Consider the following 57,671-nt stretch of genomic DNA (forward strand, 5'->3'; position numbering starts at 1 on the left):
GTTCGACCCCTTCGGGGTCGGGCGGTGTGTGAAGCGCTCATTCTATTCACGTTCGACCCCTTCGGGGTCGGGCGGTGTGTGAAGCGCTCATTCTATTCACGTTCGACCCCTTCGGGGTCGGGCGGTGTGTGAAGCGCTCATTCTATTCACGTTCGACCCCTTCGGGGTCGGGCGGTGGGGTGACGCGCTCATTCTCGGGGGTGGACGAAAAGGGTGAAGCCGGCCGGTGCCCGCAGGGGATGTGGACACGCCCCCGAAAGCCCCGGCCGCCCCGGGGTCTTTTCAGCCCCCGGCCACGGCCTCGAGGGTGCGGAGGTAGTCCGCGAGGATCCGGGCGTGGTCGAAGGCGAGGGGGGAGGGGAGGTGGACGGTCTCGAAGAAGCGGGCGTCGCCGGCGTCGTCGCCGGCGTGGGCTTCCCCGTCGGCCGTCGCCGCGAAGACCACGCTGACGGTGTGGCCGCGGGGGTCCCTGGCCGGGTCCGAGTAGACGCCGAGCAGCCGGAGGTCGCGCACCTGCAGGCCGGTCTCCTCCAGCGCCTCCCGTGCGGCGGCCGCCTCCACGGTCTCGCCCACGTCCACGAAACCGCCGGGCAGGGCCCAGCCGTGCGGGGGGTTCTTTCGCCGGATGAGCAGGACCCGGCGGGGGTGGCCCTGCCGGATGAGGATGTCCACGGTGAGAAGCGGGGTCCTGATGTTCACGGAAGCCTCCGGTTTCGGTGATCACGCCGGTCTCGGGAACGCCGGCGCCCTGGCGGCGACCTTCTGCGAACCAAATCGCGATCTCAGGCAGGAGGCCGGCACTCCCGGGGTTTTTGGGCGGGGCGTTCCGGTGAAGACGGGAGCCGGTTCCGCCCCTTGGCGATGGTAGCGTCGGCGGCCGGTGATGGCAAGCTCAAATGTCCGTCCGAAGGCGGATTTCGGGACGGTGAGCGTCGGCACGGGCGGGCCGGCGGGAGCGTTTGCCCGCTTTTCTTTTGGGAAGGGATCTGGTAGAATGTGCCTGTCCCGGAAAGCGGACGAGGATCGTAAAAGCGCGGGCGACTCTTTCCCGGCTGCGGGTCCCCGCCGGTCCGGTCGTGGGAATCCTTGGAAACGAGAGACGTTTCATGGCATCGGAAAAGCCGTCGGGCCCCCCATCCGTCTCGGTGATCGTGCCGCTGTACAACGCCGAGGGGTGGGTGATGTCCCTGGTCGAGGACATCCACAACAGCATCACCAGCCGGATCCCCTTCTCGGAGATCCTTCTCGTGGACGACCAGAGCCGGGACAAGACCTGGGCCATCCTCCGGGAGCTGAAGGAAGTCTACGAGGAGATGAAGATCTTCCGGATGCGCGAGACGAGCGGGCTCGGCGCGTGCAGCGTGAGGGGGTTCCTCGAGGCGAAGAGCCGGATCATGTTCCACTTCGAGCCCCACTGCGTCTGGAAGGCCGAGATCTTCTGGGCCATGGCGCAGAAGCGGGCGGAGATGGGCAAGGGCGCCGTGTTCGCCGTGCGGGACGCTTCCCGGCGCCGGTTCCGGGAGAAGGCCTACTTCTCCCTCTTCCGGACCCAGTACATCGAACCCTGGTCGCTCCCGGTCCCCGACGCGGCCTCCCCGGCGCAGCTCTTCTCCAAGTCGGACTTCGACAAGGTCCACGTGCTTCTGCCCGAGAACGCCGTCGCCCCCAGCCTGGACCTCTACCTGATGTTCATGTTCTTCGGGGTCCCCGTGGACACCTATGTGCTCGGTGACACCTTCCACCTCGGCGACAAGCGGCGCTCCCTCCCGCCCATCTTCTCGGGGCTGCAGACGATCCAGCGGTGCGGCGAAGAGATCGAGAAGCTGCGCAAGGACCTCCACCGCATCGAAGGGCTTCTCGAGATATGAGCGGGACGGCAGGCCGACTTCGTCTCCCGGTGACGGTGGTTCTGGCCGCGGTCTGCATCGCGCTCGCCCCGCAGGCGTCCCCCCCTTCGCCGGAATTCCTTCACGCGGGCCTGTCGGGGAGCGATCCCCTCCACATCGGCAAGCCGTTCACCGTCATCGTGGAGGCCGAAGCCCCCGCCGGGGTGAACTGGGATTTCCCGGCCGCCCCGCGCCGGTTCGGGTACTTCACCCTCCGCTCCGCCGTCGCCGAGGCCGGGAAGGACGGCAACCCGAACCGATGGGTTATCCGCCTGGTTTTCCAAGCGTTTCGCACGGGCGAGCTGCCCCTGCCGCGCATCCCGCTGAAGTGGGAGGCCGGGGCGGGGGCGGGCGGCCTGCTGGCGTGGGACCCTCCCCGCGTGACGGTGCGCGACCTTCTGGAGGGGCCGGGGCCCTTCCAACCCAAGCCCTCCCGCGGCGGCTTCGACGTCCGGGCCCCGGCTTGGTGGCCGTGGTGGGCCACGGTCGCGGGGGCGGCACTGTTGGCGGCCGCAGCGTGGTTCGTGTGGAGGCGACGCCGGCGCGCCGCCGCGACCGGGGACGGCGAAGTCGGGGAGATCGTCAGTCTCCAGGGCTTTCTCGACCGGCTGGACGCCTTGCGGAAGCGGGGGCGCGGGGGCCTGGAAGACCGCAAGACGGCCGCGGCGGCGATGGAGCTTTTCCGGGAATACCTGGAGTGGCGCTTCGGGATCGACCTCTCGGCCCTGACCACGCGGGAAATCCTGTCGGCCCTCGACGCCTGTCTCGCCGACGGGCCGATCGACCCCTCCCGTTTCGAGCAGCTCCTCCGGTCGGGGGAGTTCGCCTGCTTCGCGCCGGAACCGTCCGGGGCGAAGAAACTGCTGGACGAGCTGAAAAAAGGGATGCTGGAGCTGGGCTCCCCGGAACCGGCCCCGGAGGAGACGAATGCTTCGCTTTCAGCCGCTTCCTGAGGCGCTCTGGGTTGCCTTGCTCCTCGGGGCCCTCGTGTTGCTCCGGCGGACGGTGTTCCGGAAGGATGCACAGAGCCTCCATTTCCCGGCCACCGCCGAGATCCGGCGGCTCTCCGGCCCCGGCCGGCTGATCCCGATCGTGGGGCGCGCCCTCCGGTGGGCGGCCCTGGCGGTCCTCGCCGTCGGCCTCTGCAACCCGGTGGTGCGCGAGACCGTGGAGGTGGAGGGGACCCGGGGGGTGGACATCGTGCTGACCCTGGACGTCTCCACCTCCATGTCCGCGCGGGACTTTCAACCCAGCCGCCTGGAGGCCGCCCGGGTCGTCCTGCGGGATTTCATCCGTCGTCGCCCCCACGACCGGATGTCGCTGGTCACGTTCGCGGGGGAGGCCTGGGTGCAGTGTCCCCTGACGTCGGACCACTACAGCCTGCAATCCCTCCTGGAATCCGTTTCCCTGACCCCCTTTGAAACAGACGGGACCGCCGTCGGGATGGCGCTGGCCTACTCGGTCAACCGGCTTCGGGAATCCCGGGCCGGAAACCGGATCGTGGTGCTGCTGACGGACGGCGTCAACAACCGGGGGGAGATCTCGCCCCTGCAAGCAGCGGAATTCTGCCGGACCTACCGGATCCGGGTCTACACGGTGACCATCGGAAGCCGGGGGGAGACCGAGGTCATGGCCCGGGCCCCCGACGGTTCCCCGACCTGGATCCGGTCAAGCGTGGACTTCGATGCCGAGACCGCGGAGAAAATAGCCCGGTCCACCGGCGGTCGCGCCTTCCTGGCCTCCGACCCCCGGGCGCTGGAAGGCATCTACGCCGAGATCGACCGCCTGGAGAAGACCCAACTGGAGCGGAAGGTGGTCTGGAGAGACCGCGAGATGCTCCCCGTCTTCGCGGTGGTGTCCCTGATCCTGACGGCCCTCGCCCTCGTGCCGACCCTGTTCCACCCCGACGCGATGTGAGCCGATCGGCCCTTGAGGATAGCGCAAAAAGCCCGGACCCGTCAAACCACAAAGAACGCAAAGAACACCCTTAATCAAAGATATCAATGTATTTCAGGCTCATCTGCCTTTGTGTTCTCTGCGTTCTTTGGGGTTGAAGCGATCTATTGCGGGGATGACAGCCGCGGGTGGAAGCGCGCGTGAGCAAGCGTTCAGCCTGTCTTTCAGAGCGACGCCGGACGGTTGCGGCTCTGAAGGCTGTTTTCCTCGGATGGGGCTCAGTTCGTGCGGCGGACGTGCACCGCCTTGCCCACCACCCGGACCACCTCGACGTCGTCGCCCAGGGCGACGCCGCCGGCGGTCTCCGGGTAGGCGATCCAGTCCCTGCCCTCGCAGTGGAGGAGGAAGATTTCGCCGCGGGCGTTGACGACGTCGCGGATCTTCCCGGCGAACCCTACGATGCCCAGGGCCTCGGGGTCGTCCGGCAGTCGGCGGAGCCTTCGGAAGGCGGGTTTCAGGAGGAACCCGAAAGCCAGCGAGCCCAGTAGGAGAACGCCGATCTGCACGGCGAGGTTGAAGCGGAGCGAAGCGGCCGCCGCCGACACGAAACCGGCCGCCAGCGAAACGAAGGGCCGAAACCGGGTGAACAGGAAGCCCAGGGCGAACAGGACGCCGACCGCGGACCATATGTAAAGCATCATGATTCTCTCCGATGTTCAGGGTGCTCGCACCGTGTCCCCCGCCGGGCGGGGCTCACGAGATGTACTCCACGTTCCTCGGGAGCTTGAGGTCGAAGGCGGAGTCCCTCACGTCGAGGTTCAGCCGGATGTTGAGGAAGCGGATGAGGGTGTAGTCGCCCCCGGGCTCGTCGATCCTCTGCTGGAGCGGAGTGCCGTCGTTGGCGGCCAGCCACAGGTACAGGGACGCGAAGTAGTTCTTCATGCCCGGCGTTTTCGGGATCAGCTGGATGAGGTTGCAGGGACGCCCGTCGAGGGCCTCGTCACGGACGTGCCGGATCTCGAAGTTCTTCTTCATCTCCGCCGTCGACATGGAAACCCCCAGGTTCGCGAACCCCGTCTCCTTCTCCGTGAGCTTCCGCCGCATCGCCTGGTTCTTCTTCGGGTAGAAGAGGACCATGTCGTTCCCGCGGACGGTCAGGAAGGTGTGGCCCGGCTTGCCGAGGACTTTCTTCAGAAGGACCCCCTGGGGCGTTTTCTTCATGCAGATCTCGCCCTCCTCCGTGTCGTCGAACTCGCCGAGGATCTTGATGAATTTGCGCTGCTGGATGTCCGAGCGAAAGGTCTTCATCGTCTGGTTGAAGCGGTCGAGACGGGCCAGGATAACATCCACGGGCCCGGCGCAGAGAACGGGGAGCGTGAGGGTAAACCCGATGAACAGCAGGGCCAGCGACGTTCGTTTCATGGTCATTTCACCTGCGGGGCGGCCGGGGCCGGAACAGGCTGGACGACGGTGGCCCGGGACGCCGGGGAAGGTGAGCGGACCGGCTTGGGAAAGCACCCGTCCGGGGTCAGGAACACGAAGGCCAGGATCAGGATCACCATGAGGTCGTAGGCGAGGGTCCCCCGCTCGTATTTCCACAGCAGAAGGTTGTCGAACACCTTTTTGATTTTCCCCATCGAAACCGCCTCCCGGGGGGTCAGGTTCCCGTCGGCCCGGCGACGATCCTGCCGTCGAGCATCTCCAGCACGCGGTGCGCCTGGGCGGCCACCTCGTGGCTGTGCGTGATCATCAGGATGGTCTGGTGGTACTTTCGGTTCAATTCGGTCAGCATCTCGAGCACAACCCGGGAATTCCGGGAATCGAGGTTGCCCGTCGGTTCGTCGGCGAGGATGATGGCGGGGCGGTTGATCACGGCCCGGGCGATGGCGACCCGCTGCTGTTCCCCGCCGGACAGCTCCAGCGGCTTGTGCTGCATCTTGTCTTTCAACCCGAGCATTTCAAGGATATCGGCGGCGGTCTCGTGGTCGTGGCTGCCGTCGCCGTGGATCTGCCGGGCCAGCTCGATGTTGGAGCGGGCGGACAAGGTGGGGAAGAGATTGAACCGCTGGAAGATAAACCCGATTTTCCGGCGGCGGATCTCCGTGCGCTCGGCATCCTTCACCTTCGCGAGGTTGACCCCGTCGATGAGGACGTCGCCGCTCGTCGGTTCCAGGAGGCCGCCGAGGATGTGAAGAAGGGTGGACTTTCCGCACCCCGAGGGGCCCATGATGGCGATGAACTCGCCGTCGGAGACTTTCAGATCGACGCCGCGGAGGGCGGGAACATCGACCTTTCCCACGCGGAAGGTTTTGGTCAGGTTGATGGTTTCAACGTTGTGAGTCATTTGCGCGCACCGCGTCCCGTCATGGCGGGGATTAGAGTATACCTTCCCGAGGGCCCCGGATCAAGCCTGAAGGCCTCACTCGTACATCAGGGCCTCGACGGGGTCCAGTCGGGCGGCCCGGTAGGCCGGGTAGAGCGAGCCCACCGCGCCCGAGGCCATGGCGATGAACGAGGCGATGGCGATCCACTGGGCGTTGAGTTCGATGGAGAGCGTCGGGTAGATTTTCCAGAGGAGCAGCGTCGCCCCGATGGAGAAACCGATCCCGCAGACGATCCCGATGACGGTCAGCAGGATCGACTCCTTCATGATCAACTGGATGATGTAACCCCTGGAAGCGCCCAGGGCCTTGAGGATCCCGATCTCGCGCGTCCGCTCGGTGATGGTGGTGTACATGGTGAGCAGGACCACCAGGAAACTGATGAGACAGGCCACGCCCACCACCACGAGGGTGAATTCCCTCAGCCCCGGGAGGCTGGAGGCCATGACCTTCTCGATGTCCTCGGCCCGGGTGATGTTGTAGCTCTTGAAGAGGTCGTCGGTGGTCAGGAAGCGGTGGGCCCTGTCGAGCCCCGCGGGCCCGTCGCACTTGACGTAGAAGATGGAGACCTTCCCGACGGAGTCGTTGAGCTCCTGAAGCGTTTGGAGCGGGAGAAGGATCCGGGCGGCGATGCCGGCCTTGAAGACCCCGGAGATGGTGAAGTGGTGGTTGAGGACCTCGACCGTGGACCCGATGCGTTTTTCGGGGTGGGAGAGCAGCCACATGTCGTCGACGATGCACTCGTAGGGGGCCGAGAAGATCCTCCCCTGGACGATCCGGAGACCGTCGTCGCTCACCTGGTTGAAGGAGACCGGCTCGATGCCGTAGATCAGGGAGAAGGAAGCCTTTGAAAACTGGTGCAGGCAGGGCGTCACGTACTTGACCCCGGGGACCTGCCGCAGCTTCTCCCCGATGCGGACGGGCATGGTGGCGTTGTTGAGCGCCATGAAGAGGGACGACCCCGTCGGCTGGAAGAGGAGGTCCGCCTTGATGCTCCGGGTGCGGAAGGCCGTGTCGTTGAGGATGCCCTTGCTGAGCCCGACGAAGAGGATCACCATACCCACGCCCAGGCAGACCGCCAGGATGCTGACCAGGGTTCGGGTGCGCCGCTTGCGGATGTTCGAGAGAATCAGTTCGCCGGTCATTCAGTCTTTCTCCCCGATGGCTTTGACGACGGCATCCTCCGGGACCGTCAGGTCCAGCATCTCGGCCGTCAGTGGGGTGTCCACCTGCACCTTCCGGATCTGCAGCTGGACCTCGTAGCCCTCCACGGGGCGCCGCATGCTGATGTGGTCGGGGTACCCGCCGATCTCGGTGTTTCCGTAACGGATGTCGCAGACCGCCTGCCCGTTCTCGTCGTAGAGGATCTTCCGGCGGATGCGCAGGGAGGACCGTTCCATGTAGATGGCCTGGAGGATGCGGGAAGGCTCCCCCGGCGACCGGGCGGGCATCATCTCGAAAACAATGTAATACCGCTCCTCGGGGATGGCGTCCTGGATGACGGCGAGGGAACTCTGCGGCGACAGGCGGGAGTGGAAGAAGGTCTGGGTCAGGTGCATGGGGCGCAGCTTGGAGAGGTTGTAACGGGGGGCCTTCGAGGCGTCGGACACCGCCACCGAGACGTTGGTGAGGTCCTGGTCCACGGAGCCTTTGTAGAGGGTCTTGTTGCGGGGGTACCACATGGAGAACCGCCCGTCCTTCGAGACGATGTCCACCAGGGTGGTCTTGATGACGGGGGCGTAGATCTGCAGCCGGAGGTCCCCGTTCCGGTCGAGGAGGATCACGCCGGAGGCCGAGGGGAAGCGTTCCTTGCGGAGGAGCTTGTCGGATTCGGCGGAGAAGGTCAACGTGGCGTTTTTGACGATGAAGGTGTCGTGCTGCCGGGTGAGGGTGTCGAACCAGGCGGCGATCTGGTTGTAGTCCAGGGCTTTCGCCTCCAGGTAGGCTTTCCCGCGCTGGATCGCCTCCATTCGGACCATGCAGGCGCACGGCGCCGCCGCCAGGAGCAGGAGCGGGAGGATCTGTCGCGTCACCGTTCGGAACGGTCTGATCTTGGGTTTGGGCATCGCTCTCCTCGAAGCATCGTCCACGCCTGCAGCGGCGTGCAAATGGGAAATATTAGCAGAAGCGTCATCGGCTGTCAAACCGTTTTCATGCCAGACTCGGGCTTGAATTACCCCGTGCGGGGACTATAATGGGCCCGTGCCCCGGAGACCGGGGACAGGGGAGAACACGATGCGTGAGTGTCCCGGCGAGGGCGTGGCGGAAGGCCCGGTCCTGGAAGGGGAAGCGCTCCGGGGAGCCCGGGCGATCGAGGCGTCCGGCCGGCTGGGGAGCCGGGGGGGCTCGCCGCCCCGGTGGTGCCCGGGGTGCGAACTGTACGCCCTCCTCCAGGCGATCGAGATCTGTCTCGCCCAACGGGGAAGCGGCGCCGGGCCGGTCCTGGTGACGGGCCCCGGTTGCCTGGAGGATCTGCGGGACTGCCTCTCGGCGCCGTGCCTCGTCGCACCGGCGGGGACAGTGGCCGAAACGGCCCGGGGCGTCGCGCTCGATTCGGGAAAACCGGTCCTGGCGTTCATGATGGAGAAAACAGGTTGGCAGTGCGCCCCGGGGGACGGGGAAGCCTCTGGGGAAAGCGTTCTCAGGATCGAATGCATTCCAGGCCCCGGGAGCATGGGGCCTGCGGACCTGTCGGACTTGTCGGACCTGTCGGACTTGTCGGACCTGTCGGACTTGTCGGACCTGTCGGACCTGGGCGGGATTCTTGCGGCGGAGCCGGAGCGCCTCGCCGAAAAGCTCTCCGACCTGGAGAAGAAGAGTCGCCCCTCGGTGATCCGGCTGGGGCTCACCTGCCCCCGACGCCCCTGACCACGGGCCCCGGGCTTGCCCCTGCCCCCTCGCGGCGCCGAACGCCCCTCAGTTCTGGTAGTTCAGCGGCGGGGAAGACTTGCTGGCCCGGCCGGTGGTGGACGTGTGGATGATCCCCCCGTCCTCGGCGGTGACGTAGTAGTAGCTGCGCCCCGTCGAGCCCGGGACGATGGGGTCCGCCCAGCCTTCCCACCGCCACTTGCCCTGCGCCCCGATGTCGGTCCCCCCGCGGATCTCGAAACTGTACCCGCACATGGTGGGGTTGGAGTTGCCGGAGTCGGGGGCGGCCACGAAGCCTTTCCGGATGAGTTCCTCGTCGCTGGAGGCGTAAGTCTGGAACTTCAGGCGGTAGTTCTCCTGCGCCGCGATCCAGGACCGCACGTAGGTCAGGGCCCAAGCCTCGTTGGCCTTGACGCGCATCTCCCTGAAGTGGGGGACGGCGATGGCGGACAGGATGGCGATGATGACCAGGGTGATCATCATCTCCACGAGCGAAAAGCCTTTGGTGTTCATGGCCACCTCCCGGCGTATAAAAGCAAAAAAAGTGCCACCGTCTTTTCCGGGCCGGGCCCGCTGGAAAAGCCACAGGGCGGTCCCGGGGGCGGGGCGGCGCCCGGCCCGAAAGCCGGATTGACGTAAAATGTCATCCAGGGTGATTAAAATTGTCAGACGTCCAGGACCACGAGGGTCTTCCCCTTGCCACCCTCCCGGGCCGGGGGGTGGTGGAAACCCCGGACGAAGGGGATTTCGCGGAGCCGCGCGTGGATGGCCGCCCGGAGGATCCCGCGCCCGATCCCGTGGATGACGGCGACGCAGCGTTCTTCCTGGAGGAAGGCCGAATCCAGGAAACGCTCCACCTCGGGAAGGGCCTCGTCGACGGTCTTCCCGATTACCTTGATCTCGCGGGAGGGAAAGAGGGCCCCGGGGGTTTCCGCCGGCGGGGTCCCCGTCGGCCCGTCGCCGGTTTCGTTCCCCCCCGGCGGCGCATCCACCGGGGGGAGGGCCCCGCCCGGGGCGGCCGGTGAGTCGCCGGCACGCATCAGCCAGTCCGGGGGGACCTGCAGCCGCTTGCCCCCCGAGAGCACGGTGACGACATCGGCGCCGACCTCCCGGACCGTCCCGCCGAGCCGGATCGGGCCGACCACCACCTCCATCCCCTCGCGGATCTCGCCGGGCGGCAGCGGTTCCAGCTTCGGGCGGGGGTCCGGCCGGCCGGGGGGGAGCGTCAACTCGGTCACGGCCTCCGCGAGTCGCTGCTCCAGCCGCTCCAGCCTCTGCTCGAAGTGCGGGATCGGCCGGCCCTTCTCGGCGAGGCGCCGGAACTCGTCCGCCAGCCGGGACCGGTCGTCCTCGAAGGTCTTCCGGTACGTCTCGAACTCCCTCCGCAACCGGGAGATCTCCTCCCGTTTCCGCTCCTCGGCCCGCCGCTCGAGCTCGATCTTCCGCAGGACCTGCTCCCGTTTGAGCCGTTCGACCTCCGCCAGTTCCGCTTCCCGGCGGCGAACCAGTTCGTTGATCCGGGCGTAGGCCTCCTCGGCCGGGATGCCCCACTCCGCGAGGCGCTGCTCGGCGGCGGCGACGACGGTGTCCGGGAGCCCGAGCTTTCGGGCGATGAACAGGCCCGAACTTCCCCCCAGCGCGCCCACGTGGAGCCGGTAGGTGGGCTCGAGGGTCTCGGGGTCGACCTCGACGGCGGCCGTCGAGGTCCCGGGGGTGTTGACGGCGTACTCCTTCAGCGTGCGCGAGTGGGTGGTCACGATGAACGGCGCCTCGAGGGCGCGCAGGTGGTCCAGTATGGCCATGGCCAGGGCCCCCCCCTCGGTGGGGTCCGTGCCGGCGCAGAGTTCGTCCACCAGGACCAGGGTCGGGTGACGGTAGTGGTCCAGGATCTCCCTCAGGAGGAGAACGTGGGACGAGAAGGTGCTCAGGTCGGCGGCGAGGGACTGCCGGTCGCCGATCACGGCCCGGACGGCGTGGAAGGGGGCGCACTCCATGTGACGGGCCGGGACGGGGACCCCCGACAGGGCCATCAGGGTGAGCAACCCGGCGCACTTGAGCGCGGCGGTCTTCCCGCCGGTGTTGGGGCCGCTGATGATCAGGCGGGGCTCCCGGGCCGTGAGGGCCAGGGAGATGGGGACGATCCGCTTCCCCTGGGCTTTGAGGGAGGCCTCCAGCAGGGGGTGCCGCGCGTCTTCCAGCTTCAGGGCGCGGCTGACGTCCACGAGGGGGGCGATGCAGCGGAACTCGAGCGCGAACCGCGCGCGGGCGCCAAGACTGTCCTGGATCGCCAGGAGGTCGAGGGCCGCGTCCAGTTCCTTCAGGCGTGCCCGGAGAAAGGCGGTGATCTGGGAGAGGATCCGCTGCACGATCTCGAATTCCCGCTCCTTGAGGCTGATGTAGCTGTTGTTGAGGGTGACCAGTTCCAGGGGCTCCATGAACACCGTCAGCCCCGAGGAGGAGGAGCCGTGAACCACGCCGCCCAGCGCCCCCTGAGACTCGGAGCGGATGGGGATGACGAAGCGGTTGTTGCGGGAGGTCACGAAACGGTCCTGCAGGATCCCCCGCCGGTCCGCTGCTTCCATGACCCGGTGATATTGCGCCTGGATGCGCTCACCCACGTTCCGGAGTTCACGGCGCACCGAAGCCAGCTCCGGGGAGGCGCGGTCGGGGACCTCCCCGTCGGGGTCGATCCGTTCGGCAATGTAGGCATCGACAGCCTCCAGCGGGGGGAAACGCCGGCCCAGGGCGGTGAGTTCCGGGTACAGGTCCTCGTCCGACAGGAGAAGCCTCCGGTGGCGGCACGCACACGCCGCCAGGTCCTGGATGTGGAGGAGTTCCCGGACCTCGAGATCGAGGTTGGCCACCTGCAGGCGAGCCAATGCAGGGACGGCCTCCTCGGCGGCGGCGCACGAGAAGCCCTCCCCGGCGCCCAGGCGGCGTTGCAGTTCCTCCGCCAACCGGTGGACCCGGGTGACGGCCTCCACGTCCTCCATCGGGGACAGGCCGAGGACCAGGGCGCGCCCCCCTGAAAAAGTGGCGTAGGAGGCCACCTTCTGCAGGAGGGCGGGGAACTCCAGGTTCTCGAGGTGGTCGTCGCGGGCGGGGTTCATGGGTTCATCGCTTCCCGCCGCCGAACTTTCGCGCCAGGTCGTTGTCCATGACGTAGATGCAGACTTCCTTGGCGCCCTGCGGGGAGTAACGGCGCTTCTCCACGAGGTTGCGCATCAGGAAGTCCACGTCCTCCCGGATCCGCTGGTCGTAGGTCTTGAAACTCTCCTCGCCGTACTCCTTCACGGCGTTGCGGAAGTTCTCGTTGTCCAGGAAGGGCTCCAGGACCCTTTCCTTGAGATTGTGGACGTAGCGCCCGTAGAGGTCCCGGTAAAGCTCCGTCTCCGTGATGGTTTTCTTTTCCATCAGGATTTCCTGGGTCAGGGTGTGAGCGGCGTACTCCTTCTGGGTGTCCCTGCGGAAGCGCTTCCGGGAGGGGGCATCGGCCGCGGCCCCGAGGATCCGCTTCTCCACCGCGTCGAAGAACTCCGGGGTGACCTCCAGCCTCTCGCCGGTGAAGCGGCACGTTTCCACGGCCCCGGGGTCGAAATTCACGGCGAAGAGGTAGTGGACGACGTCCCGGGAGATCTGCTCCTCGTTGTAGTTGTAGAGGGATTCCTTGACTTCCTGCAGGACGGTGTAGTCGTACATGCGGACCAGCGACTCCAGGAAATCCGAGGGGATGGACTTCGCGATATCCTTGCGGACATTGGAGAAGTAGCTCTTCAGCATGGACATGTTGATGGGGGTCCCGTCCTTGACGTAGGTGGAGTGGAAGTCTCCGAAGATCTTGATGGAGTCGCGCCCGGAGAGCCCCTTGACCCCGTCGGCCTCGGACTCGGCGAGGATCTGCCGGCGGCGGCGCGCCGTGAATTTCTTGCGGTCCTCCTCGGAGAGCCAGACGGGGATATTCCCGGTGTAGATCTCCATCTTGAGCAGGAGCAGGTTCTCGTCACAGTAGAGGTTGTACTTCCTCGGGGACCCGATCCACTCCAGCAGCGCGTCGGAGCGGGTGTTCAGGCGGGTGGACACGATGACCCGGGCGAAGTTGTGGAGGACCCGCGGCAGGAAATCGTCGTCGAGCCGGCGGGCGAAGATGTTGCGGTAGATGCTGACCTCGGTGTTGATGTCCAGGACGTAGGGGATGTTGATGGACTCCAGGCGGTCCGAGAAGGACTGGATCCCCTGGATGTTGGCGCGGTCCTCGGGGTTCATCAGGGCGATGAAGAGCGAGTTCACGTTCTCCTCGACGTCGTCCACCTTGTGGACCCCTTCGCTGATGATGTTGTGAAGGTCCAGCAACCGGTCCTTGTTGTTGGACTTGATGTCCATCAGGGCGTAGATCCCGTTGTTGGTCTTGGCGTAGGGCGAGAAGATGTACCGGACGCGGTTGCTGTCCTGGAGCAGGACGTTGATCCGGTTCTGGAGCATGGGGTTCTCCAGGACCATCTGCCGGATGGGGGTGTCGCCGGGGTTGAAGACGGTGATGCCTTCCCCGACGCGGCGGTTGAAAAGGTAGCGCCGGGTGTGGATCATGCCGAAGACCTTCCGGTGGCTCTTGAGCCGTTCCAGCAGGGCCTGGTACAGCGAGGCGCAGATGGTGCAGGGAACGTCGCGGAAAACCCACTCGTACTCCTTTTCCGTGAAGATCTTCCACTTGAGTTCGTCGTTGCGGAGCAGGTCGTCCAAAAAACCCCGCCGGTGCTGCTTCGGGATCAGGAGAATGGGGTGGTCGTGGCTGGGGCAGGGGATCTCCACCACGTCGTCCGCGGGGGCGGGGGCGGAGTCCGGGATCGGGGGGACCTCCTCGGCGCTGCCCGCGGCCGCCAGCGCACGGGAGAGGAGCATCTCCAGGGCCGTGGTCGGGTCACGCTCCACGGCGGAGAGTCCGAGGTCCTTGCGGGAGACTTTCCAGATGGCCTCGTACCGGACGCCCTCCTCGGTGTTGGCGTAATCCTCCAGCTTGTGGAGCAGGTTGTTCAGGAAGGTGCTCTTGCCCGAGCCGGGAGGGCCCTCGAAAATGTAGAGCTTGTTCTGCTGGGCGCCGCGGCGGATGGCCTCCACCCGGTCGAAGAGGCGGTTGGCGAAGAGCCGGTCGGCGAAGAAAGGGTGGTCGCAACCCTCCACGAAGAGCTTTTCGCAATTGTAGTGAACGAAACCCACCGATTCGGGGTCGTCCGGGAACTCGTCGACCCCCTCCCCCACGTACGACAGGATCATGTCGTGGAAAACCTGGAAGATGTTCCGCAGCATCCGTTTCGGCTCGTCCTTGACCAGGTTGAGGAAGTCCTGGAAGAGGACGGGCGCCCGCTTGTCCCAGCCCCCCAGAGTTTCATCCAGGCTCTGCAGGGCATCCACGTTGTTTTCCATGCCGGCCTCCCCGGTTCGCGATCTTGCTTCGTTCACCCATCAAAAATGCATGGCGAAACGAGGATTGTCAAGCGGAATGGTCAAGGGAAGACACCGGTTACACGCAATATCTGGAGACGTCCACCGATGGGAAAAAAAACGGCACGGCCCGGGACCGCCCGTGGACAAGTCCCGACGCCGTGCCGGGCGATCCGATGCAAAAGGGTCACTCGGCTCTCTGTTTTCTCCACTCCGACTTGGGCACGGAGAACCGCTTCTCGATCGACTCCCGGAACACCAGCCCGGAGTTGTAGGCGCAGAAGGGGTAGAGGTGGCCGTCCGGCGCCGAGTAGTGGATGACGCAGCGCTTGACGCGCTCCACGTCGTAGTTGTAGCCGTCCATGAAGTGCATCCCGGCCACCATGAGGGTCTTGTAGGTGTAGGTGCCGTCGTTGTCGCCGCGGCCCGCCTTCTTGTCCAGGAGCCCCTCGATGGTCTGCCCGAAGCGCTTCAGCGTGAGCCCCTCGGGGGCCTTGCTCTCGTCGAAGTGCTTGTTGGCACTCAGGAAAAGATTGATATTGCTCAGTTTTTTGAAGAAGCTCTTGAAGGCCGTCCGGTTGGCCATCTTGTCGGCCTGCTTCTGGATGTCGTCCAGCAGCCCCTTGATGTTCACGAAGCGGGTGATGGGGGTCGCCTTCCGGTTCTTGTCCACGAAGAGGTAGGTGCCGATGCCGCACAGCGGGTGACAGGAGATGGTGCAGTTCTCCTCGCCCTTCATCGCGGTCACCAGCTGGGAGATCGGGGTGGTGCAGGACAGGGGAAACCAGTCCTCCTTGGTGGTGAAGCCCAGCTCGTTGACCCGGATCGCCAGGTCGGACAGGGTGAAGCGCATCTTCTCGCGTTCCGCCTCGTCGATGCGGCCGGTGAGGGCGACGGGCTGGAAGCTGATGCCGGAGGAGACGTCGATGTTGTCCAGGGCGAACTGGACGATCTTGGGGACCTGGTCGTCGTTGACGCCGCCCACGATGGTGGGGACGTAGACGATCTTGATGCCGGCCCTGCGGATGTTCTCGATGGCCTTCATCTTGATGTCCAGCAGGTTCTTGCGGCCGCGGATCTTCTCGTACAGCGCGGGGTCGACGCCGTCGAACTGGAGGTACAGGGTGTGCAGGCCCGCTTCCTTGGATTTCGCGGCGAAGCCGGCGTCCTCGGCGAACTTGATGCCGTTGGTGGCGCACTGGACGTGGGAAAAGCCCATCTCGTTGGCGGTGGTCAGGATCTTGAACCAGTCGGGGTGAAGCGTGGGCTCGCCGCCGGCGAACTGGACGATGCGGCCGGCCACCGGGCGCTGGTCGCGCAGGGTCTGGAGCATCTGCTTCACCTGCTCGAAGGAGGGCTCGTAGATGTAGTCCTGGACGTTGGCGTTGGCGAAGCAGACGGGGCAGGCCAGGTTGCAGCGGTTGGTGAGGTCGACGTTGGCCAGGACGGTGTGGCTGACGTGGAGGTTGCACATGCCGCAGTCGTCGGGGCAGCTCTTGGCGTCGGTGATGGGCGGGTTGGCCACGCCCTTGCCCACGTCGTAGTGCCAATCGATGGCCCGGCGGTAGAGTTCGGCGTCGGAGAAGATGGTGTCCTTGACGTAGCCGTGTTCGGGGCAGGTCTTTTCCATCAGGATTTTCCCGTCCTTTTCGAAAATCCGCGCCTCGACCTTGGCCTTGCACTCGGGGCAGAGCGACGTGGTGGTGTAGGGCACGTCGAAGGGAAGGGGGGTGATGGGGGCGCCCGTCAACGTCGTCCGCGGGGCTCCCTTTCCTTTGGTTTCCTTGGTTTTAGCCATCGTTTGTCACTCCTCGAAAAGTCTCAAAAACGGTATATTATACACGAATCGGCCCCGGGGTCAAAGCGGAAAAAGAACCACGAGAAACAAGGAAATTGAACCAGGAACCGCTCGAACCACACGAACGAAGAATCCAGCAGCACTGTCTGCCGCGTCGGTTCAGCCTGTACCTTCGGGTTTTTGAGCCCTTTGGGCCTTCAGGTCCCTTTGCCCCTGCACATCGCTTTCATCCCGGCGCCTTCGGGCCCGCACAAAGATCGGCACCCTCCGCCTTGTGCCTGCGCGCCCGTGTTTGATCTTCCGGAAGACGCGCAGGTTGCGTCGGGGCCGCGCCGCTCCGGCGGCCTGCGCGGCGGGGTCAAAGCGGCGCTCCGGCAGCCATCGCGCCGCACTCCGCAAGGAAGAGAGGAGATCGATGCCGCCGCCAAAGGGGCCGCCGACCCCGGTGGCGACAGCGACGGCGGTTACGACGGCGATTGCGACGGCGATTGCGGCTGCGACGGCGATTGCGGCTACGACTGCGACGGCGATTGCAGCTGCGACTGCGATTGCGGCTGCGATTGCGGCTGCGATTGCGATACCGATACCGACCCCGATGAAAACCCCTCCGGACCTACAGCCTACAGCCTATAGCCTAATCCCCTACAGATTCAGATTAAGTGCCATCAGCTTCGGCTCGGTCATCTCCTCCACGGCCCAGCGGATGCCCTCGCGGCCGACGCCCGAGTCCTTGACCCCGCCGTAAGGCATCTGGTCCACGCGCCAGGTGGGGACCTCGTTGGCCATGACCCCGCCCACCTCGAGCGCCGCGAAGGCGTCGAAGAGGAGCTTGACGTCCCGGGTGAAGACCCCGGCCTGGAGGCCGAAATCGCTGTCGTTGACGGCGCGCAGGGCCTCGGGGAACTCGGTGTAGGGCCCGACCGTGACGACGGGGGCGAACACCTCGCGGCTGTTCACGCTCAGGCGCGGGGAAGCGTCGGCGATGACGGTCGGTTCCACCACCCCGTCCCGGACGCCGCCGCCCACCAGGAACCGGGCCCCGGCTTCCCGGGCCTCCGCGAACCAACCCGCCACGCGGTCCGCGTCGCTGCGGCTGATCATGGCGCAGAGATCGGCGGCCTCGTCCAGCGGGTGGCCAACCTTGAGGGCCTTCACCCGCGGAAGGAAGAGGACCAGGAATTTCTCGTACACGGACTGGTGGACGAAGATCCGCTGCACGCTGATGCAACTCTGCCCCGCGTAGGCAAACCCGCCGACGGTGCAGCGTTCCGCGGCATAGTTCAGGTCGGCGTCGTGGTGAACGATCACGCCGGCATTGCCCCCCAGTTCCAGGGCGACCTTCTTCTTTCCGGCGCGGCGTTTCATGTCCCACCCCACCTCGGCGGAACCGGTGAAGCTCAGGAGTTTGAACCGCGGGTCCTCCACCAGCGGGGCGGCGTCGGAGGCGCGAAGGGGCAGCAGGGAGAGGGCTTCCCCCGGCCAGCCGGCGTCCAGGACCATCCGGGCCAGTTCAAGGGCCATGAGAGGCGTCTGGGACGCGGGCTTGAGCACCACGGAACAGCCCGCGGCCATGGCCGGGGCGAGTTTGTGCGCCACCTGGTTCAGCGGGAAGTTGAAAGGGGTGACGGCCGCCACGGGCCCGACGGGGAAGCGCCGCAGGATCCCGAGCCGGTTCAGCCCGCCCGGGTTGGCGTCCAGGTGTACGATCTCGTCGTGGAGGCGGGTCGCCTCCTCGGCGGCCGCGGCGAAGATGAAGGCGCTGCGGCCGACCTCGACGCGGGCCTGCCGGATGGGCTTGGCGGCCTCCAGGGCCATGGTGCGGGCCAGTTCCTCCGCCCGGTCCCGGATGGCCTGCGAGACCGTCCGGAGGATTTCCGCCCGGCGGAACGGGGGAAGCACGCGGGCGGCCTCGAAGCCCGCCACCGCCGCCCGGACGGCCTCGGCCGCCTCGGCGGGGCCGGGGCGGTGGACCCGGGCGATCTCGGCGCCGTCGTGGGGGCAGCGGAGGGTGTAGGTTTCGGCCGTGCGCGGTTCACCGGCGAGGATGAAGGGGAATTCCCCGAGGAAAGGCGTTTCATGGCTCATCTCGTACTCCTGATGTAAAACTTCGAAAACGTCCAACAGGCAGATCAGTTCGTCCCGGCCTCACGCAAAGACGCGATGACGCCAAGCCTCGCAGAGCGATGTCGTTGAAGAGGGCTGCTTCTCTTTGCGAGGCTTTGCACCTTGGCGCCTTTGCGTGAAGCCTCCGGCACCGATGTCCTTCATCGGGTGCCGAAAAGGCGGTCGCCCGCGTCGCCGAGGCCGGGCAGGATGTAGCCGCGCTCGTTCAGGCGGTCGTCGAGGGCGGCGACGAAGACGTCCACGTCGGGGTGGCCCCGGGTCAGGACCTTCACGCCCTCGGGGGCCGCCACCAGGCAGAGGGCCTTGATGCGCGGGCAGCCGGACCGCTTGAGCAGGTGGATGGCCGCACTGAGGGAGTTGCCGGTGGCCAGCATGGGGTCCACGATGAGGGCGGTCCGCATGTGGATGTCGTCGCACAGTTTCTGGAAGTAGGCCACGGGTTCGAGCGTCTCCTCGTTCCGGTACATCCCGAGGAAGTTGACCCGGGCCGAGGGGATGAGGTCCAGTACGCCGTCCAGCATGCCCACTCCCGCCCGCAGGATGGGCACCACCGCCACCTTCTTCCCGGACAGCTTCTTGACCTTCACCGTGCCGGCCCAGCCCTGCACGTGTGCGTCTTCCACCTCCATGTCGCGGGTGGCCTCGTAGGTCAGCAGGTTGGTGATCTCCCGGCTGAGGTCCCGGAACTTGGAGATGGTGCACTCCACGTTCCGCATGATCCCCAGTTTGTGGGCAATGAGGGGGTGGTCGACGACGTTGAACGACATGGTTGCCTCCAGAGGAAGGTTGACAGGCTGAAGCCTAATAGGCTGAAGCTTTTTAGGCTGATAGGCTGAAGGTTTTTGTCTCGATGTCCTGCACGTCAGCCTTGGTGGGGCCGCAAAAAGTACCATCACCCTCCGGGTGATGGCTCAAACAAAGGCTTCACAGACACTTTTCCGTCCGTTTTCCGACTTTTTGCGAACGCATCAGCCTTGGTTCATCCCGATCCGGGCCTGTGCCCGCGCGTTTGCCTGCCCGGGCCTTCAGCCTAAACCCCTTCAGCCTAAACCCCTAAATATCCAGATTCCTCACCAGCAGCGCGTTGTCCACGATGAACTGGCGGCGGGGCTCCACGTTGTCCCCCATCAGGATGGTGAAGATCTCGTCGGTTTCGATGGCGTCCTCGATGTTGACCTTCAGGAGCGTGCGCGTCTCGGGGTTCATGGTGGTTTCCCAGAGCTGCTCGGGGTTCATCTCCCCCAGCCCCTTGTAGCGCTGGATGCTGACGTCGGACTTGCTGAGGTTGACCACCCGCTGGAAGAGGGACTCCTTGTCGGCCACCTCCTCCGAGCGCTCTTTCACCACCACCCGGAAGGGGGGGGCGTCCAGGGGGAGGATCTGGTGGTGAAGCTTGAAGAGCTTGTGGAATTCCGCCGTGGTGAGCAGTTCCCAGGAGAGGTCGACCCCCGGGGGTTTCCCGTTGGTGACCCGGATGCTGGGGATCCCGTGCTCCTCGTCCCGCGAGATCTCGATCCGGTAGCCCCGCTCCACCAGCGTGCCCGCCAGCTCGCGGATGAAGGCCTCGTTCTTGAAGAGTTCCTGGATGCCGCGGTTCGAGAAGCCGGGTTCCAGGGCGTGCCCGGACAGGAACCGGAGGAGGAGGGGCGTGATGTGGGGGTCCTGGGTGCGCTTGTGGAAACGGTCCTGGATCCGGAGGTACTCGTCCACCCGCATGAGGAACTGCATGAGGTCGGCGCCCGTGCGTTTGTCGCCCTGGCTGTTCTCCACCGAGACCATCTCCACCGACCGGTCCAGGAGGAACTTGGAGAGGTTCGCCTCGTCCAGGAGGTACCGCTCCGTCTTGCCCGACTTGACCTTGAAGAGCGGGGGTTGGGCGATGTAGATGTGGCCCCGCTGGATCAGTTCGGTCATCTGGCGGTAGAAGAAGGTCAGGAGCAGGGTGCGGATGTGGGAGCCGTCCACGTCGGCGTCGGTCATGATGATGATCCGGTGATAGCGGAGCTTGGCGACGTCGAAGTCCTCCTTGCCGATCCCCGCGCCCATGGCGGAGATGAGCGTGGCGATCTCGGCGTTCTGGAGCATCTTGTCGAACCGGGCCTTCTCGACGTTGAGGATCTTGCCCTTGATGGGCAGAATGGCCTGGAATTTCCGGTCCCGACCCTGCTTGGCCGAACCGCCGGCCGAGTCGCCCTCGACGATGAAGATCTCGGAGGCCGAAGGGTCTTTTTCCTGGCAGTCCGCCAGTTTCCCGGGGAGGGACATGCTGTCCAGGGCGCTCTTGCGCCGGGTGAGTTCCCGGGCCTTCCGGGCGGCCTCCCGGGCGATGGAGGATTCCACGGCCTTCCGCACGATCGCCTTGGCGACGTCGGGGTTCTCCTCGAAGAAGGCCATGAGTTTGTCGTTGGTGATGGACTCCACCAGGCCCTTGATCTCGCTGTTGCCCAGCTTCATCTTGGTCTGGCCCTCGAACTGGGGGTTGGGGAGCTTGACGCTGATCACCGCCACGAGCCCTTCCCGGACGTCCTCGCCGCTGAGGTTGTGCTTGAGCGACCGGAGTTCGCCCTCGCGATCGGCGTAGGTGTTGATGGTGCGCGTCAGGGCCGAACGGAAGCCGGTCAGGTGGGCCCCGCCCTCGTGGGTGTTGATGTTGTTGGCGAAAGTCAGGACGTTCTCCACGTAGGTGTCGTTGTACTGGATCCCCACCTCGAGTTCGGCGCTTTCTGCCTTGTCGCAGATGTAGATGGGTTTCGGGTGGAGCGTCTGCTTGTTCTTGTTGAGGTACTCCAGGAAGGAGTTGAGCCCGCCCTCGTAGTGGAAGGTGTGGGACTTCTCCTCCCGCTCGTCGGCGATGACGATCTTCAGCCCGCGGTTGAGGAAAGCCAGTTCGCGCATGCGCTGGGAGAGGACCTCGAAGTTGAAGTCGAGGGTTTCGAAGATCTGCTCGTCGGCGTGGAAACGGATCCTGGTGCCCGTGCGCGTGGTGACGCCGACCTCGGCGAACTCGGCCTTGGGGATGCCGCGCTCGTAGTACTGCTGGTAGACCTTCCCGCCGCGGCGGATCTCCAGTTCCAGCCACTCGGAAAGGGCGTTGACCACCGAGGCGCCGACGCCGTGGAGCCCGCCGCTGACCTTGTAGGCGCCGTTGCTGAACTTGCCGCCGGCGTGGAGCACGGTCATGACGATCTCCGCCGCGGACTTGCCCTTCTCGTGCATGTCCACGGGGATGCCGCGGCCGTTGTCCTCCACGGTGACCGTGTTGTCGATGTGGATGGTGACCCGGATCTCGGACCCGTAGCCCGCCATGGCCTCGTCCACCGAGTTGTCCACCAGTTCGTACACCAGGTGGTGAAGGCCCTCGACACCCGTGGTGCCGATGTACATCCCCGGGCGGAGACGAACCGCCTCCAGCCCCTCCAGGACCTCGATGCTGTCGGCAGTGTAGGCCGCGGAGCTTTCGGAGATCGATCTGCTATCTATTTCATTTTGCTGTTCTTCCATTGCACCTATCCGCGGAAAAAAATCAAAGGGCATTCTACCACACCGCGCCCGGTCCTGCAAGCGATGGTTCGGTTTCCCGAAGGGTGACTTTCAGCGTGTCCCGCCGTTTCCGGGGTTCGTTCCAGCCGCAGGGATAGGCAGAAAACGCAGAAAGCGAACAAATCAGGTTGAACCGGGAAAAGCAGAGCGGTTATGCTAAACGGAAGAAGTCGGACCGTTGGAGGTGCGTATGCGGTTGCGAGTCTGGTCAGTCGGTTTCCTGGCCGTTCTTGTCACGTCGGCCGGTGTCGGAGGGACCGCGGTTCCGGCCCCCCCCGCAAAGCCGGGGGTCAAGCCGTCGACGGACTTCACGAAGCCCCTCGACCCGGGGGCCCTCGCCGGGAAGACCCTGGCGGAACTCCGGTGGCTTCGGAACGAGATCTACGCTCGGCACGGGAGGCCCTTCAAGGCCTACGACCTCCACAGCTTCTTCATGGGCGCCGGGTGGTACCGGCCCGACCCGAAGTACGCCGACAGCCGGCTGACGCCGGCGGAGACGGCCAACGTCGAACGGGTCCTGGCCCGGGAGCGGGAACTGATGGCGGCCAACTTCAGCGGGGAAGGGGACGCCCGCCGGGTGAACGTGGACAACGTGGTCAACCCCAACCAGTTCCGCCCCCTCGGCCCGGAAGACCGTGAGCGCCTTTCCCGGAACGGGTTCCTGATGCTTCCCACCCCGCAGGACCAGCTCTTCTACCTCTACGAGAACAACGACTACCAGGGGATCCCCAGCTTCATCACCACGGACGCGGTGCTGCAGCTCTACCACGTCTTCTTCGACTACAGCCTGCGGCACCTGGAGAAGACCCACCTCGCCGCGAAGCTGGAGGCCCTCTCGACGGCGCTTCGGGATGCCTCCCGCACCGAGGCGAAGTCCCTCGCCGAGGGCCCGCTCCGGACCGCCGCTCTGCGAAACGCCGCCTTCTTCGAGGTGGCCTGCGCCTTCCTGGCGGACCGCGCCCCCGCCGCCGAGGGGCCGGAAGGCGCAAAGGCGAAGGCCGAGTGGGACCTGTGCCGGGCACATGCGGGCTGGGCCGAGTCGCCCCTCCTGGGGAAACGGGTGGATTACTCCCTCTTCGTCCCCCGGGGACACTACACCCGGTCGCCGGAACTGGAACGCTACTTCATGGCCATGAACTGGTTCGGCTGCATGGGGCTGGACGCGGACGACGACGTCCGGCTCCTCCAGGGGGTCCTCATGGCCCGGCTCCTGCGCGGGAAGGGGGCGGACGGGCGCTCGCTCCGCGACGCCTGGCGGGAGATCGACGACCTCTGCGCCCTCTTTGCGGGCCCTTCGGACGACCCGAGCCCCCTGGATTACCTGGCGATTCACGACGCCGTCCACGATCCGGGCGCCGCGCCCGCCGCCCTGGCGGACCCGGCGAAGCTCGCGGCCTTCCGGAAACAGGTCGGGGAACTCTACGCCCGCAAGGCGAAGATCACGGGGATGGGGCAGTGGGGGACCCAGAAACCCCAGCTTCGCTTTCTCGGCCAGCGCTACTCACCCGACGCGGAGATCTTCCAGAAGCTCACCGTTCACGACGACCAGCGAAGGCTGTTCCGGGAATTCCCGGTGGGTCTGGACATCATGGCCGTCCTGGGCAGCGCCCGGGCGAACGCCCTCCTGCTGGGGGAACTCAAGGAGAGCTGGAGCGGCTGGCCGGCCTACCCCGAGGCCCTGGCGGCCCTGGCCCGGGACTTCAGGGACCGGGGGCCGGAACGCTGGAAAACGGACCTGCACGCCCGCTGGCTCTGGTGCCTCGCGGCCCTGGCCGACAGGAAGGTCCGGGGCGAGGGGCCCCAGTTCTTCACCACGACGGCGGGGTGGGACCTGAAGAACCTGAACACCGCCCTGGCCAGCTGGTCGCAGCTCCGCCACGACACGATCCTGCTCACCAAGCAGTCGGGGGGCGCCGAGTGCGGCGGCGACGAGAAACGCAAGCAGGTCTGGATCCCGGAACCCCCGAAAGGCTTCGTTGAGCCGGCCGCCGAGTTCTACCGGCGCCTCGGCGACAACCTGTCCTTCCTGCAGCAGTCCCTCCGTGATCGGAAGGCGCTGGACGAGGACTACGGCGCGGTCCTGGGACGGTTTGTCGACCTGGCCGCCTTCCTTCGAACGGCGGCGGAGAAGGAGAACGCCGGCACGGTGCTGAGCCTGGCGGAGTACGAGCAGATCCAGAAGATGGGGTCCCTGCTGGAGAGCATGACCCTGGACCTGATGATGGACGGGCAGGCCGCCATGCGCTGGGCGGAGATGTACGACGGCCCGGACCGGAAGATGCCGGTGATCGCCGACGTCCACACCTGGAACGCCGAAGCCCTGGAGGTGGGCGTGGGGCGTGCCCGGGCCCTCTGGGTGATCGTGGAGCACGGCGGGCTCCTGTACCTGACGCGGGGGGCGGCTTTCTCCTACTACGAGTTCCGGCACCCCTCCTCCGACCGGCTGACGGACGAGGCCTGGCAACGGATGCTGGAGGGGGGCTTGGCGCCCGCCCCGCCCGCCTGGGTCGAGCCCGTCCTCTCCCCCCGCCCCGAGCCCGAACTGCCGGCCCCGTCCTATGTTTCCCCCAGCGGGATCCCCCCCTGGTCCACGGAACCGGGGTGGAAGATGCTCTACTACGACACGGGGTGCTGATGCGCCTCGCCGCCCTCCTCGGGCCGATCCTGCTTCTCGCGTCCCCGGCCGGGGCACGGGGGGCGGACCGGCCCTCGTCGGGGCACGTCTCCTTCGCGGCCGTGGGGGACGTCCTTTTTGACCGGGCCGTCCGGAACACCCTGGAAACCGCCGGCGGGGACCGCCTCTTCGACGGGGTGAAACGGGCCCTGGCGGGGGTGGAACTGGGGGTCTGCAACCTGGAATGCCCCCTGTGCGACCCCGCCTGCGGGCGGGCCCTCCCCAAGCGGATCCGTTTCCGGGGCGACCCGGGGATGGCGGCGGTCCTTCGCCGGGCGGGTTTCACCGCCGCCGTGGTGGCCAACAACCACGCCATCGACTGGGGGCGCGAGGGGTTCGCCGAGACCCTCCGTCACCTGGAGGCGGCGGGCCTCACGCCGGTGGGGGGCGGCCCCGACCTCGAAACGGCCTTCCGCCCCGCCTGGTTCCGCGCCGGGGGGCTCCGGGTGGCGTTGTTCGGGTGCCTGGCTTTCCTGCCGGAAGGCTTCCCGCCCGCCGTGGACCGGCCCGGTCCCGCCGTTCTGGACCTCGACCGGCTGGAGGCGGAGATCCGGCGGGCCCGGGAGCGGGCGGACGCCGTGGTGGTCTCGTTCCACTGGGGCCCGGAGGGCTCCGCCGTCCCGGACTCCCGGCAGAGGGAGTGGGCCCGCCGGGTGGTGGACGCCGGGGCGGACCTGGTGATCGGCCACCACCCCCACGTCCTCCAACCCATCGAGCACTACCGGGGCGCCCTGATCCTCTACAGCCTGGGGAATTTTCTCTTCGACAACCGCCGCCCGGACCAGCGGGAGACGGTGATCTTCCGCTGCGGCCTCCGGCGGGGCGGGATCGAGGGCCCCCGCCTGGTGCCCGTCGTGCTGGGGAACGATCACCGGCCCCGGGCGGCGAGGGGCGAAACCGCCCGGCGAATCCTCCGCGGCGTCTCGGTCCTGTCGGCGGAAGGGGGGGTCCGGGTGGACCCCGTCTCGGGATCCGTTGCCGTGTGCGATCCCCAGCCCGGGGGCGTTGCGGGTGAAAACCCGCCCGGCCGGCCCGCTCAGGACACGGGGACGACGGTCCCCACTCCGCCCCGGAGCGAGGGGGGGAGGGCGCCCGGGCCGGATCGTCCGACCCGGGAGTTCATCGACCCGGCGTCCGGCGCCGACGGCCCCTTCCGGCGCCCTTTCCGTCTCTGGTCGTTCCCGGCCGGGCGGTTGGAGGCCTACGAGCGCTTTCTTGCGTGGGTCCCGTCGGGGGGGGCGCCGGCGTCCGAGCCGGGGGCGGGAGGCGTCTCCTGGCGCCCTCCCGGCGTCGCCTGGCGGCTCCGCGACGCCTGCGCCGTGGCCGATGCGGACCGGATCCGGGTCTACGCCATCCTGGAAGACGGCTCGACGGGTGCCGGGGGCCGGCTCGCCGTCATCCCCCTGGACCCGGGCCCGGGACGGTTCGAGACGCCGCTGCTGGACGCCCACGAGGGCTTCAACCCCTGGAAAGTGCGCCGGGCCGACGTGGACGGCGACGGGGAGCCTGAGGTCCTGCTCGGTGTTTTCAAACCCGCCCGCTACGACCCGGAACCCGCCCGCCGGCTCTTCGTCTACGCCCGGGAAGGGAACGCCGTCTACCCGAAGTGGTTCGGTTCCCGCCTCGCCCTCCCCCTGGAGGACTTCGAGGTGGACGGGAAGGAACCCGACGGCCGAGAAGCCCTTCAGGTGGAGGAGCGCCGGGGAGACGGCAGCCTCCGGACCGCCCGCTACGTCTGGGACGGCTTCGGATTCCGGTTGTCGGGGGCGGGTGACGGCCGGTGAGGCCAGGGACGTTTGCCGGATCCCCCGCGGATTTCGGGAAAGCTCGAAAACCTCCCGGGTTCTTTTTCAGCTTGCCGCCCCCGGCGATTCCGGATAGAATTTGGGCGTCAACGCACCGGTTCTTCCATCGGCAAGGGCCCGGGGCCGGCAATGCGATTCGGAGCGGGGTGCAGCGGGATGTTCGGACGGTGGAGATCCCGGCGGTTCCTGGCGGCAGTCGTCCTCGTCTGCCTCGCCTCCCTGACCGCCCCGACCCTTGCCGGACCCGCGGACGGCCACTGGGCCATGATCGCCAAGGCTTCCGTCGTCCGGATCGTCTGTGCCGGGACCGGCTCGTTCACCCTGGAGGTGGACGGGGGCGCAGAGTACCGGCATTTCAACATCCAGGCCATCTACTCCGGTTCGGGTTTCTTCGTGAACCCCGACGGGGTGATTGTTACCAACGCTCACGTCGTCGAGCCGGCCTACAAGGGCGAGAAGGAAATGATGCGCCTGCTCCAGGACGAGTACGTCCGGCGGGTGGCGGCCGAAATGGGCCACAACCCGGAGACGGTGAGCCCGGAGGTCCGCAAGGCAATCCTGGACCGCACCACGTTCAACGACGACACGAAGGTCTACAACCTCGTCCTCCTGAGCCGCCAGCGGAAGCTGCCCTTCACGGTCATCCGCTACGGCGCCCCGGTGGGAGAGGGCAAGGACGTGGCCCTCATCCGGGTCGATGTGCGGAACGCCCCCGTGCTGGCCATGGGCGATTCCGAGGAGGTCCGCATCCAGGACCACGTGACGGTCCTCGGGTTCCCCTCCGCGGCAGACACGTCCCTGCTCAGCGAGGACTCCATCCTCGAGCCCACCGTGACCGACGGCATCATCGCCGCGCGGAAGGCCCTGGAAGACGGGACGCCCGTCCTGCAGTTCACGGCCCCCGTCGCCGAGGGGAACTCCGGGGGTCCGGCCATCAACGACCGGGGGGAGGTCGTCGGGATCGTCACGTTCCGGGGCGACGAGGCGCCGGGACACGGCAACACCGGTTTTGCTTACATGATCACCGCGTCCACCATCACCGAGTTCATCCGGGCCTCCGGGGTCCGGAACGAACCGGGGCCGACCACCCGGGCTTACCGCCGCGGCATGCGGATGTTCTGGGACGAGCACTACGCCGAGGCGGCCCGGCAGTTCGACGAGACGCTGCGGCTCTTCCCCGACCTGTCCGACGTCGCCCGACTCCGCGAAGAGTGCCGGCAGATGATCGCCCGCGGGCGGGACAAGCCCCTGACCGAGGACGACCGGCGGCGCTACGAGGAGCAGACCGAAGCCTCGTTCGGGGCCCTCTCCCCCCGTGCGAGCCTGTGGACCTGGGACAAGCTGGGAGGCCTCCTGGTGCTCCTGGGGGTGATCGTGGGCGTCCTGGCCTTCGAACTCTGGCGGCGGAGCAGCACACGGCCCCGGGCGGAGCGGCCAGTGGAGCCGGACGGGGAGGCTCGCCCCGACGCCGCCCCCGTCACGGAGGAACCGGCGTCGGGGGCGGGGGACATCCTCTTCGTCGCCGGCCCGCTGGCGCACCAGCGCTTCCGGGTGAACCCGGAGGGGATGCTGCTCGGCCGGGACAGCGAAGTCTGCACCGTCGTGATCGACCACCCCGACGTCTCGGCCAGGCACCTCTGGATCGGCCTCCGCCAGGGAACCATCGTGGTGGAGGACTTCGGTTCCGCCCAGGGGACGTTCATCAATTCCCTCGACCACCCACTGATCGGGGAAACCCCCCTGAATCCGGGCGACATGATCATCCTCTGCTGGACCGACGCCGCCCGGTTCGTCTTCATCCGATGAGCGCGGGCGGCTGCCCGAAGTGCGGGTTCCCCGGGCCGGTGAGCGCGGAGTGCCCGCGGTGCGGGGTCCTGGTCGACCGGTACCGGGAACGGCGGGAAGCCCTGGAGGCGGGGACCCTGGCTTCCCCCTCCTCCCGGGAGGCCCTGGCCGCGAGGGCCCGCTCGAACCTGCCCTCACGGGTCTGGCGCCGCCTCAACGCCGAGGACGGCGAGATCGACCCCATCTTTTTCGGCGGGCGTCTCCTGGTGTTCACGGTTTTCACCCTCTGGGGCCTGGTGTTCATCGTGACGCCCATGGAGACGAATTACGTGGGCAGCAGTTTCTGGCACCTGGTGAACCTGGTCTTCCACGAGGCGGGCCACCTGGTCTTCGCCCCGTTCGGGAGCTTCATGAAGGTCCTGGGCGGGACGCTGATGCAGATCCTGGTCCCGGTCGTCTGCACGGGGGCCTTCATCTGGTATCGAAACCCTTTCGCCGCCTCCATTTCCCTCTGGTGGACGGCCCAGAACTTCATGGACGCCGCTCCCTACATCAACGACGCGCGCGCGCAGCGCCTGATGCTGCTGGGCGGGGTCACCGGGCGGGAGGTCCCCGGGTATCACGACTGGCAGAACATCCTGGGGAGGCTGGGGTGGCTGGAGTACGACCACGCCATCGCCGCGGCCTTCTACGCTTTCGGGATCGTGGGGATGCTGGCCGGGCTGGCCTGGGGCGGGTGGGTCTTGTCCCGGCAGTTTGCCCGGTTGCGTGCGCTCCGTGCCTCCGGGCCTCCGTGAGCGATCCTCACGGGATCGCTCTCTCACTGCGGCACCAGGCACGGGGAAGCGGCGTCTCCGATTGCGGCCGACAACCCAAACGCCACCTCCTGTCCTCTGACTCGCGTCTCCTGCCAACTGTCTCGTATCTCTTGTCCCCTGTCTCCTATCTCCTCCCCTGTCTCGTGTTTCCTCTCCCCTCTCCCCTGTTCCTGTCTCCTCTGCCCGGTCTCCTCCTCCTCTCTCCCGACGACGGCTTCCTGGCGGCTGTCATCCCCGCCTGAAGTTGGCCCCCGGTCTGCTGAAATCACCATTTGAAATCTGAATTCTGGATTCTGAATTCTTCTTTCATGTATTCCGTGCCTCATTCTCCCTTCGCCGCAGGGGCCCTGCTTCCCATGGGGCGGGGTCTGGCAAAGCCTTGCGCTGTCCAATTCAGAGGTTTCGTTTCCAGAAGTCCACCATGACCTCGTAGATGTGGCGGCCGGCGTTGGTGAGGCTGTGGTCGGCCAGGGGGTAGATCATCATCTCGATGAGCTTGCCGGCCTTGATGGCCTCCCGGGCGAAGCGCCAGGCGTTCTGGGGGTGCACGTTGTCGTCGCCGGTGCCGTGAGCCAGCAGCAGTTTCCCCGCGAGGTTCGCGGCGAAGTTGGCCGCGGCGCTCTGCTTGTACCCTTCCGGGTTGTCCTGCGGCAGCCCCAGGGCGCTCTCCGCCCACTTGCTGTCGTAGTAGCGGAAGTCCGACACTGCCGCCACGGCGATCCCCGCCTTGAAGTCGTTGCAGTGGGTCATGAGCTGCAAGGTCATGGTTCCCCCGCCGCTCCACCCCCAGACGCCGATTCGGTCGGGGTCGACGAAGGGCTGGGACTTGAGCCAGCGCACGCCGGCCAGGATGTCGGCGATCTCGGGCCCGGCGATGAGGCGTCCGTAGGCGGTGTCCTCCAGGGTCTTGCTGAGGGCGGAGGCGCTGCGGTTGTCGATGGCCATCCAGAGGTAGCCGCTGCGCAGCAGGACGTTGCCCAGCAGGGCGTAGCGGTCCCACTGGTCCCAGACCACGGGCGCGGACGGGCCGCCGTAGACGTAGAGGATCACGGGGTATTTCCGTCCCGGCTCGAGGGTCTCGGGCCGGAGCAGGGTGGCAGGGAGGGGGAACCCGTCGTCCGCGGGCGCCGTGAGGAACTCGGGGGTGCGGACCCCGTAGGGGGCGAGGCAGTCCAGGGCGGGGGCCGTCACCGTGTGCAGGCGGGCCCCGTCGGCGCGGTGAAGGTAGAGCCCCCAGGGCGTGGAGAGGTTGGAGTGGCGGTCGAAATAGAGGGTGTTGGCGGGGTTGAAGGAGACCTGGTGCGTCCCGTCCCCGGCGCTGATCCGCTCGGGGATCCCCCCCTCCAGGCGGACCCGGTGGAGCTTGGGCGCCACCGGGGACCCGTGGTTGGCGGTGTAGTAGACCCAGCCGCCCTTCTCGTCCACGGCGCACACCCCGCCGTGGACCCAGGCCAACCCGGCGGAGGCGCGGACCATCCACGGCCCCTCGGTGAGGCGGCGGAGGAGCCGTCCGCCGATGTCGTACAGGTAGAGATGGTTGTAGCCGTCCCGCTCGGACGTCCACAGGAACTTCTTCCCGCCCTCCAGGAACCAGAGGTCGTCGTGGACGTTGACGCTGGTCTGGTTCTCCTCGCTCAGGACCGGCACGGAGCGGCCGGTCCGGCGGTCCGCCAGCAGCAGGTTCAACCGGTTCTGGCGGCGGTTCAGCGTCTGGATGCTCACCTGCCGGCTGTCGGGGAGCCACTTGACGCGGACCACGTACTCGGGCGCGGGGTCGCCGAGGGAAACCCAGCGCGTCCGGGCCTTCTCCACGTCCACGACGCCCACCCGGACCACCGGGTTCTTCCCCCCCGCCTTCGGGTAGCGCTGGCGGACGACCTTGGGCGTGGCCGGCTCGTACTCGGGGAAGACCGACTCCTCCACCATCGACTCGTCGCTCTGGAAGAAGGCGATGGACGCGGAGTCGGGCGACCACCAGTACGCGGTGTCGTTGCGGCCGAAGATTTCCTCCCAGTACAGCCAGCTGAGGGTGCCGTTGAGGAGGGCGGGGCCCCCGTCGCGGGTCAGCGCCTGCTCCTTCCCGCCGGCGTGGGCCGCGGAAACGTAGAGGTTGTTGTCCCGGACGTAGGCCAGGCGGCGGCCGTCGGGGGAGAAGGACACGCACTTCTCCTCCCCGGGGGTCCGGGTCAGGTGACGGGCGGTCCCGCCCGCCGCTTCGACGAGGAAGAGGTCACCGTTGATCAGGTACGCCAACCGGTCCCCCTCGGGCGAGAAGGCGTCGGGCCACGGGAAGCCCGCCGGCCAGTCGGGGGACTCGCCGTGCATCAGGGAGCGGATGCGCTCCCGAAGGATCCCGACGCTCAGCACCACGCCGCGTTTCCCCGTTTCGGGGTCCAGCTTCTCGAGCGCGCGCTCCGCCGGGCCCGTGCGCCGGTCCATCAGGTAGGCCGAACCGTCCCGGAGCCAGGTGTAGAGCGGCGTGCTCAGGGCGTCCCGGGTGGCGCGGCTGTAGATCCACTCCAGGGTCAGCGGGGGGGCGGAGCCGCTCCCGGCGGCGGGCGCCCCGCTCGGGAGGGTGCAGAGGGCCAGGGCGAGGGTCAGGCAGGTTCTCAGTCTCATGGTGTGTCCTTTCGGCCGGGATCGGGGTGTCGTCCGGGGTCCCCGGAGGGCCTGTTTACGAGGTTTCGCTACCCGGGGTTTCACCCGCGGGCCCGGGGCGCTTCGAGGGGGTCGAAAAGGCCCGTCGAACCCCGGGAAATGTCCCGGACGACGGTTTTCCGGGCCCTTTGCCGATCGTTTCCCGGGTTTTCGCAACACCCCCGGCGCCCTCCCATCATAGATGAAAAAAGAAGCAAAAAAGAGTGGAATTTTCCCATGAGAAGGTCTAAACTGGCACGTTTCTCTGGGGGGTATCCCCAATGGGAATGCGTCGAATTCATTTACAAGGAGTTTGCGATGGCCGACAAGTCTTTCAACCCGTTTGAGATGGCTCAGAAGCAGTTTGACGCCGTGGCGGAGAAGCTGCAGCTGGACGAGGGGACCCGCGAACTGCTTCGCAACCCTCTTCGTGAGTATCATTTCAGCATCCCGGTCCACATGGACGACGGGTCCGTGAAGGTGTTCCGCGGTTTCCGCGTGCAGCACAGCGACGCCCGCGGCCCGGCCAAGGGCGGCATCCGCTTCCACCCCCAGGAGACCATCGACACGGTGCGAGCCCTCGCCACCTGGATGACCTGGAAGACCTCCGTGGTCGACATCCCGCTGGGCGGCGGCAAGGGCGGCGTGATCTGCGACCCGCACAACCTTTCCGAGCGTGAGCAGGAACAGATCTGCCGCGGCTGGATCCGCCAGGTGTGGAAGAATGTCGGCCCCATTGCCGACGTCCCCGCCCCCGACGTCATGACCAGCGGCAAGCACATGCTCTGGATGCTGGACGAGTTCGAAGCCATCCGCGGCGAAAGGCTCCCCGGTTTCATCACCGGCAAGCCGGTGGGCCAGGGCGGCTCCCTGGGGCGCACCGAGGCCACCGGGTACGGCGTGATGTACTGCGTGCGCGAAGCCATGAAGGAACTGGGCATCGACATCAAGGGCGCCACGATGTCCGCCCAGGGCGCCGGCAACGTGGCCCAGTACGCCATCAGCCTCTTCGAGCAGTACGGCGGCAAGACCATCGCCATCTCCTGCTGGGACCAGAAGGACAAGACCTCCTACACCTACCGCTGCCTCGACGGCATCCCGTTCGCCAAGATGATGGGCGCCCTGGACAAATTCGGGACCGTCAATCCCGCCAAGGCCGCCGAGTTCGGCTGGGAGAAGCTGGACGGCGACGCCTGGATCGACCAGGACGTGACGGTGCTCATGCCCGCCGCTCTGGACGGCATGATCAACGCCGGCAACGTGAACCGCATCCAGAAGTCCGTGAAGATCATCGCCGAGGGCGCCAACGGCCCGACCACGCTCGAGGCCGACGAAGTGATCAAGGAGCGCGGCATCTTCATGATCCCCGATTTCCTCTGCAACGCCGGCGGCGTGACCTGCTCCTACTTCGAACAGGTGCAGAACAACATGAACTACTACTGGGAGAAGGACGAAGTTCTCCAGAAGCTCGACACCAAGATGACCAACGCCTTCAAGGCGGTCTCCGCCCTGGCGCGGGACAAGGGCGTCTACATGCGCGACGCGGCCTACATGATCGCCGTGTCCCGCGTGGCCGAAGCCTGCAAGATGCGCGGCTGGGTCTAGTCCGACGATTCACCCGCTCCGCCCGGAGCGGATTGCGACCCGAACAGGCGAGCGGCAACCCCGCTCGCCTCTTTTTTTCTCCCGAGACCGGATAAACCGGGAAAAAACCACGAACCACACGAACCACACGAAAAGGGCCCCTGCCATTCAATAATTTTAACCACGGAATACACGAAATACACGAAATACACGAAAACGGCCGGATTCATCCTGCCCATCCATGTTCAGCGATCATCGGCGATTGTCGGAATGGCCATGCAGCCCGGCACCGCCCTTGCGCCCGCTCAGTGCCTCAGCACCTCCGTGAGAGACCATCGGGAGATTCTCTCGCGTAGGCGTGGAGGCGCCGAGAATGCGCGATGTCATCCAATTCCCTGTCGGATATGAAACGAATCCGGTTGCCCGGTCTCGGGGACCAGGGGGATTCTCCGGCATCCAAGCGCTGGGAACATCCCGATGAAATCGATGCTTGTGAAAAGCGATTTAGGGGGATACAATGTGATCACGGGGAGAAGTCAACATGAGAACACACTTGATCCGAATCGGTAACTCCAAAGGGATCCGGATTCCCAAGCCGATCCTCGTCCAGGTCGGACTCGAAGACGAGGTCGAACTCAGCGTGCGCGAAGGGGCGCTGGTCATCCGGCCGGGCGGACAGCCACGAGATGGCTGGGTGGAGGCCTTCGAAGCGATGGCCCGCAAGGGGGACGACGGGCTCCTGCTCCCGGAACTCGATCGGGTCGTCCAAGACTGGGACGAGAAGGAGTGGGAATGGACGTGAGGCGTTTCGACGTTTTCCTGGTCGTCCTCGATCCGACTGTCGGGAGCGAGATCACCAAGACACGCCCCTGTCTGGTGGTCTCGCCGGACGAAATGAACCTCCATATCCGCACCGTCATCATCGCCCCCATGACCACGAAGGGAAGACCGTACCCTTCGAGGGTCGATTGTCTTTTCGACGGCAAGGAAGGTCAGGTCGTGCTCGACCAGATCCGTACCGTCGACCAGTCCCGCCTCGTGCGAAAACTCGGGCGTCTCGATCCTGCAGCCGCCGCGGCGGTCCTGGGCGTCCTGTCCAGGATGTTCGCCCCCTAACCCACTCTCATGGAGGGATTGCTCATGAAACAATGCTTGTCGTTTGCGGTGTCCCTGCTGGCTTTGTCCGGGTGCTTTCTGGCGGCTCCAACCGAGGAATCGTCGGACATCGTCGTGATCCTTCCGGAATGCCCCTGGGCCCTCCGGGTCCTGGCTCCCGGGTTCGTCGTTCAAAACCTGAGCGTTTCCCCCGATGGAGAGGAGTTCTCGCTCATGGCCGCTAACCGAAAACGAACTTCAAGGATAAGGACCAGCAGGATTTCTTCAAACTCCTGGATTCGATCCTGATCACGCCGGTCTCCCCGATGGAGTTGTTCGCCTACGGCGGACACTTCATGCAGAAGAAGGATTACCAGCGGGCAATAAGGTACTTGCGAAAAGCCTGTTCCCCGGACGAGGCGAAACCCCGCCTGGAAAAAAAATTCTGGCTGGCCAGTGTGGATTGCCTGGGCATGTCTCTCGGCTTGTCGGGGGACCTGAAAGGGGCGAGGGAGGTATATGAGAAAGCGCTCAAGCAGGCCCCGGACTACCCGAACTTCTATTACTGTCTGGCCTGTTGCCACGCGGAGGAAGGCCGGTTGACGGAAACCCTGGAAAACCTCCGGCTGGCGCTCAAGTACAAGGCCAACGTCCTGGAAGGGGAAACCCTCCCGGACCCCGCCAGGGACTCCTCTTTCCAGAAATACCTCACGCAGCCGGAATTCCGGAAACTGCTGGAGGAGTGGAAATAGCGCCGGCCGGTATCGTGCCCCGCGGCATGGTCTTCCCCCGGAGGTTTCCGCTTCCCTGAACGGGGCGGGCGTGGTACATTCACGACGAACACGCGACGGCGATCCCCGGGGAGGGCCATGGAACCGGAAGGACGGAAAGGGTATTGCGCGGCGGCCGTTCTGGCCGGGGGGACGGGTTCGCGGGCCGGGGCGCCCGTGCCCAAGCAGTTCGTCCTTCTCGACGAGATGCCGGTCATCGTGCACACCCTCCGGACGTTCCGGGATTCCGGCCTGTTCGGCATCCTGGTGGTGGCCATTCACCCGGAGTGGATCGACACCCTGGAGGAGATCCTGCAGCAGTGGGACCTCGTCGGGGCCGTGAGCCTCGTACCGGGAGGGGCCACCCGCCAGGACTCTTCCTGGGCGGCGTTGAGTTTTCTCCGGGACCTCCCGGACCCCCCGGACCGGGTGCTGGTCCACGACGCCGCACGCTGCCTGGCGGATGCGGATTTGCTGAGGCGGTGCGTGGACGGCCTGAGGGAACACGCGGCTCTCACCGCCGCGGTGGGAGTGACGGACACCCTGGCCGAGGTCGAGCCGGCTGATGAAACGAGTGTCCCCGATCGCTGGATCGTAGGTGTCCCGGACCGGCGTCGGCTGGTGCGGGTCCAGACCCCCCAGGGCTTCCGGCTGGAGGTCATCCTTGCGGCGCATCGGGCGGCGCAGGCGCGGGGGACCACCGGGGCATCCGACGATGCCCAGCTGGTCCTGGCGAATGGCGGGACCGTGCACGTGGTGGAGGGGGCCGGGACGAACCTCAAGATTTCGCACCCGGAGGACTTCGCCCTGGCGGAGTGGCTGCTGCGTCGGAGCGAGGGGCGGGGGTGAATGCGACGCATCCCGTGCCAAGACCGAATCGGAGCCGCGACCGGGTCGGAGCCGCGACCGTAAGGGAGCGGTAAGAGGCTGAGACATAAAGAAGCAAGCCCCGGGTGGGGAGAGAGGGACCGCTTGCTGACGCGCGCGGCTCCGATTCAGACTTGCGCGGCTTTGAAACGAGACATGGAGAGTTCCCGGAGAAGGGGGGGAGCCGGGAACGATGGCGGCAGCGATAGCGACGATGCCAGCGATACCGATGCCGATAGCGACTGCGATACCGATTCCGACCCCGATGAAAGAGGGCCGTGAAAAGGGCGAGATGGAAAAACAGACAGGAGGGCAGGAAGCGTGGAAGAACAGCGGCTCACGAAGGACGAATACTTCGCCATCCTGGCCAAGGTGACGGGGGCGCGGTCCATCTGTGTCCGGCACAAGATCGGCACGGTGATCGTCAAGGACGGTCACGTCATCTCCACGGGCTACAACGGCCCCCCCAAGGGGTACACCCACCGGTTCTGCAAACCGTGCGTCAAGGACGCGGAGGCCATCGAGAGCAACCGGGGGCACTCGCTTTGCCCCGCGTCCCACTCCGAGGCCAATGCCATCGTCCAGGCCGCCTACCAGGGGATTTCCACCAAGGACGGGGTGATGTACACCACCCTCTTCCCCTGCGACCTCTGCCAGCGCCTCATCATCAATGCCGGGATCCGCGAGGTGGTCTACCTCTACGACTACCCCTCGCTGCGAAACATGCTGGAGGAGGTGGGGATCCCCGCACGCCGGATCGAAACGCCCGTCCTGTCGGGTTACGACGACCTCGGGAAGTGAGCGCCCGGCCCCCGGTGAAAGTTGATTCGGTCGCAAAAAAGTACCATCACCCTCCGGGTGATGGCTCAAACAAAGGCTTTACAGCCACTTTTCCGTCCGTCTTCCGACTTTTTGCGAACCCGTCAAAGTTGACGGGCGTGCAGGCGGGCTGTTGATCCCGGCGTTCCGGGGGGGTTGGCTCCTTCGGACGATGGAGGCAGGGGAGCGATGCGTAGCGGGTCGAGGATGTCGGGGTGGTTGGGGGCGCCCGGTTCGTGGCGGCTCGGGGCCGCGCTCGTCCTGGCCGTTCTCCTGGCCCACCTGTCCATGGCCCTGTGGGTCGTCCCGGCCCTGCGCGCCTCCGGCTTTGCCTACCTGGAAGACAAGGACGCCTACCTCGAGATCGCACGGAGCCTCCGGGCCGGAAACGGGTACGCCCTCGACCCCGGCCCGCATCCCACGCTTCGGCGCATGCCGGCGTACCCGCTGGTCCTGGCGGGGACCCTGGCACTGACCGGTGGTCGAGAGGACCTCGCGGCGGCCTTTCAGTCGCTTTTCGCCGCCGGGGCCGCCGGTCTCGCCTTCGCCGTGCTCCGGCGGCGGGGCGCCCTGGCTGCCGCCCTCGCCGCCCTGGCCACGGGCCTCCACCCGGTGACGCTCGTCTACGCGACGCGCTTCTTCTCGGAGGGGCTCTCCATCCTCTGCTCGGCCCTGGCCCTCTACGGGGTCTTCCGCCTCGCGGAGGGCGGTCGCTGGGGCTGGTGGGTCTTCACGGGCGCCGCCCTCGGCACCGGGTGGTTGACCCGGAGCAGCCTGGCCCTCTGGATCGTCCCCCTGCTTCTCCTCGCGCTCCGGTTCCCGGACCTCCGGCGCCCCGCGTGGCGCTGGGGTGCGGGGGTCCTCGCCCTGGTCGCGGCGGTCTCGCCCTGGGTTGTCCGGAATCACCGGGTGACGGGGGAATTCGTCCCGGGGTCCACCTGGAATGCCCGGTCCGCCCTCCACGGGCTCCGCAACGTGATGGACCCCGCGTTCCCGTCCACGCCCCGTGAGGTCGATGCGGCGCAGATCGCCCGGGCGAACGAGGCCGTGGCCGGGGTGATCGGGCCCGTGGACTCGCCGGCCCGGGAGGTGCAGGAGGACCGACTGGCGTCCCGGTGGGCGCGGGAGGAGGTGGCGGCGCGACCGCTCGCCCATCTCGCCGCCATTTTCCCCGGCCTTGTCCGAAGTTTGTACCTCACCTCCTCGAAACCCGTTCGGTTGGCGGCAGGGGTCGCCAACGGGGTTCTCCTCGCCCTGGCCCTCGCCGGCCTGGCCCTCCGGGCCCGCCGCCGGGGCGACGCCTTCCCGGGGGTTCCCGAGGCCGCCCTCTGGGCGCTCTTCACCACGTTCTGGCTCTTTCACGCCGCCGTGTTCCCCCTGGTCCGCTACCTGGCCCCCGCGGTCCCGGCCCTCGCCATCCTGGCGGGCCTGGCCGTGAGCCGCCTCACCGGCCCCGCGCGCGCGGGGAGCGGCGAGCTTCCCGGCAGCGGAAGCGGCCGGGCCGGGTAAGGTCGCACGGAGCCGATCCCGGTCCGAACCTGGTTTCGGCAAGGGAATGAATTCTGAAAAATATCAGTGCATTGCGGATAGAGTGTGACAGCCGACCTCAGGCTCTTGGGCTTGACCGGCGATCATGTCAGAAAAAAACCGGCTTTTCGCCCCGAATTCATCGAATTTTTCATTGACAATTACCTGCGGGGGATTTATGCTTCAGTTAAGGGAAACCGATATAACGGTCCTTCGAAAAAGGAATAAATCATGGTCAAAGAGGATATTGCCGAAAGAGTTTACGACGCTCACGGCGGTCTGACCCGGCGCGAGGCCGCCGCCGCGGTGGAGGCATTCCTCGAGGAAGTGCGGGAGGCACTCCAGCAGGGAGAGAAGGTCAAGCTCAGCGGTTTCGGCGTGTTCCGCACCGCCCGCCGGAAGGAGAAATCGGGCGTCCACCCCAAGACCGGCAACCGGGTTTCCATCAAGTCCCGGACGACCGTGGTGTTCGCCCCCTCCAGCAAACTGCTGGGAGCCCTGGGGTCCCGCGAGTGACCCGACGTCCCGGGACGACGCCGATGGACACGAAGCGCAAACTGTATTACAAGATCGGTGAAGTCTGCCGACTGATGGAGATCCAGCCCCATGTCCTCCGGTACTGGGAATCGGAGTTTTCCGTTCTCCGTCCGAAGAAGAACAGCGCCGGCCAGCGCGTCTATTCCGAACGCGACCTGAACCTGCTCCGGAGAATCCGGCAGTTGTTGCACAACGAGGGCTTCACCATCGCCGGCGCCCGAAAACGCCTCCAGGAGTCCTCTCACCTGAAACCGGAACCTTCGCCGGAACCGGCGCCGCCGCCCCCGGTCCCCCCCCCGCCGCCTCCACCCCCCCCGCCGCAGCGGGCGGCCCTGGACCCTTCGCGGATCGCCGCCCTGGCCCAGAGGATCCAGCGGCTCGCCGAACGCCTGCGCTCCTGGCCGATCGACACGCCCCCCGGTGAGTGAGGGCTTCGGACGGCAACCCTGGCCCCTGGCCGACGACCTCCGAAAGGGAATTACGGACCCGTTTCACGCCGGCGCCCCGCCGGCCGGGCCGCACCGTCTTCGGAGCGGCCCGGCCGCCCCTGGGGGGGGCCGGTTGCCTCGGCATCGCTGTCGAACACGCCGAGGAAAAGCGCGTTGCTCAGCAACATCCCCCGGCGGGAGAGACGCAGGGTGTCGCGGGTGAACTCCGCAAGCCCCGGCGGGGAAGCGGCGAAGCTCTCCCGCCATGCGGCGGGGAAGGGGCGGCCGAAGCGATCCTCGAACGCGGACAGCCGGATCCCGGACACCCGGCGCAACCCCAGGAACACCCACTCCCGCTCCCGGTCGCGGGCGGTGCCGGCGTTTTCCTCCTCGAGGGTCCCGCCGCCCGCCTCGACCGCCTCCACGTAGGCGCGGACGGACGCGGCGTTGTGGGTGCGCCGCGAGCCGTCGAAGCTGTGCGCCCCGCAGCCGAAGCCGAGGTATGGGCTGAAATCCCAGTACTTCCGGTTGTGACGGGATTCGAAGCCGGGCCGGGAGAAGTTCGAGATCTCGTACTGTGCCAGGCCGGCGGCGGCGAGGGTTTCGCAGGCTTCCAGGTAGAAGTCGCCAACGACGTCGTCGGGCGGCAGCACGACGGTCGCCGCGGCGACCCCCCGGCCGAGGGGCGTTTGGGGCTCCGTTTCCAGGAGGTAGAGGGAGAGGTGGTCGATGCCCAGGCCGAGGGTGGCGGACAGGCTGTGACGCCAGTCTGCGAGGTTTTCGCCCGGGAGACCGGCGATGAGGTCCGCGCCGAGGTTGGCGCACCCCGCCCCGCGGAGGGCCTTCACGGCGCCCCCGATCCTGCCGGGGCTCGCGGCACGCCCCAGGGGTTCCAGGGTGGCGGAGCGGAAGGACTGGACCCCGAGGGTGACCCGGTTCACGCCGGCCTCGACCCAGCGGGCGGCCCTCGCCGGGTCGACGTCCTCGGGGTTGGCCTCCAGCGACACTTCCGCGCCCGGGGCCGGCGGCATGGCCCGGGTCACGGCCTCGATGAGGGCGGCAACGGCCTCGGGGGCCACCAGGGAGGGGGAGCCGCCGCCGAAATAGAGGGTGTCCGGGGCCCCCCAGTCGCTCCGGCAGCGTCCGCCCCCCCCCGCGATCTCGCGCCCGAGGGCGGCCAGGTAGGGTTGGACGAGCCCCCGCGGGGGGCAGGTGAGGAAACCGCAGTACGCGCACTTTCGCCGGCAGAAGGGGATGTGCACGTAGATCCCGGGCCGTTCCCCCGCCACGGCGCCTCCGTCTTCCCGCCCCATTGCGTTCTCTCCTGATCCGTCCGGCGGTCTCGCCGCCCCCGGCCCCGCGATCCCGGCCGATTATTCCCCGGCGTCACCCCGGAGTCAACCCCTTGAATTCTCCCGGGGCGGCTTTTCAGGGGCTTGTCCCCGCCCGGGCGGTATGGTATAGTCCCTGCCGGACCCGGAACGAAAACCCTTGCGTCGGCGAACGGTCCGACGGTGCAGGCCCACTCCGATGAACTTGCCGAACCTGTTGACATTGCTGAGGATCACTACCATCCCGTTCTTCGTGACGGTCCTGCTGACCGAGAAGTTTCCGAACCGGGAGATCTGGGGGATCGTCATTTTCCTGGCCGCATCGCTGACGGACCTCCTCGACGGCTGGATCGCCCGCCGCCGGCGCCAGGTCACCACCATGGGCATCATCCTCGACCCCATCGCCGACAAGCTCCTCGTCTCCGCCGCCTTCATCTCCCTGGTCCAGATGCAGCTCGCTCCCGCCTGGATGGTGGTGATCATCATCGGACGCGAATTCGCCGTCTCGGGGCTGCGCAACATCGCGTCCTCCGAGGGGTTCACCATTCGGGCCTCGATGCTCGGGAAGACCAAGATGATCTTCCAGGTGGCCGCAGTCTGCCTCATCCTCGCCGGGGCGCGGTTCGGCGGCGTCTGGAGCCAGCTGGGCCGGATCTCCCTCTGGATGGTGCTTCTCGTGGCCATCTGGAGCATGGTCCACTATTTTTACAAGTTCTGGGGGAAGATCACCCAGCACCGCCAGCGCCGGATCCGCAAGCGCCGCATTTTCCGCCGTCGGAAAAAAACCCCCAAGGAGGACCTTCCCGGTGAAAAACCTCTCTCCCGAAGCGCGCAAGGAGTGCCTCTTTCTTGCCCGGAAAACCCTTCACGAGCTGATTAGGGGCCAGAAGGAAGGGTCGCGGTACCATCCCGTGCAGCCGGAACTCCTCGAACTCCGCGGGGCTTTCGTGACCCTCAAGCGCAAAGGCCAGTTGCGGGGGTGTATCGGGTACATCGAGGCGGTCAAGCCGCTGTGGCAGACCATCGTGGACTGCACGGGGTCCTCTGCCCGCAATGACTACCGTTTCCCCCCCGTCGAACCGGAGGAACTCCCGGAGATTCACATCGAGATTTCCGTCCTGACCCCCCGTGAAACCATCGACGACGTGTCCGCCATCGAGGTGGGCCGCCACGGGATCCTCCTGACCAAGGGGGTTTGCCGGGGATTGCTCCTGCCCCAGGTCGCCGTCGAGTACGGGTGGGACCGGGAGCAGTTCCTCCGCCACACCTGCCGGAAGGCCGGCCTTCCCGAGGACTCCTGGAAGAAGGGGGCCCGGATCGAGATCTTCTCCGCGGACGTGTTCGGAGAGGAGGAGTGAGGGAACCATGGCACGAGACCGACGACGCAAAAAAGTGAACTGGCACGAGATCCGGGTGGGGGTCTTCGTCCTGATCTGCCTGGCCCTGATGGTCTTCATGCTCTTTCGCGTGACCGGCGGCCGGGGGTTCTTCTCCTCGAAGGTCCGGGCCGTCACCTACCTTCCCGCCACCCAGGGGATGAAGCCCGGGGCGCCCGTCTGGCTGAACGGCATCGAGATCGGGCACGTCGAGGAGATCACGCTGGAGTCCACGCTCCCGCCCACCAAGGCCAACGGCGTCATCCAGTCGCGCATCCGGGAGATGGAGCAGGACATGGATCGCACCCGCACCGACATCGAGATCAGCGGGAAGCACATCCAGGACCTGCGCACGAAGCGCGCCGCCGCCTCGGAGGCGGAGGCCCGCGGCTTCGACGACGGCATCCGGAAGGAGGAAGACCGGCTGGCCATGCTCCGGAAAACCTACGAGAAGGAGGACGGCGACATCAAGACCCTCCGCGGCAACCTCCAGAGCATCCGCCTGATTCTCCAGATCGACAAGGAGTACGCCGGCTGGATCCTGAACGACTCGGAGGTCAGCATCGGCTCCATTGGCCTTCTCGGCGACAACTACGTGAACATCAGCATCGGCCGCCTCCGGGAGCCCGCCAAGAAGCTCCCCGACGGGACCCTCGTCATCGAGGGGGTCAGCGAGGCCACGCTCCACCAGATGATGCTCAGCGCCAGCCAGATGATGGGGACGTTCGAGGAGATCTCCGACCGCGTCAAGAGCATCACCGTGAAGGTGGACGAGGGGCAGGGGACCATCGGCAAGCTGGTCAACAACTCCGTCCTCCATGACACCCTTGTCGCCACCACCGAGAGCCTGCGGGACACCGTCCGCAAGGCCGGGGACGTCATGACCGACCTCCAGGACAGCCAGGGGACCATCGGCCAGCTCATCAAGAGCAAGGAACTCTACATCGAGCTCAAGGACACCATCACCCAGGTCAAGCAGTTCGCCCAGAAGCTCAACACCGACGGGAACTCCCTGGACCGGCTCCTGAAGTCGTCCGACCTCTACGACAACCTGCTGCGGGTGACGTCGCGGGCGGACAACATCCTGAAGAACGTCGAGGCCGGGAAGGGGACCCTCGGAAAGCTCAACACCGACGACACCTTCTTCGTGGAAGCCAAGGGGGCGCTGGCGAAGCTGCACCAGATCCTGGCCCAGGTGGAGGCGGGGCAGGGGACGCTCGGCAAGCTCCTGAAGGACCCGGCCCTGTTCCAGAGTCTCAACGAGGCCGTGGCGGAACTCGCCAAGTTCCTCATGGACGTCCGGAAGGACCCCAAGAAGTACCTGAGCATCAAGTTCAGGCTCTTCTGATGCGGGTCCGGCTCGAACGGGAGGCGGGGGCGTTCACCACGCTGGACTGGGTGGGCTTCTTCGCCGTCCCCGCGCTCCTGGTGGCGCTTTTTTTTCCGTTCGGGCGTTTCCGGATCACCTGGTGCAACTTCGAGCGGCTCACCGGCTACCCCTGCCCGACCTGCGACATGACCACCTGCTTTGTCCACCTCGCCCACGGCCGCGCGGGGGCGGCTCTGGCAACATCCCCCCTGGGGTGTGTCCTCTTCCTCTTCGTGCTCTACGCGGTGGTGCACCTGGTCCTGGCGCGGGGTTTCCGGCTCCCCGTCCCCCGGCTGCAACTGGACCGGAAGGAGCGGCGCCGGGCCTGGGCCCTGGTGCTGGCGGCCGTGGCGCTCAACTGGGCTTACGCCGTCGCCCGCGTCAAGCTGTTTTCTTGATCACCACGAAACTGAGGTCGTCCGCGGGGTTGCCGAACTCCAGCATGTCCTCCAGGAGGACGTGGGAGATCTCCTCGGCGCTCTGCCCCTTGGCCGCGCGCAGCTTCTCCTCGAGGCGGGCCGGGCAGTAGGGGTTCCCGTCCGCGTCGGCGTGCTCCGCGAAGCCGTCGGTGTAGATGATCAGGATGTCCCCGTGGCCCATCAACTCCATCTCGTTGATGGTGTAAGGGTCTTTCTCGCCCAGCAGGCTCTCGTGGCGGCTCTGGTCGACGTGATCGCGCTCCAGCATGGTGCCGATGGGGGGGTACCGGACCATCCGGTCCTCGGCGATGTCCATGATCCGGTCGAACTCGTTGGAGAAGACGATGGGGTAGGGGTGGCCGGCGGAAATGAAGCGGAACATCCCCGTGGCGGAAATCTCGCCGTAGATCATGGTGACGTACTTGCCCACCTGCGTGGAGTGGTGGAAGCGGGCGTTGATGTTCTCGAAGAGGTTCGTGGTGATGGTGCCCCGGGTCTCCAGCTCGTACTGGACCCCGACCAGGAAGGCCTGGTGGAGCATGGCGGTGAGGACGGCGTCCGTCAGGCGGTGGCCGGCCACGTCCGCCAGCAGGATGCCCGCGCGGCCCCGGTCGAGGTGCAGCTCCCGGGCCACGTCCTCGCGGCCCTCGTCCAGGGCCTTCCGGATCCGGGCGTCCAGGTCGAAGCGCCGGTTGAAGTCCACGTAGACGATGTGGTCGCCGCCCATGAGGCCGTTCATGGGGAAGCACTCCCCGTGGACGTCCAACCCCTCCAGCCGGGGGACCTCGCCGGGGGACGGCTGCAGCTGCCCGGCGATGGAGTTGAAGTTCTTGATCTCGTCCAGCAGGTTTTCCAGGTACCGTATGAAATGCGGATAGGTGACGCGCATGGTTTGACGCTCCTTGCCCGAAACGCGGGCCCCTTATTGTACCACGCCCGTCCAGGAAACCCCCTGGCCGGCTCCGGCAGCGCCATGGAGGGCGGCGCAGAGGGTGGCGCGGAGCGCGGCGTGGATCGCGGTGCGGAGGGTGGCGATAGCGGGGTGTCGATGGCTCCCGTACAGGGGGCTCCGCCCGCTCAGGGTGTCGAGCCGAGGAGCATGGCCAGGACGACGCGTCCGGCCGACAGGTCCATGGGGGTGGGCGTCTTGCAAATGCTGCCGACTGGATTGGCTATTTCTGCCCAAACCACCGAAAAGGTAAAATCTCAAAGGTCGGTTTCGTCGATATCCGCAATCTTCATGAAGTGTTTCAATAAACCGGAGTTGAGCGGTTTGTTTCCGTGAACGGGTACACTGATTCTTTCCGGCCGGCCTTCTTTCATGTGAATGTGGTGACTTCCGTGGATTCGCACCAGTAACCATCCCAAGCGTTGCAACAAAGCAGAAAAATCCTTGCCGGAGATCTGTTTCATACGGCGATTTCCAGCACGCGGTCCTGCTCGTCCAACTTGGTCTGTTCCACATCAACAGACAGACATCCTTCCACGGCCTCATACAAGTTAGCCAGAAGTTCCTCGAAAGTGTCCCCTTGAGTCGCACAACCGGGAATAGCGGGAACTTCAGCCCACAATCCGGAATCTTCCGACTTGTGGATGACGACTTTTATTTTCATGGTGCACCTCTCGTGATTGTTTGTTCTTCTTTGCCAAGGAACTTCTCATGGGCTTTGACGCTATCTCGTCGCTTTTCACTCAAGTAGGCAAAAAAAACCCGCCGTCCGACACCTGCTGCCGCACACACTTCGGCGGCCGTTTTTCCGGAATTTTCGTACAAAATCCTGGCATTTTCCAACTTCCCAATGTCCGTGCGCGGGCGTCCACCGGATTTTCCCCGCGCTTTGGCTGAAGCACGTCCGGCGGCTGCCCGTTCGGCGCGCAGTTCCCGCTCCATCTGGTGGATGGCCCCCATCATCGACAGGAAGCAGCGCCCGGTGGCGGTCGTGGTGTCGATGTTTTCGCGCAACGAGATCAGGTTGACCTGTCGTTGTTCCAGAATTTTGGCTGTTTGAAGCAAGTCGAGCAAGGAGCGGGTCATGCGGCTGAGTTCGGTGACCACGAGTGTGTCGCCTGACCGGAGGTATTCCATGAGCTGGTCCCAACCCGGTCGGTCCATCCGCGATCCGGTCATTTTCTCGGAGAACACTTTCCCACAACCCGCGTTCGTCAACGCGTCCAACTGAGAATCAAGGTTTTGGCCGGTGCTGCTGACGCGAGCGTAGCCGACGCGGTGCGGTATTGGAGTTTGTGTTGAGGAATGATTATCTGTCATCATGCAAAAAGATATCACCATTCGGAAGAAAATGCACTATGATTTTCGCAATGGTTTCCGCGCTAAAAACTTCGGAGATCAAGATCGGTGGAAAGAGAAAAAACACAGTGCGGAAAGTCCCCACCCGCTCGACGAACTCGTCGTAAGCTTTCTTCAGGATGAACAGCAAATAGCCGAGGTACGGCCAGGGATCGTGATTGCCCTTATGCCACCCTGTCTGGGAAATCTTGATTTTTTAATAAAATTTTTTATGTTAATCGATGGGCCACTGAAATTTTGACGAAAAATACTAAGAACTTTTTTTCCATCCTTTCCGACATGAATCCCTATACAAGCATCATTTCTACCTCTAATATTGAAAAGAATTTCAAGGGACCCATCTGGATGTTCTGTACTTGCATAGTATTCATCATAAAGTTGGTAATTTGTAAGAACCTCGCTAAGATCATTTTCCTCAAAGTTTATAAGGATATTTTCAGAAATCGTTGCATCGGAAATTTCGCCAAATGTCCTGTACAAAAGTTTTTTTGCATACTCGATTCGATTGTCGCTCTTCTGGGTTTCTGCTTGCCCACATGACAGAGTAGACATTGTGATTATTATTAATATTTTGGCTAACACAATACCTCCTGGCTTGGAAAAACACGAAAAGAATCACTAAGGGTCCGTAAATCGGAAGGCCCCTTTTCTCTCATGTGGCATATCTATTATATCACTAGGGATAGAGATTATTCATGGATATTCTCCTCCCGAATGGACGGCTAATGAATTAGCCATAATAAAAGGAATGCAACAAATATTACGGCCCATTTAAACGGACAAGTTCCGCCTGATCATTTGCAAGGGCATCACAGCTCTTTGACCGTCGGCTTGCGTGCGCGGCGCTGGCTGGGGCGGGCCGGAGCCCGGGTGTGTGCGTCCTCAGGGTGCGGCGGGCTGAGGGAAGAAACCCTCGAGCGTCACCCCGGCGGCCTTTTCCGCTTCCTGGAGGTAGTGAGCGGGGTTCGAACGGATGGACCGCAGCAGGGCGTAATCCAGCGGGCACAAGATCGCCGAGTTCCCGGCCGCCACCGCCAGCGACCGGCCGTCGGGCGAGAAGCCGACCCAGCGGGCCTCCACCTCCAGGGCGAGCCGGAGGACCATCTCGCCGTCAGTGAAGGACCACACCGCGGCGCGCCGGTCGCGGGCCCCGGTGACCAGGTACCGGCCGTCGGGCGAGAAGGCGACGGCCGACGTCAGTTCCATCGTCTCCTTGTAGAGGTCCCGGTGCGCCCCGGCGTCGAGGTCCTGGACCATGACTCTCCCGTCGCGGTCGAGCACGGCGAAGCGTGAACCGTCGGGAGCGAGGGCGATTCCCCCCAGGGGCGTGTTGAAATCGATCCGCCGCAACTCCCTCCCGGAGGGGATTTCCCAGAACCGGACCGTGCCGTCGAGGGACGAGCTGAGCATCCGCCGGCCGTCGGGCAGGAAGGCCAGGTCGCTGACGCGGCCCGTGTGGCCGGATATCGACCTCGCCGGTTGCGACGACCCGAGGTCCACCAGGGTGATGACGGCGGTGTTGTTCCCCACCGCCAGCCAGTGGTCGTCAGGGGAAAAGACCGTGTTGTCGATCAGGGAACCACCCACGTGGACCGACCGGATCTCCCGACCGGACGCCACGTCCCAGAGCCGGACCGTCTCGTCCCGCCCGCCGGAGGCCAGGACCCTGCCGCTCCGGGAGAATTCCACGCTCTGCACGTAGTTGGTGTGACCGGTCAGCGTGGCGCGAAGGGTGCCCGTCCGGGTGGACCAGATCTTGACGGTCCGGTCGAAGGCGCCGGTGGCCAGCATCGTCCCGTCCGGCGAAAAGCTGCCCCGGATGATGATTCCCTCGTGGCCCACCAGCTTTCGGACCGCTCCCGGGCCCCGGCGCGACCAGACACCGACGCTCCGGGCGCCGGCGGGGAAGGCCAGGAGGGCCCCGGAGGGCGAGAACGCCGCGTTCATGAGCCCGTCGTTGAAGGTGTCGATGCGCAGCAGGGTTTCCCCCGTGTCGATGTCCCCGAGGTGCACCGTCTTGTCCAGGCTGGTGGTGGCGAGGGTGGAGCCGTTGAGCGACTGGGCGGTGATGATGTCCTGGTGCCAGGGCAAGGTCCGCAGGCACCGGCCGGCGGCGAGGTCCCAGACCTTGACGGTCCCGTCCCAGCTGCAGGTGACCAACCGGCTTTCCCCGCGGCAGAACGTCACCCCGCTGACCACCCCGTCGTGGGCGCTCAGGGTCCGGAGGAGCTTACGGTCCGGCACCGACCACAAACGCACCGTCCGGTCGCGGCCGCCGGAGACCATCCGGCGGCCGTCTTCGGATACCACCACGCTCATGACCCCCAGGTCGTGGCCCTCGTACTTCCCCGCCAGGGAGCCGTCCCGCAGGTCCCAGGTGCGGATGACCCGGTCGTCGCCGGCGGAAGCCAGCTTCCGCCCGCCGTCGAAGAAGTGGAGGGTGCGCACCACCGCGGTGTGACCGGCGAGGGTGTGCCGCAGGGCGCCGGAGCGGGAGTCCCGGACCCGGATCACCCCGTCGAAGCCGGCGGTGGCCAGGAGCGCCCCGTCGGGGGAGAAGGCGATCGCCAGGACCATGTCCGGGTGGAGGCGGTCGCTTCGAAGGGGGGCCCCCGTTTCGGGGTCCCGCAGCTCCAGGCGGCCGTCCGTGGACCCGATGGCCAGAATGCGCCCGTCGGGGGAGAACCCCACCCGGGTGACGAAATGCTCCAGGGCGACGGTGCGCTTCAGCTGCAAGCTGCGGGACAGGATGCCCTGGTAGACCTTGGACGCCGCCTCCACCACCAGACGGGTGCTGTCCGGGACCTCCCGGGAGAAGTCGGCGTCGAAATGGGGGCTCGCCGGGCTGGCGGGATTGTTGAGCAGGGAGGCGGCGGCGAAGACGGGGGTGAGCAGGGACTTCGTCTCCTGGTTCAGCCGGTCGGCCTTCTCGTCGAGGGCCTGGGCCATGTGGTACCGGGAGGAGCGCAGCGCGGCGTGTTCCTTGCGGTAGGACACCAGCAGGGCGGCGGCGGAGACCACGATCAACAGCAGGAGCAGGGCGGAGAAGGCCAGGAGGGCCTTGTTTTTCCTCGCGAAGCGCCGGAGGAGGTCCCACGAGGAGTACTCGTAGGACCCCACCCGCCCCCCGGCCAGGAAGGCGGAGATTTCGTCCGCCAGTGCCTTGGCGCCGGGGTGGCGCCGTTCGCGGTCCCGCTGGAGGGCTTTCTCGCAGATCGCCGCCAGCTCGGGGGGGACGGCGGGCTCGATCCCCCTCGGGGGGGTGATGTCGGCCACGAGGGCCTGGCTGAGGACCGCCGCGGCGGTCGCGCCCCGGAACGGCGGCCCGCCGGTCAGGATCTCGTACAGCACCGCGCCCAGGGACCAGACGTCGGAGACCTCGTCCACCTCGTCCAGGCGACCGGCAGCCTGCTCGGGGCTCATGTAGGTGGGCGTCCCGATGATGGTCCCCATGCAGGTCTGCCCGGTCTCCACCTCGCCCTGCCAGACCGGGGGAGCATCCAGGCGGCGGTCGTCCCCCTGGCCCTTGACCTTCGCGATGCCCCAGTCCAGGACCACGGTTTCACCGAATTCGCCCAGCATGACGTTGCCGGTCTTGATGTCCCGGTGGATCACGCCGCGGCTGTGGGCATAGGCGATGGCCTGGCAGAGATCGAGGTAGTGGGGGAGCAGCTTCAGCCGGTCCCGGAGGTCGTGGCACTCCGCGAGGGCCTCGGCGAGGGTCCTCCCGCGCACCCGCTTCATGGTGTAGTAAAGGCTCCCGTCGGGGCGGCGCCCCACCTCGTAGACCGGGATGATGTTCGGGTGTTCCAGTTGGCCGGTCAGGCGGGCCTCGCGGAGGAAGCGTTCCAGGTCCGTGATCTCGGTGAGCCGACGGGCGGCTTCGTGCCGGGAGTCCCCGTCCCCGGGGCGAGCCTGCCCCACCAGTTCCTTGATGGCGATCTCCCGTCCCAGGTGCGTGTCCAGGGCGGTCGAGACCCGACCGAGGCCTCCGCGTCCGATTTCGGCCCGGAACCGGTACCGGCCGGGCGGTTCCGGCGTGACCGCGGCCGCCGTGAGCGGGTCCACCGGAGCGCCGGTCTCGACGTCCAGCCGGGAGGTGGACTGCGCCCCGCCGGGGACCGGGGGCGCCGGGGCGTGTCCCGAGGCCATCGACGCCGGGGGGTGAGCCGCCTCGGCGGGGTCGGTTTTCACGGGAGGAATGTTTTCGGGCATTCGGGTACCTCGGGCGCACATTCCAAGAATACTACAGGATGCACCCGGGCGTTTCGGGATTCCGGGGGGGCGTACCGGGATCGGTTCGGTCTTTCCGGTTTCACGGGCGCGGGGAGTGTGCTACAATCGACTTCCCGTCCAGGGTTGGCGGGTTCGCCCAAAGTTCTTTTCGCTCATAGAGGCACGGAGAAATGCAAAGCGTATTTAACAGAATCGACGATCCTCGTGATTCTTCTCCGTGTCCCCGTGCCTCTGTGAGATCGGAATCCGGACTTTTTTCGAGATCACCAAGGTTGATGCGTTCGCAAAAAGTCGGGAAACGAAAAGGAAAGTGTATGTAACGCCTTTGTTTGAGCCATCGCCCGGAGGGCGATGGTACTTTTTGCGGGACCGGCAAGGTTGTGAAGCACAGTGAAAGGAGAGAGGGTATGATCAGGAATTACCGGGAATTGTTCGATTGCGTGCGGCAGGGGCGGCGGCGGACGCTGGCCATCCCCTCGGCCGAGGGTGAGTCCATCGTGGAAGCGTGCGGCGAGGCCGCGCGGGAGGGGATCTGCGATTCCATCCTGATCGGCGCCGCGGCGAAAATCAACGGCTACCTCAACAAGCTGGGGATTGCGGAGACCGGCGTGAGGGTCCTCGACGAGCCCGACCCCGAGAAAGCCGTCGCGGTCGCCGTCGCCATGGTCCGCCGGGGCGAGGCCGAGATGCTCATGAAGGGGAAGACCGACACCAAGGTCCTGATGAAAGCCGTCCTGGACGGCGAGACCGGTCTCCGGACGGGACGGGTCCTGAGCCACGTGGCCGTCATCGAAATGGCGTCCTGGCCGAAGCTCATGATCCACACCGATGGCGGGCTCAACATCCGGCCCGACGCGGAGAAGCGCATGGACATCATCCGGAACGCGGTCGAAGTGGCGGGGAAGCTGGGGGTCGCCCGGCCGAACGTGGCCCTCCTCTCGGCCATGGAGGGGGTGGACCCGAAACGGGAGGAGACCCTGGACTACGAGCGGATCCTGAAAACCCAGGCGGAGAGCCCATTCACCGAGGCCGTCATCGAGGGCCCCATGGCCATGGACGTGGCGCTGAGCGCGGAGTCCGCGCGGATCAAGGGGGTGCTGAGCCACATCGCCGGCGACACGGACATCTTCGTCACCCCCGACATCGCCTCGGCCAACATCGCCGTCAAGAGCCTGATCTACCTGGCCGGCGCCAAGGTGGGCGGCCTCGTGGTGGGGGCTTCGGCCCCCATCGTGCTCCTGAGCCGCGCGGACGATTCCGGGACCAAGCTGCGGTCCATCGCGCTCGGGGCCCTGTGGGGGAACTGAACCGGAGGGGACGGGGGGCAGGGACGATCCGGCCGCGAGGCTCCGGCTTCCGCCCCCGGGGGTGGGCAGCCTGATTCGCTGCCGGCACGGCGGACGACAAAATTTCACCTGGAGACCACCATGAAGATTCTCGCGATAAACCCGGGAGGCGTATCCACCAAGATGGCCCTTTACGACGGCGCCGAGGCGGCCTGGACCGTGGACATCCAGCACACCGAGGAAGACCTGAAGGGGTTCCACACCGTCCTCGAGCAGCTCGACTTCCGCCTGGGCCTGATCCGGGGCAAGCTGTCGGAGATGGGGACGGCCGCTTCCGACCTCGATGCCGCCGTGGGGCGAGGAGGACTGTTCAAACCGCTCCGGGCCGGGGCCTACCGCGTCGACGAGGCCATGCTGGACGACATCCGCCAGGGGCGGACCAAGGCCGACCACCCCTCCAACCTGGGGGCCCTCCTGGCCCACGCGGTGGTGTCCGAGGCGGGGAAACCGGCCTTCATCGTGGACCCCGTCTCGGTGGACGAATTCGAGGAGGAGTCCAGGCTCTCCGGGCTCCCCGAGATCGAGCGCCTCTCCCTGGTCCACGCCCTGAACGTTCGGGCGACGGCCTACAAGGCAGCGGCCCGGATGGGCAAGACCCTGCCGGAACTCAACCTGGTGGTGGCCCACCTGGGGTCGGGGTTCAGCATCGCCGCCCTGCGGAAGGGGAAGATCGTGGACGTAAACAACGCCAACGACGGCGGCCCTTTCTCGCCCCAGCGGACCGGCACGCTCCCGGTGACCCAGTTGGTCAAGCTCGCCTTCTCCGGCAAGTACCCGGACGCCCGGGCGCTCAACGCGGTCCTGACCAAGAAGGGCGGCCTGACCGCCTACCTCGGCACCCACGACCTGCGGGAGGTGGAACGGCGCATCGACGAGGGCGACGCGACCGCCTCCCTGGTTTTCCGGGCCATGACCCGCCAGATCTGCAAGGAGGTCGGCGCCATGGCCGCCGTGCTGGACGGCCGGGTGGACGCCGTTCTCGTCACGGGCGGGATGGCCTACTCCACCCGGTTGACGGGCCTTCTCTCGGAGCGCTTGTCCTGGATCGCACCGGTCACGGTCCTGCCGGGCGAGAACGAACTCGAGTCGCTGGCCCTGGGGACGCTCCGTGTCCTCGAAGGGCGGGAGGAAGCTTGCCGGTATTGAAAAAGGACCCCCTGTTCCTGCACTCGGCGGACCCGACCCTGGACGTGTCCGTGGTGGTGGTCAGCCACAACACGCGAGAAATCCTCCGGGAAACCCTCCAGTCGGCGATGGATTCGCTCGCATCGTCCGGCCGGGACCCCTTCCGCTGGGAGGTCTTCGTCTCGGACAACGCTTCCACGGACGGGAGCCCCGACATGGTGGCGAAGGCCTTCCCGTCCGTTCGTCTCATCCGAAACGCCAACAACGTGGGGTTTTCCGCCGGCAACAACCAGGCCATCCGGCAGAGCCGGGGGCGGAACCTCCTCCTGCTCAACAGCGACACCGTCTCCCCGCCGGGCGCCCTGCCGGAGATCGTGAAATTCCTCGACGACATGCCCAGGGCCGGCGCCTGCTCCCCGCGCCTGCTCTGCCCGGACCACCGGCCCCAGCGCTTCGCCTGGGGAGGGGAGCCCACCCCCGCCTATCTCCTGCGCCGCCGGCTGCTGCGGCTGCTGTTCCGGAAGGACCTGCACGACTGGGGAACCCAGCGGACCCTCCCCGTGGACTGGGTATCGGGCGCCTGCCTGGCCGTCCGCCGGGAAGTCGTCGAGAAGGTCGGCCTCATGGACGAGACGTTCTTCGTCTACTTCGAGGACGTCGACTGGTGCCGGCGGGTCCGCCTGGCGGGGTGGAAGGTTTTCATGGTCCCTTCGGTGGAGATCGTCCACATCGGGGGCGCGACCCTCAACGCTACGCCCTGGGCCGCCGCCGAGTACCGCCGAAGCCTGCTGCTCTACTACCGGAAGCACTACGGCGCGTTCGACCGCTTCCTGGGCAAGCTGCTGATCCGGTGACCCCCGACCCGGAAAAACCGAAGATAAACCACGAAATACACGAAATACACGAAATACACGAACCGGAAAAGCAACCACGAACCACACCAACCACACGAACAGGTTTTCAACGCGGCCACGCAATCTTGACGCGGTCGCAAAAAGTACCATCGCCCTCCGGGCTATGGCTCAAACAAAGGCCTTACATACACTTCCCCCTTCGTTTTCAGACTTTTGCAAACCCGTCAATCTTGCCTCTGATGACGAATGATGTGGGGTGAAGAGCCGCGGGTGTAATAGGCGCAGCGGTCGGCATCCAGTTCGTCGAGTCGGGAGATGCCGATCAGGTTCTGGAAGAAGTCGGCGACGGGGTGCTTGCGATACTCCCATCGAGAGCAGCCCCGTGGTGGCGTAGATCCGCCCGGCGGACGCCGTGGGGAATCAGCGGCGGTGCCACCGGGTTGGCGTGCCAAATCGGGCATCGGTCTTCCCTGTTCTGAAACATGCAAGAGACGGGTATCGTAAACCCTGCCTATTTTGACCTGGAGGAGAGGACATGACAAGCTTGCGCTTCCTGATGACCGCCCTGGCCCTCGCGGCGGCTTTTACGGGCATGCCCGCCGCGCCGGACGGGACGCCGGCTCCCAACGGCACCGGAAACCTGAACCCCGCCGACATGGACCCCACGGTCCGACCGGGCGACGATTTCTTCCATTACGCCGGGGGTGCCTGGCTCCGGAACAACCCGATCCCGGCCGACCAGCGGAGCTGGGGGACCTGGTCGTTGCTCGCCGAAAAGAACCTGGACCAGATGAAAGCCATCCTCGAGGCGGCCGCCGCCGACACGAAGGCCGCCGAGGGGAGCAACACCCGCAAACTGGGGGACTTCTACGCCTCGGGCATGGACGAGAAGGCCATCGAAGCGGGGGGGCTCAAGCCCCTCGAGGAGGAGTTCGCCACCATCCGGAAAATCCGGGATGCCGCCTCGCTCCAGAAAGCCATCGAGGCTTTCCACGGCAAGGGCCTCTTCCTGGTGTTCGGGTTCACGGCGGAGAAGGACCAGTCGGGTCCCGACCGGGTGATCCCCTGGATCGCCCAGGGCGGGACCGGTCTCCCGGAACGGAATTACTACCTCGATGAGGCCGAGCGGGCCGTGAAGCTCCGGGAAGAATACACCCGCCACGTCGCCCGGATGTTCGAACTGGCGGGGGACAAGCCCGAAGCGGCCACCGCCGCCGCCCTGAAGGTGCTCGAGATGGAGACCCGTCTGGCGAGGGCCTCTTTTGCCCTCGAGGAACTCCGGGTCCCCGCCAACCTCAACAACAAGATGAAACCCGCGGACCTGACCCGGTTCTCCGGCGCCTTTGACTGCGGGCAGTACCTCGCGGCCCTCGGCCTGCCGGCCACGGAGATCGTCAACGTCATCCCGGCGAAGTACTTCAGCGAACTCGGGAAAATGATGAAGGACCAGCCCATCGCCGACTGGAAGACCTACCTGCGGTGGCACGTCCTCCACGAGGCCGCGCCGTACCTGCCGTCGGCTTTCGAGCAGGAGAACTTCCGCTTCTACAGCACCGTCCTTTCAGGGGTGCAGCAGCCCAAGCCCCGGTGGAAACGGGTGCTCGAAACCACCAGCGCCTGCCTGCGGGACATCCTGGGCCAGGCGTATGTCGCCCGCCATTTCCCGCCGGAGGCCAAGGCGAAGGCGATCGAACTGGTCGAGAACCTCCGGGAGGCCTTCCGCGTGCGGCTCGGGAAGGTCGAGTGGATGAGCGACGCCACCCGGGCCCGCGCCCTGGACAAGCTGGCCGCCTTCGGCGTCAAGATCGGTTACCCGGACAAGTGGAAGGACTACACTTCCCTGAAGGTTGCACGGGATTCCTACGTGCGCAACGTGATCCGCGCCCAGGAGTTCGCGCTGCGCGAGAAGCTGGCGAAGGTGGGAAAGGCGTCGGACCGCACCGAGTGGGACATGGGCCCCCAGGAGATCAACGCCTACTACCACCCCCTGTTCAACGAGATCGCCTTCCCCGCGGCCATCCTCCAGCCGCCCTTCTTCGACTTTAAGGCGGACGACGCGGTCAACTACGGCGGCATCGGGGCGGTGATCGGCCACGAGATGACCCACGGGTTCGACGACTCCGGGCGTCACTACGACAAGAACGGCCAGCTGACGGACTGGTGGGCGAAGGAGGACGAGGACCGCTTCAAGGCCCGGACCGAGGTCCTGGTCAAGCAGGTGGACCAGTACAAGGTCGCCGACGACGTGCACGTCAACGGGACCTTGACCCTCGGCGAAAACCTCGGGGACCTGGGGGGACTCCTCCTCTCCTACGACGCCCTCCAGGCGTCCCTGAAGAAGAACCCCGCCCCCGAGCGCATCGACGGCTTCACCCCCGCCCAGCGCTTCTTCCTCTCCTGGGCCCGGGTGTGGCGGATCAACACCCGCCCCGAGATGCTGGTGCTGCAAGTGAAGACGGACCCTCACCCGCCGGCCTTGTTCCGGGTCAACGGGCCCTTCTCCAACCTTGAGGCCTTCTTCGACGCCTTCGGGGTCAAGGCCGGGGACAAGCTCTTCCGCCCGGAGGCGGACCGGGTGAAGATCTGGTAACCCCGGCCCGGCGAACGAATGAAAAGAGCCCCCGGTAAGCCGGGGGCTCTTGCTTTTCCCGTTTCGCTGTGCGGGAGGGTGCCGCCGCGGTTTTACGGGCAGCTCACAAACCGCATCAGGGTAAAAACCGGGCTTGTCCGGAAGATACGGATAAGGTAAACTGAGGCAAATTTTCCCGTGGAGGTCCGCATGCAAACCGGGGGTCACCACTGCCGGAGAGAACACCACAGGCTGCCCGTGGAACTCCACGTCCGGCTGGATCTTCTGCACATGGACCTGAGCGGCCGGACCCTCAACATCTCGGAGCAGGGCGCGCGCGTGCGGCTGCCGGAGCGGACGGCCCTCAAGCGCGGGGACGAGGTGCTGCTAGACCTCTCCCTTCCCGACGGGGGACCTCTGCTCAAGGTCCTTTGCTGGGTCGCGGCCGTCGATCACCACCATCCCGGGGAAGCGCTCTCCCTGACCTTCTTCGCGCTGCCGGAAGCGGAGGCGCTCCGCATCCGCTCCCTCGTCGCCAAGGGCCCAACGGCGTGAAAGGGGCGGTGGGGGGATGGGCGCTTCGGGGTTCCCGAGACTTATGGGAATTATAGGAATTATGGGAGTTATGAGAGTTATGGGGGTGATTGGAAAAGGGGGGACGGATTTCAATCCCGGGGCCTGAAACCCTGCCGCCTGACGGGGGCCTGCACCCCCTCCCTGTTGGACTCCTGACCGCTGTCTCTTTTCCCTGCAACAACTCCCCCCGCCTTCCGTAAAACCCGGGAAACCGCACTCTCTTTCTCTGGAGGTCATCCATGCGGAATGTGCGAATCGGGATCGGGTTGGCCGTCCTTGTGGCCGGCGTCTCCTTCGCCGCCGGCAAAAACGACGCGGCACGGATCGTCTCCCAAAACGTCGAGGCCACCCTGGGCAAGGTCCGGCCGGAAAACCTGGGCGGCGTCCTCCTGGTGCTTCGGGAGCCGACCGGCGGGGTGACCCGGAAGTACTGCATCCAGGGCCCCGGGCGGATTCGGGTCGAGCTCGGGCAGGACCCCCTCGTGGAGAGCGCCATCGGTTACGACGGGAAGGAGTTCCGCGGCCGGGGCTTCGCGGCGGAACCGGTCCTAAAGGACACCGACCGGTCCGACCTGCGGCTCATGGGGTCCCTGGCCTCGGCCGGCTTCAGCCTTCACCATTTCCGGGGGAAACTGACCCTCAAGGGGACGCGCAGCTTGGGGCCCGAGATGTGCTGGGTGCTGGAGGGAAAGGTCGGCCCCGCGTCGGTGGAGTTCTGCGTGGCCCAGTCCGGCTATCTGCTTCGCCAGGCGATCCTGACGAGCAACCCGGGGAACAGCTATGACAACTACAAGATAATCTATGAGTTCTCAGCGGTCCGGGATCTTGGGGGGCTCAAGCTTCCCGGGGGGTTCTTTCTCTCCGACCTGGGGGCGCAGTCCACCGGC

Annotated in this window: 48 protein-coding genes and 1 pseudogene (1 of these 49 running past the window's edge); 26 read left to right on the top strand and 23 right to left on the bottom strand. The window is 66.1% G+C overall.

Features of this window, described 5'->3' with window-relative positions; genetic code table 11:
* Positions 1-282 precede the first annotated feature (282 nt).
* On the bottom strand, positions 283-699 hold the full coding sequence (locus KA419_04270; protein ID MBP7865143.1) for an NUDIX hydrolase: 417 nt from the start codon (positions 697-699) through the stop codon (positions 283-285).
* 407 nt (positions 700-1,106) lie between these two features.
* Between KA419_04270 and KA419_04275 the strand changes: the two genes are divergently transcribed.
* From KA419_04275 to KA419_04285, 3 genes are read left to right on the top strand one after another with little or no spacing between them, the layout of a single operon-like run.
* Entirely contained in the window at positions 1,107-1,868 is a 762-nt protein-coding gene (locus KA419_04275) for a glycosyltransferase family 2 protein (GenBank protein MBP7865144.1), read from the top strand.
* Entirely contained in the window at positions 1,865-2,839 is a 975-nt protein-coding gene (locus KA419_04280) for a DUF4381 family protein (GenBank protein ID MBP7865145.1), read from the top strand. Before KA419_04275 ends, KA419_04280 begins: the two co-directional genes overlap by 4 nt.
* A complete protein-coding gene (locus KA419_04285) occupies positions 2,814-3,803 on the top strand; it encodes a VWA domain-containing protein (protein ID MBP7865146.1) in 990 nt (329 codons plus the stop codon). The genes KA419_04280 and KA419_04285 overlap by 26 nt, the downstream gene beginning before the upstream one ends.
* 257 nt (positions 3,804-4,060) lie before the next feature.
* On the opposite strand, the gene KA419_04290 is transcribed toward KA419_04285, so the two are convergent.
* The 14 genes and pseudogenes from KA419_04290 to gyrB all read right to left on the bottom strand — a co-directional run bounded on the left by KA419_04290 (position 4,061) and on the right by gyrB (position 21,890).
* The gene (locus KA419_04290) at positions 4,061-4,483 is read right to left on the bottom strand and encodes a hypothetical protein (protein ID MBP7865147.1); all 423 of its coding nucleotides are present in this window, start codon (positions 4,481-4,483) and stop codon (positions 4,061-4,063) included.
* A 52-nt stretch (positions 4,484-4,535) separates the two neighbouring features.
* On the bottom strand, positions 4,536-5,204 hold the full coding sequence (locus KA419_04295) for an outer membrane lipoprotein carrier protein LolA (protein MBP7865148.1): 669 nt from the start codon (positions 5,202-5,204) through the stop codon (positions 4,536-4,538).
* Positions 5,205-5,206: 2 nt separating this feature from the next.
* A complete protein-coding gene (locus KA419_04300) occupies positions 5,207-5,419 on the bottom strand; it encodes a hypothetical protein (protein ID MBP7865149.1) in 213 nt (70 codons plus the stop codon).
* A gap of 20 nt (positions 5,420-5,439) precedes the next feature.
* Positions 5,440-6,126, bottom strand: a complete 687-nt coding sequence (locus KA419_04305; protein MBP7865150.1) for an ABC transporter ATP-binding protein — start codon at positions 6,124-6,126, stop codon at positions 5,440-5,442.
* Positions 6,127-6,201: 75 nt separating this feature from the next.
* Complete coding sequence (locus KA419_04310; GenBank protein MBP7865151.1) at positions 6,202-7,308, bottom strand: ABC transporter permease; 1,107 nt, start codon at positions 7,306-7,308, stop codon at positions 6,202-6,204.
* Positions 7,309-8,229 (bottom strand): hypothetical protein, encoded by a 921-nt coding sequence (locus tag KA419_04315; GenBank protein MBP7865152.1) that lies wholly within the window; start codon positions 8,227-8,229, stop codon positions 7,309-7,311.
* A 617-nt stretch (positions 8,230-8,846) separates the two neighbouring features.
* Positions 8,847-8,915, bottom strand: a pseudogene (locus tag KA419_04320) (exosporium leader peptide).
* A 164-nt stretch (positions 8,916-9,079) separates the two neighbouring features.
* The gene (locus KA419_04325) at positions 9,080-9,544 is read right to left on the bottom strand and encodes a prepilin-type N-terminal cleavage/methylation domain-containing protein (GenBank protein MBP7865153.1); all 465 of its coding nucleotides are present in this window, start codon (positions 9,542-9,544) and stop codon (positions 9,080-9,082) included.
* A 152-nt stretch (positions 9,545-9,696) separates the two neighbouring features.
* Positions 9,697-12,141: a Smr/MutS family protein gene (locus KA419_04330; GenBank protein MBP7865154.1), complete on the bottom strand. Its 2,445-nt coding sequence runs from the start codon at positions 12,139-12,141 to the stop codon at positions 9,697-9,699.
* A 4-nt stretch (positions 12,142-12,145) separates the two neighbouring features.
* Entirely contained in the window at positions 12,146-14,449 is a 2,304-nt protein-coding gene (locus KA419_04335; protein ID MBP7865155.1) for a serine protein kinase PrkA, read from the bottom strand.
* Between the two features lie 205 nt (positions 14,450-14,654).
* Positions 14,655-16,181 (bottom strand): radical SAM protein, encoded by a 1,527-nt coding sequence (locus tag KA419_04340; GenBank protein MBP7865156.1) that lies wholly within the window; start codon positions 16,179-16,181, stop codon positions 14,655-14,657.
* A 726-nt stretch (positions 16,182-16,907) separates the two neighbouring features.
* A complete protein-coding gene (locus tag KA419_04345) occupies positions 16,908-18,350 on the bottom strand; it encodes an aldehyde dehydrogenase family protein (protein MBP7865157.1) in 1,443 nt (480 codons plus the stop codon).
* A 179-nt stretch (positions 18,351-18,529) separates the two neighbouring features.
* Positions 18,530-19,156, bottom strand: a complete 627-nt coding sequence (upp, locus tag KA419_04350; GenBank protein MBP7865158.1) for a uracil phosphoribosyltransferase — start codon at positions 19,154-19,156, stop codon at positions 18,530-18,532.
* A 286-nt stretch (positions 19,157-19,442) separates the two neighbouring features.
* The gene (gyrB, locus tag KA419_04355; protein ID MBP7865159.1) at positions 19,443-21,890 is read right to left on the bottom strand and encodes a DNA topoisomerase (ATP-hydrolyzing) subunit B; all 2,448 of its coding nucleotides are present in this window, start codon (positions 21,888-21,890) and stop codon (positions 19,443-19,445) included.
* Between the two features lie 229 nt (positions 21,891-22,119).
* Here gyrB and KA419_04360 point away from each other — a divergent pair, with 229 nt between their 5' ends.
* The 4 genes from KA419_04360 (at position 22,120) to KA419_04375 (ending at position 28,990) form a co-directional block, all read left to right on the top strand.
* The gene (locus tag KA419_04360; protein ID MBP7865160.1) at positions 22,120-24,564 is read left to right on the top strand and encodes a DUF3160 domain-containing protein; all 2,445 of its coding nucleotides are present in this window, start codon (positions 22,120-22,122) and stop codon (positions 24,562-24,564) included.
* Positions 24,564-26,387, top strand: coding sequence for a CapA family protein (locus KA419_04365; protein ID MBP7865161.1), 1,824 nt, complete (start codon positions 24,564-24,566; stop codon positions 26,385-26,387). Before KA419_04360 ends, KA419_04365 begins: the two co-directional genes overlap by 1 nt.
* Before the next feature lie 150 nt (positions 26,388-26,537).
* Positions 26,538-28,214, top strand: coding sequence for a trypsin-like peptidase domain-containing protein (locus KA419_04370; GenBank protein ID MBP7865162.1), 1,677 nt, complete (start codon positions 26,538-26,540; stop codon positions 28,212-28,214).
* A complete protein-coding gene (locus KA419_04375; GenBank protein ID MBP7865163.1) occupies positions 28,211-28,990 on the top strand; it encodes a zinc ribbon domain-containing protein in 780 nt (259 codons plus the stop codon). The genes KA419_04370 and KA419_04375 overlap by 4 nt, the downstream gene beginning before the upstream one ends.
* A gap of 414 nt (positions 28,991-29,404) precedes the next feature.
* Here KA419_04375 and KA419_04380 read toward each other — a convergent pair whose 3' ends face one another.
* The gene (locus tag KA419_04380) at positions 29,405-31,630 is read right to left on the bottom strand and encodes a S9 family peptidase (protein MBP7865164.1); all 2,226 of its coding nucleotides are present in this window, start codon (positions 31,628-31,630) and stop codon (positions 29,405-29,407) included.
* A 336-nt stretch (positions 31,631-31,966) separates the two neighbouring features.
* On the opposite strand from KA419_04380, the gene KA419_04385 reads away from it, so the two are divergent.
* The 9 genes from KA419_04385 (at position 31,967) to KA419_04425 (ending at position 39,275) form a co-directional block, all read left to right on the top strand.
* Positions 31,967-33,253: a Glu/Leu/Phe/Val dehydrogenase gene (locus KA419_04385; protein ID MBP7865165.1), complete on the top strand. Its 1,287-nt coding sequence runs from the start codon at positions 31,967-31,969 to the stop codon at positions 33,251-33,253.
* Positions 33,254-33,773: 520 nt separating this feature from the next.
* The gene (locus KA419_04390) at positions 33,774-34,034 is read left to right on the top strand and encodes an AbrB/MazE/SpoVT family DNA-binding domain-containing protein (GenBank protein MBP7865166.1); all 261 of its coding nucleotides are present in this window, start codon (positions 33,774-33,776) and stop codon (positions 34,032-34,034) included.
* Positions 34,025-34,348, top strand: coding sequence for a type II toxin-antitoxin system PemK/MazF family toxin (locus KA419_04395; GenBank protein MBP7865167.1), 324 nt, complete (start codon positions 34,025-34,027; stop codon positions 34,346-34,348). Before KA419_04390 ends, KA419_04395 begins: the two co-directional genes overlap by 10 nt.
* 335 nt (positions 34,349-34,683) lie before the next feature.
* Positions 34,684-35,079: a tetratricopeptide repeat protein gene (locus KA419_04400; protein ID MBP7865168.1), complete on the top strand. Its 396-nt coding sequence runs from the start codon at positions 34,684-34,686 to the stop codon at positions 35,077-35,079.
* A 117-nt stretch (positions 35,080-35,196) separates the two neighbouring features.
* Positions 35,197-35,946 (top strand): 2-C-methyl-D-erythritol 4-phosphate cytidylyltransferase, encoded by a 750-nt coding sequence (ispD, locus tag KA419_04405; GenBank protein MBP7865169.1) that lies wholly within the window; start codon positions 35,197-35,199, stop codon positions 35,944-35,946.
* 339 nt (positions 35,947-36,285) lie between these two features.
* Complete coding sequence (locus KA419_04410) at positions 36,286-36,765, top strand: dCMP deaminase family protein (protein ID MBP7865170.1); 480 nt, start codon at positions 36,286-36,288, stop codon at positions 36,763-36,765.
* Between the two features lie 207 nt (positions 36,766-36,972).
* Positions 36,973-38,292 carry a glycosyltransferase family 39 protein gene (locus tag KA419_04415; protein MBP7865171.1) on the top strand — a complete coding sequence of 440 codons (1,320 nt, stop codon included), beginning with the start codon at positions 36,973-36,975 and terminating at the stop codon, positions 38,290-38,292.
* Positions 38,293-38,541: 249 nt separating this feature from the next.
* Positions 38,542-38,826, top strand: coding sequence for an HU family DNA-binding protein (locus tag KA419_04420; protein ID MBP7865172.1), 285 nt, complete (start codon positions 38,542-38,544; stop codon positions 38,824-38,826).
* Positions 38,827-38,849: 23 nt separating this feature from the next.
* Positions 38,850-39,275 carry a MerR family transcriptional regulator gene (locus KA419_04425; GenBank protein ID MBP7865173.1) on the top strand — a complete coding sequence of 142 codons (426 nt, stop codon included), beginning with the start codon at positions 38,850-38,852 and terminating at the stop codon, positions 39,273-39,275.
* A 50-nt stretch (positions 39,276-39,325) separates the two neighbouring features.
* Here KA419_04425 and hemW read toward each other — a convergent pair whose 3' ends face one another.
* Positions 39,326-40,588 carry a radical SAM family heme chaperone HemW gene (hemW, locus tag KA419_04430; GenBank protein ID MBP7865174.1) on the bottom strand — a complete coding sequence of 421 codons (1,263 nt, stop codon included), beginning with the start codon at positions 40,586-40,588 and terminating at the stop codon, positions 39,326-39,328.
* Between the two features lie 217 nt (positions 40,589-40,805).
* Here hemW and pgsA point away from each other — a divergent pair, with 217 nt between their 5' ends.
* The 4 genes from pgsA to KA419_04450 are packed head-to-tail and all read left to right on the top strand — an operon-like array spanning position 40,806 to position 43,749.
* Positions 40,806-41,486: a CDP-diacylglycerol--glycerol-3-phosphate 3-phosphatidyltransferase gene (gene pgsA / locus KA419_04435; GenBank protein MBP7865175.1), complete on the top strand. Its 681-nt coding sequence runs from the start codon at positions 40,806-40,808 to the stop codon at positions 41,484-41,486.
* Positions 41,413-41,964, top strand: coding sequence for an AmmeMemoRadiSam system protein A (gene amrA / locus KA419_04440; GenBank protein ID MBP7865176.1), 552 nt, complete (start codon positions 41,413-41,415; stop codon positions 41,962-41,964). Before pgsA ends, amrA begins: the two co-directional genes overlap by 74 nt.
* A 7-nt stretch (positions 41,965-41,971) precedes the next feature.
* The gene (locus KA419_04445; protein ID MBP7865177.1) at positions 41,972-43,330 is read left to right on the top strand and encodes an MCE family protein; all 1,359 of its coding nucleotides are present in this window, start codon (positions 41,972-41,974) and stop codon (positions 43,328-43,330) included.
* On the top strand, positions 43,330-43,749 hold the full coding sequence (locus tag KA419_04450) for a DUF2752 domain-containing protein (GenBank protein MBP7865178.1): 420 nt from the start codon (positions 43,330-43,332) through the stop codon (positions 43,747-43,749). The genes KA419_04445 and KA419_04450 overlap by 1 nt, the downstream gene beginning before the upstream one ends.
* Here the strand turns inward: KA419_04450 and KA419_04455 are convergent.
* From KA419_04455 to KA419_04480, 6 genes are all read right to left on the bottom strand, one after another.
* Positions 43,733-44,659: a serine/threonine-protein phosphatase gene (locus KA419_04455; protein MBP7865179.1), complete on the bottom strand. Its 927-nt coding sequence runs from the start codon at positions 44,657-44,659 to the stop codon at positions 43,733-43,735. The genes KA419_04450 and KA419_04455 overlap by 17 nt on opposite strands.
* A gap of 317 nt (positions 44,660-44,976) precedes the next feature.
* The gene (locus KA419_04460) at positions 44,977-45,183 is read right to left on the bottom strand and encodes a type II toxin-antitoxin system HicA family toxin (GenBank protein ID MBP7865180.1); all 207 of its coding nucleotides are present in this window, start codon (positions 45,181-45,183) and stop codon (positions 44,977-44,979) included.
* Complete coding sequence (locus KA419_04465; protein ID MBP7865181.1) at positions 45,180-45,383, bottom strand: type II toxin-antitoxin system HicB family antitoxin; 204 nt, start codon at positions 45,381-45,383, stop codon at positions 45,180-45,182. Before KA419_04465 ends, KA419_04460 begins: the two co-directional genes overlap by 4 nt.
* Positions 45,380-46,039 carry a recombinase family protein gene (locus tag KA419_04470; protein MBP7865182.1) on the bottom strand — a complete coding sequence of 220 codons (660 nt, stop codon included), beginning with the start codon at positions 46,037-46,039 and terminating at the stop codon, positions 45,380-45,382. The genes KA419_04465 and KA419_04470 overlap by 4 nt, the downstream gene beginning before the upstream one ends.
* A 153-nt stretch (positions 46,040-46,192) precedes the next feature.
* Positions 46,193-46,660 carry a hypothetical protein gene (locus tag KA419_04475; protein ID MBP7865183.1) on the bottom strand — a complete coding sequence of 156 codons (468 nt, stop codon included), beginning with the start codon at positions 46,658-46,660 and terminating at the stop codon, positions 46,193-46,195.
* Positions 46,661-46,960: 300 nt separating this feature from the next.
* The gene (locus KA419_04480; protein MBP7865184.1) at positions 46,961-50,293 is read right to left on the bottom strand and encodes a protein kinase; all 3,333 of its coding nucleotides are present in this window, start codon (positions 50,291-50,293) and stop codon (positions 46,961-46,963) included.
* 428 nt (positions 50,294-50,721) lie between these two features.
* Here KA419_04480 and KA419_04485 point away from each other — a divergent pair, with 428 nt between their 5' ends.
* The 6 genes from KA419_04485 to KA419_04510 form a co-directional block, all read left to right on the top strand.
* Positions 50,722-51,621 carry a phosphate butyryltransferase gene (locus KA419_04485; protein ID MBP7865185.1) on the top strand — a complete coding sequence of 300 codons (900 nt, stop codon included), beginning with the start codon at positions 50,722-50,724 and terminating at the stop codon, positions 51,619-51,621.
* 120 nt (positions 51,622-51,741) lie between these two features.
* Entirely contained in the window at positions 51,742-52,806 is a 1,065-nt protein-coding gene (buk, locus tag KA419_04490; protein MBP7865186.1) for a butyrate kinase, read from the top strand.
* Positions 52,794-53,639: a glycosyltransferase family 2 protein gene (locus tag KA419_04495; protein MBP7865187.1), complete on the top strand. Its 846-nt coding sequence runs from the start codon at positions 52,794-52,796 to the stop codon at positions 53,637-53,639. The genes buk and KA419_04495 overlap by 13 nt, the downstream gene beginning before the upstream one ends.
* A 535-nt stretch (positions 53,640-54,174) precedes the next feature.
* Positions 54,175-56,229, top strand: a complete 2,055-nt coding sequence (locus KA419_04500; GenBank protein ID MBP7865188.1) for a M13 family metallopeptidase — start codon at positions 54,175-54,177, stop codon at positions 56,227-56,229.
* A gap of 189 nt (positions 56,230-56,418) precedes the next feature.
* On the top strand, positions 56,419-56,763 hold the full coding sequence (locus KA419_04505; protein ID MBP7865189.1) for a PilZ domain-containing protein: 345 nt from the start codon (positions 56,419-56,421) through the stop codon (positions 56,761-56,763).
* 260 nt (positions 56,764-57,023) lie between these two features.
* Positions 57,024-57,671, top strand: the 5' portion of a protein-coding gene (locus tag KA419_04510; protein ID MBP7865190.1) for a hypothetical protein. 462 nt of this gene lie beyond the right edge of the window; 648 of the gene's 1,110 nt are visible here — the first part of the coding sequence; its start codon is at positions 57,024-57,026; its stop codon lies beyond the right edge, outside the window.

It is taken from the genome of Acidobacteriota bacterium (assembly GCA_018001935.1).
Classification (GTDB): Bacteria; Acidobacteriota; JAAYUB01; order JAAYUB01; family JAAYUB01; genus JAGNHB01.

Bases quoted from the DNA above. Each gene is read 5' to 3' on its own strand.
- hemW (MBP7865174.1), bottom strand. From the start codon at position 40,588: ATGGGGCGGGAAGACGGAGGCGCCGTGGCGGGGGAACGGCCCGGGATC.
- KA419_04415 (MBP7865171.1), top strand. From the start codon at position 36,973: ATGCGTAGCGGGTCGAGGATGTCGGGGTGGTTGGGGGCGCCCGGTTCG.
- KA419_04505 (MBP7865189.1), top strand. From the start codon at position 56,419: ATGCAAACCGGGGGTCACCACTGCCGGAGAGAACACCACAGGCTGCCC.
- KA419_04370 (MBP7865162.1), top strand. From the start codon at position 26,538: ATGCGATTCGGAGCGGGGTGCAGCGGGATGTTCGGACGGTGGAGATCC.
- KA419_04455 (MBP7865179.1), bottom strand. From the start codon at position 44,659: ATGCGCGTCACCTATCCGCATTTCATACGGTACCTGGAAAACCTGCTG.
- KA419_04365 (MBP7865161.1), top strand. From the start codon at position 24,564: ATGCGCCTCGCCGCCCTCCTCGGGCCGATCCTGCTTCTCGCGTCCCCG.
- KA419_04315 (MBP7865152.1), bottom strand. From the start codon at position 8,229: ATGCCCAAACCCAAGATCAGACCGTTCCGAACGGTGACGCGACAGATC.
- KA419_04500 (MBP7865188.1), top strand. From the start codon at position 54,175: ATGACAAGCTTGCGCTTCCTGATGACCGCCCTGGCCCTCGCGGCGGCT.
- KA419_04335 (MBP7865155.1), bottom strand. From the start codon at position 14,449: ATGGAAAACAACGTGGATGCCCTGCAGAGCCTGGATGAAACTCTGGGG.
- KA419_04275 (MBP7865144.1), top strand. From the start codon at position 1,107: ATGGCATCGGAAAAGCCGTCGGGCCCCCCATCCGTCTCGGTGATCGTG.
- KA419_04310 (MBP7865151.1), bottom strand. From the start codon at position 7,308: ATGACCGGCGAACTGATTCTCTCGAACATCCGCAAGCGGCGCACCCGA.
- KA419_04385 (MBP7865165.1), top strand. From the start codon at position 31,967: ATGGCCGACAAGTCTTTCAACCCGTTTGAGATGGCTCAGAAGCAGTTT.
- KA419_04345 (MBP7865157.1), bottom strand. From the start codon at position 18,350: ATGAGCCATGAAACGCCTTTCCTCGGGGAATTCCCCTTCATCCTCGCC.
- KA419_04300 (MBP7865149.1), bottom strand. From the start codon at position 5,419: ATGGGGAAAATCAAAAAGGTGTTCGACAACCTTCTGCTGTGGAAATAC.
- KA419_04425 (MBP7865173.1), top strand. From the start codon at position 38,850: ATGGACACGAAGCGCAAACTGTATTACAAGATCGGTGAAGTCTGCCGA.
- KA419_04330 (MBP7865154.1), bottom strand. From the start codon at position 12,141: ATGAACCCCGCCCGCGACGACCACCTCGAGAACCTGGAGTTCCCCGCC.
- ispD (MBP7865169.1), top strand. From the start codon at position 35,197: ATGGAACCGGAAGGACGGAAAGGGTATTGCGCGGCGGCCGTTCTGGCC.
- KA419_04290 (MBP7865147.1), bottom strand. From the start codon at position 4,483: ATGATGCTTTACATATGGTCCGCGGTCGGCGTCCTGTTCGCCCTGGGC.
- KA419_04400 (MBP7865168.1), top strand. From the start codon at position 34,684: ATGCAGAAGAAGGATTACCAGCGGGCAATAAGGTACTTGCGAAAAGCC.
- KA419_04445 (MBP7865177.1), top strand. From the start codon at position 41,972: ATGGCACGAGACCGACGACGCAAAAAAGTGAACTGGCACGAGATCCGG.
- KA419_04380 (MBP7865164.1), bottom strand. From the start codon at position 31,630: ATGAGACTGAGAACCTGCCTGACCCTCGCCCTGGCCCTCTGCACCCTC.
- buk (MBP7865186.1), top strand. From the start codon at position 51,742: ATGAAGATTCTCGCGATAAACCCGGGAGGCGTATCCACCAAGATGGCC.
- KA419_04480 (MBP7865184.1), bottom strand. From the start codon at position 50,293: ATGCCCGAAAACATTCCTCCCGTGAAAACCGACCCCGCCGAGGCGGCT.
- gyrB (MBP7865159.1), bottom strand. From the start codon at position 21,890: ATGGAAGAACAGCAAAATGAAATAGATAGCAGATCGATCTCCGAAAGC.
- KA419_04465 (MBP7865181.1), bottom strand. From the start codon at position 45,383: ATGAAAATAAAAGTCGTCATCCACAAGTCGGAAGATTCCGGATTGTGG.
- KA419_04375 (MBP7865163.1), top strand. From the start codon at position 28,211: ATGAGCGCGGGCGGCTGCCCGAAGTGCGGGTTCCCCGGGCCGGTGAGC.
- KA419_04470 (MBP7865182.1), bottom strand. From the start codon at position 46,039: ATGACAGATAATCATTCCTCAACACAAACTCCAATACCGCACCGCGTC.
- KA419_04280 (MBP7865145.1), top strand. From the start codon at position 1,865: ATGAGCGGGACGGCAGGCCGACTTCGTCTCCCGGTGACGGTGGTTCTG.
- pgsA (MBP7865175.1), top strand. From the start codon at position 40,806: ATGAACTTGCCGAACCTGTTGACATTGCTGAGGATCACTACCATCCCG.
- KA419_04450 (MBP7865178.1), top strand. From the start codon at position 43,330: ATGCGGGTCCGGCTCGAACGGGAGGCGGGGGCGTTCACCACGCTGGAC.
- KA419_04295 (MBP7865148.1), bottom strand. From the start codon at position 5,204: ATGAAACGAACGTCGCTGGCCCTGCTGTTCATCGGGTTTACCCTCACG.
- KA419_04390 (MBP7865166.1), top strand. From the start codon at position 33,774: ATGAGAACACACTTGATCCGAATCGGTAACTCCAAAGGGATCCGGATT.
- KA419_04485 (MBP7865185.1), top strand. From the start codon at position 50,722: ATGATCAGGAATTACCGGGAATTGTTCGATTGCGTGCGGCAGGGGCGG.
- upp (MBP7865158.1), bottom strand. From the start codon at position 19,156: ATGTCGTTCAACGTCGTCGACCACCCCCTCATTGCCCACAAACTGGGG.
- KA419_04325 (MBP7865153.1), bottom strand. From the start codon at position 9,544: ATGAACACCAAAGGCTTTTCGCTCGTGGAGATGATGATCACCCTGGTC.
- KA419_04360 (MBP7865160.1), top strand. From the start codon at position 22,120: ATGCGGTTGCGAGTCTGGTCAGTCGGTTTCCTGGCCGTTCTTGTCACG.
- KA419_04420 (MBP7865172.1), top strand. From the start codon at position 38,542: ATGGTCAAAGAGGATATTGCCGAAAGAGTTTACGACGCTCACGGCGGT.
- KA419_04305 (MBP7865150.1), bottom strand. From the start codon at position 6,126: ATGACTCACAACGTTGAAACCATCAACCTGACCAAAACCTTCCGCGTG.
- KA419_04395 (MBP7865167.1), top strand. From the start codon at position 34,025: ATGGACGTGAGGCGTTTCGACGTTTTCCTGGTCGTCCTCGATCCGACT.
- KA419_04285 (MBP7865146.1), top strand. From the start codon at position 2,814: ATGCTTCGCTTTCAGCCGCTTCCTGAGGCGCTCTGGGTTGCCTTGCTC.
- KA419_04460 (MBP7865180.1), bottom strand. From the start codon at position 45,183: ATGAAACAGATCTCCGGCAAGGATTTTTCTGCTTTGTTGCAACGCTTG.